The organism is uncultured Kordia sp., assembly GCF_947489565.1.
In the GTDB taxonomy this organism is placed as follows: Bacteria; Bacteroidota; Bacteroidia; order Flavobacteriales; family Flavobacteriaceae; genus Kordia.
The window spans coordinates 115,343-173,013 of sequence record NZ_CANLEA010000012.1 but is presented as its reverse complement, the minus strand read 5'-3'; the positions used below and the strand labels follow the sequence as shown (position 1 = coordinate 173,013).

The window sequence follows — 57,671 nt, the reverse complement described above, 5'->3', positions numbered from 1 at the left end:
CTGATTCATAATTTTTTAGAGTATGTTTAAAATGTATAGGGTACAAAAAAGGCAAAGTGGCGGAGATTAATCCAAGCCACTTTGCCAGCCTAAAAATAATGATAGGTTCCCCTAAACCTAAAAAAATAGAGAGATAACACATTTTGCATCAGTCTAGTATTCCCAGTAAACTAGACGTGAAAAATTAAAAACTTAATGAAAAAAATTTGTGCAATCTGTGTTGATCTCTCATCCCCATTTTAATTTTTGTATACTAACTACATATACAACTTTCTTTTTCATGATATATAATTTATTGTTTCTGGTGTTTTTAGTATTTTTTTCCAAAAATCACTGTAAAAATTAGGTGTCTTTAATAATGTTTTATGATTGCCATGCGCTTTTGTTTCTCCTTCTTGCATGACATAAATTTCATCGGCAATTTGTTTTAAATAATGCAAATGATGTGAAATGAAAATGATGGTAATTTTCGATTTTAATTGTTTTAATAATTCAAAGACAAATAACTCTGTTTTTCTATCCATAGAAGCCGTGAATTCATCCAAAATCAGCAATTGAGGCTTTTTGTATAATACTCTAATTAAAGCCAATACTAATTTTTGTCCGTTTGATAAATTCATTCCGCCTTTTCCTAACATGGTAGCGTATCCTTTGGGTAAGCGTTGAATAAAATCTTCAAAGCCATATTCTGTAATAAAAGCATCTACATTTTGAAGCGTATCATCTTCGCCCAACACAATATTGTCAAAAACGGTATTGGAAAAAATGGGCACTTCTTGCGGAATTACTCCAATAATATTGCGCCAGTCTTTGGTTAATACTTGTTGAAGCGGAATTTCTTTATTCACAATAATTTCTCCGCTAGCATGTGTATAAAACTTTTGAATAATTTGTCCTAAAGTACTTTTTCCACAGCCGCTTTCGCCTACAATAGCGATGCATTGCTTTTTAGAAATTTTAATACTGATATTGTTAAGTACTTGTTTTTTATCTTCAAAACCGAAAGACACATTCTTGATTTCGAGTGATTTAAACTTTTTCACAGGAGTTTTTCCAGTGTCTTCTTCTTCCAAAGCTGTAAACTCATGCATTCTATCAAAGGCAACTTTTGCTTCATTAATTGGAATAGCAACGAGTGCTAAACTAGCTACTGACGGCAAAAGTGAACTCGCAATGCACAAAACAGCAGTCAATTCGCCAATTAGCATAACGCCGCTATATACTTGAAAAGAAGTGTATACTAAAACGCTCATCAAAAATAGAACGCCAAATACACTTGAAAATAATGACAATCGCACATTTATTTTTCCAAGTTGAAATACTTTATCTTGAAAATCGCCATAAATGCGTTGATTTAGTTTTTTAAAAACACCTTGTCTGTTGGTATTTTTAATGATAGATATATTTTGTAATGAACTGATATAATTGCTTTCGTTATTAGTACAACTACTCATGATTTCTTTTTGTGCTTTGATGATTTTTGTATTAAAACCATACATCAATAAGAAATAAAATGGTAAGCTAATCGCGGCAATCAGTCCAATATGCCAAGAATAGTAAAATAGAAACCCAAGTGATACAATAGAAATAAGTGTATGAATCACTACATTTCCAATGACAACCTTAATTACATTTTGAATGCGTTGTGTATCATTGAATCGAGCTACTAATTCGCCAATCTTGCGTGTATCAAAGAACGGTTTAGGTAAACTTAGCAATGAAGAGTAAAATCGATCAATAATACGATTGTTTACGTTTTTACTCTGTGAAATTAAAAATTGATTGCGCAAGGTGGTAAAATATACCTTAATTAATAATAAAGTGGTTACAATACTCATGCTAATAATGAGCATTTTGGTATTCTTTGACGGTAAAATAACGTCAATTAGCTGTTGCGCGAATACCGCAATGCTCATTCCTAAAATAGCAATGCACAGGCCTAAAATAATACTGTATCCTATAGTTTTGTGGTCGGGTTTTATGATATTGAAAAACCACTTTTTACGTAATTCGTGGCGTTTATTAAATTTTTCAGAATTCTCATCGATGGTCATCGATTGAATAATCTGGTACACGATACCAAAAGCTAAAATCAAAATCGCAAGGATCAAGAAATAGATAATATTATCATTCGTTAGTTTCATCTTTTGGAGATTAGGGTTTCAATAGTTAATCTTTTAATCTTTGTACCGTAAAATTGTGCTGATTTTGAAAAAGTTTGTTGATTCGCTACTAGTTGCTTGGTAGGACAACTAGTAGCACGTTAATCAACAACCATACTTTAAGAAAGTATTCGTCGATCTAAATATTTACAAGCTGGACATTGATAAAGAAATCGGCTAAACTTTATTTCATGGTTTCCAGAAGCAAATAATTTAGATCTTAATTTGAAGTTTTTGTTATGAGAAAAACTTCATTGCTTTTGAATCGCTTATCGTTTTTGTTACTGTAAATGTAAGCTGAAAATTCCCCCAAATACAAGTGAAGTTATTCATGATTTATAAATCTTTCATAAATTTTTATAAAAAAAATGTACCTTTGGTTTGATAGAAAACTTACCCAGACTAACCAGTATATAGTTTACAGCCACCATCAATGATTCTTAAAGAAAGATTAATTAGAAGCTCAGTGTTTACAGTAGTATTACTGTTTTTTAGTATTGTTTTGATCGCTCAAAATAATGCTATAGAAAACAGTGTTGATACTCTCAAAGCAGTGCAATCTATGCCAAAAAAGGATTCGCCAAACCAGGCTGAATTACAAATGGCTTTACAGAAAGCAAAGCAGACTGAAAACACCTCAGAAATTGCAAATGCTTACTTTGAATACTCAGAATTTTACCTGAGAGATATGGATGAGCTATGTATAAAATACAGCGATAGTATTATATTTCTTACCAAAGATTTAAAAAATAATAAAAGATTTCCTGCAGACGGATATAACCAAAAAGGAAGGTATTATTATCGACTTGGGAAGTATAAATATGCACTCAACAACTTCACAACGGCATTAGATCGTGCACCCGAAAATACCTTGCTTCATGAAACGATTAATTTTAATATTGGTTTAATCAAAAATACCATCAAACGACATGATGAATCTAAAAAAATATTTAAACAATACGTCAATTTTTTAGAATCTACGGAACATAAAGAGGAAGCCAAAAGGTACAATAGAGCATTATTTGCACTGTCACATTCATATACATATACAGGAGAATTTGATTCTGCATCCTATTATATTAATAAAGGAATGAAAAATAGTATTGCAACCAATGATCAAGGAAGCTATAATTATTTTGTGTTAAATGCAGGAATTAACTCGTATTTTAAAAAGGATTATAAAGTTGCACGCGATAGTTTGATAAGAGCAAAAGATTTATTTACCAATGATGAAAACCAAATACTATCGTTAGCCTTTGCACATTTATTTCTAGGGAAAACGAACAAGGCTTTACAAAAAAGTAGTATTAAAAACTTTATAAAAGTCGATTCTATATTAGAAGAAACTAGAGACGTAATGCCTGAACTCTTAGAAACCTATAAGTATATAAAAGAATACTACAGCGAAAAAGGAGATCTGGAAAAACGTCTTTTCTATGCAGATCAGCTTATAAAATTTGACAGCATTTCTGAAGCAAACTATGAAGACTTGGTGAAAAATATTGTGACCAATTATGACAATAAGATTCTAGAAAAAGAAAGAGATAAAATCATCAAGGAAATAAAAGAAAAAGACAATGTAATTATTATTGTATTGCTATCTTTATTATTGGCTTTTGCAGGTGCTATTTATTACTTTTTTAGAAAACAAGTAATTCACAAAAAGCGTTTCCATAAATTGCTAGAAGAGCAACAAAAGAAAAAGGAACGTGTAGTACAAGAAACCAAAAAGGAGCAAACGGTTAAAGAAAAGCCAGCTCCTATTGAAAATACGATTAAAGAATTGCCAGAAGAATTGGTGAATGAAATTTTGGCAAAACTTGAAAAATTTGAAACAACAGATAAGTTTGTAAAGAAAAAATACACGTTACCTCAACTTGCAAAAGAGTTAAATACGAACGGGACTTACTTATCAAAAGTAATTAATGAAGCAAAGCAAGTAAACTTTTCTAATTACTTAAATCAACTAAGAATTGAATATGCTATAGAGCAAATCACACACAATTCTCGTTTTAGAGAGTATACTATTAAAGCGATTGCTGAAGAATGCGGATTTAAGACGCAACAGTCCTTTTCAGCAGCTTTTTACAAAAAAACAGGGATAAAGCCTTCGTTTTTTATACGGCAGTTGAAAAATAAAATTAAAAATTCAAATACTTGATAATCAGTATTTTGAAGTTTTATTTTTCATTTAAAATTTATAAATATAGTGTAGTTTCATTTGCTTTTTTACTAATAAAGGTCATACATTTGAGTATAACATTAAAACGAAAAAGAATGAGAAACCAAACTACATCCCTAAACAAATTGCTATTATCAAAGATGAAAATAGCTACAGTAAGTGAACAGCAAATGATTTTAGGTGGTGACCGTAAAAAAAGAGGTCAATCAAAAACAGGAGATACCAGACAACAATTATTTGGACAATTCCAAGCTCAAGAAGATGAGATGGTATTTATGTGAAATCATATTAGAGTGCTAAAAGTGTGCAAGTCCTTTACCAAGATTTGTACACTTATTAATTTCCAGATTTTATGAGTAAAAAAGTGCTAGGTATTATTTTTATCATTCTCATAAGTTGTTCAAAAGAACATTCATTTCAACGAACTGTTCCTGCGAGCATTCAAGATAATACTACAGAAACATATCATGGGAAAGTAATTGCTGATCAATTTAGACCGTTAGAAAATATGAAAGATTCTACGGTTCTTAATTGGTATGAAAAAGAAGCGAATTATGCACAAAGTATACTCAAAAATATCTCAGGTCGTAACTCGTTCCGAAAGCTAACGAATGCTTCAAACATTCAAGTTTCGGAACTGACTCTGACCAATGACAATCATTATTACTATTTAAAAAAAGAAGGGAAAGAAATTACTGCGAAGCTCTATTGCAGATACGAATTGCAAGGAGAAGAAATTCTAATTTTCGATCCTGATAGCTATCAACTCGCATCAGATAATACTTATTATATCAACTATTTCAATCCAAGTTGGGACAATAGTAAAATTGTGATTAGTCTCTCCAAAGATGATCAAGAAATCTCTGAACTCATCATTTTAGATATTAAAACAAAGAAGCAACATCCGCAAGTAATTCAAAATGCTTGGCCAGCAGCACTCGGTGGCATACGTTGGTTGGCTGATGATAGCGGATTTTTCTATGAATACATTCCTGAGACTGATAGTGAAGCCGCAGGTTATTTAAAAAATGTAGAAACCATTTTGTATAAAATTGGAAGCAATCCAACAAAGCGAAATGTATACTTTTCTAAAAATAACAATCCAGAAATACAAATGAATTCGGGAGATTTTCCTGAAGTGATTTTGCAAAATCCAGAGGACAAATATTTGTTTAGTAATGTATCTGGAGCAAGTGCATATTATGAATATTACTATACGGAATATGATAATTTGTACGATAAAAAAATTATATGGAAACCTTTATTCAAGCAAGAAGATAAGGTGCCATTTTTTTATGTAATGGAAGATGAGGTGTATTTTGTAACTGCTCGAAATGCGTCTAACTTTAAGATATGTAAGACATCATTAAAAAACCCAGATGTCCAGAATCCGGAAGTATTAGTGGAAGAAGATCCGAAAGCTACCATTTCTGATTTTGTACTGACCAAGGAAGGATTATTTTTTGTAAAAACGAAAAATGGAGTGTCTTCCAAGCTATATAAATTACAAGAAGGAAAAACGGAAGAAATTCCAATTCCGAAACCTGCAGGAGCTATATATGTACTTTCTAAAGGCGCTAAGTATGATGATTTATGGATTGAAATTAGCGGTTGGACAACGAATGAAGTGCGCTACAGATACAATTCGCAAGAAAATACATTTGTAGAAGAAAGTATATATCCAAAGACAAGCACAGCGAATTACGATGATATTATTGTAGAAGAAATAGAAGTGCCGTCACACGATGGCGTATTGATTCCGTTATCATTAATTTATCACAAAGACACTCAAAAAAATGGAAATAACCATGTATTGATGCGCGGTTATGGAACCTATGCTTTTTCACTGTCGCCCGAAGTAAATCCGTTGATGATGCACTGGATTGATAAAGGAGGAATTTATGCAGTTACACATGTACGTGGCGGAGGCGAAAAAGGAGATACTTGGCACAAAGCAGGATTTAAAAAGACCAAACCAAACACTTGGAAAGACTTTATTGCATGTACCGAATATTTAATTGATGAAAAATATACCAATCCAAAAAAAATAGCTGCTTGGAGTTCAAGCGCAGGCGGAATTTTAATTGGACGCGCTATTACAGAACGTCCAGATTTGTATGCTGCTGCTATTGTGCGCGTTGGAAAGCTAAATACCTTGCGTTCTGAAAACACACCAAATGGACTCAACGGCATCAAAGAATACGGAACTGTTAAAGACCCAAAAGAGTTTGAATATTTACTAGAAATGGATGCATATCATCACATAAAAAAAGGAGAAAAATATCCGGCGTTATTACTAACAGCAGGAATGAATGATACAAGAGTTCCTGTATGGCAGCCTGGAAAATTTGCAGCCAAAATGATTCAAGCCAATGCAGCCAATACACCAATTGTATTTAATATCGATTTTAAAAGTGGACATGGTTTTGATGCAAGCGCAGAAAAACGAAGCACAGAATTGCAAGACATGTTGTCTTTTGCATTATGGCAAACAGGACATAAAGATTTTACATTAAAAGAAAGCTCACTTACAAATTAAAGATTGCTATTTTTTATTTTCCGAAATTGAAAATACGTATATTTTTACTAACTCAATCCAATAGAAAAGTCAGACGATATCGTTTGGCTTTTCGCTTTTTAGTATTATTAATTACTAATAAACTTGACTCTACACAGGAATCTCTTTAGTTTTGAGTACATTCAACATATTTATTAATTATTGGATTTTGAATGAAAAAGTTATTATATATAATATTATCGGTATTAATGATCTCTTGTGTGAAAACACGAGATCATAAACCGCAATTAAAGATTAATCATAACGAGACGGAGAAAAAAGAAGTGATTGAAATTATTGATTTAGTTAAGAAAGGCAAACAACCAATAATAGTAGATTCTCAAAAAAGTTTAGCCGATTTTCAAAAATTTGCATTAAACTATTCTCCAAAAAGAAAACCGAATTTAGGAGTAGCAATGTTACCAGAGACTCCTGATTCAATATTAAACGCAATTACAATTTTGAAAACTTCACAACCAGAAGAATTTGAAAAGTATTTAATTTTAATCTTTGTAAAACTTTATAGCGCTCATTTAGAATGTTGTCATCAATCTTATGAAATGAGAAGAGAATCAGCTTATGGACTTGATCGCACAAAAGATCCGCTGATTTATGAATTTAATCTATTATCAAAAAAATACCCAAATACTGATGAATGGATTGAGATTTTTTCTTCGGGAGATTCCCATTCTTATGTTATGTCTAATAAGCATTTACTTGATTTTCCACCGATAAAAAAACATATCAAAATAATTGAAAAAGTTTTTAAAAATATTGATGAAGGAGTATATTGGAAATAACAAAAAAAGAAAAGCAAACCGAAGTTCGTTATAAAAGTTTGTTAGAAATGACATGCGTCATTTTTTGTAAAGTCACATGTAGCCCAAGTATCACAAACAATAGTTTCGCTTACTGATATTGGGCAATGATTACAAGAATTGAAAACTGTTGGAGCTGGGCACGATCCTCCTAACATCGTTATTTCAGCTTTTTCTCTCGTTAGTTGCTCAAAATTAGAAATTGAACTTTTGTTAAGTTTTCATGATGGTGTAAGTTTTTTTGAGTTTTTACTCTATTATTTCTTATTCATTAGAGGTGTTTTCAGGTGCTTGCCCATTAATTTGATAGGTGCTGAAACCTAGAAAATTACTCGGATGCGCCAATACGTTCTGTAATACAAAAGGTGTATCAGGATTGGTTCCAGAATATTGAATGATACCATCCATATTTACATCATTAGTATTGTAACCTGTAATACTGTACGTTGGGAAATTTAAAAAGTTTCCAGCATCATTGAGCACTGCCGATAAAATATCTGGTGTATCTGGACTCGTTCCTGAATATTGCACGTTATTATCCTCATTACAATCGCCTGCCCACATGGCAAGTACATCGTCTGGCATACCAGAAGTTGTCTGCGCATTAGTTCCATAGGTAATCTCCGTATTCGCATCGGTAAAGTTGATGTTATTGATAGGACCACTTGACAATGTTGCAGCCGTTACTGTCATCACACCTAAGTGATTTCTATGTTGTACAGCCACATAATTTGTACCATCTTCTAAACTGAAGACTAAATCTGAAGTTCCATCAACGTCTACCACATCACCATCACGTTGCAGTAAGGCAGATTGTGAATATGTTACCATGGTATTATCGGTTGCATCGCGTAGTTCAACAAGTACCCAATCGACAATAGCATCATTTCCTGTAGTATCAAATACTGTTGCGTCACAGGTTAATCCGTCAGTGTATGGACTTGTGGTTGGTATCAATCCTGCAACTCTTAAATCGTCTCGCATAAGGTTTTCTTCTCCTGTGTTTGGATTTAGTGCTGCACCTTGTAGAAAGACATCGATTGCTATTGTATAATCTGTTGTACAAGCAGTTTCGCTAAAGCTAAGTGTGCCATCAACAAGTGTCCAATTTGTGGTACTGTACGATGCTTCATCTACTAAAACACAAGTTAAATCTGGATTGTTATAACTTGCGAAATTGTTGATGTTAGTATTATTCCCATTCTGAATATTTACACTTACAAGCGCATTATCATTTACTAAAAACCATTCTAAAGCAGTATTAGCCGAAGCATCTAGTGTCGTAATCGTGTTATTGTAACATACTAATTCTTCTAGAACTGTATTCGCAACAATATCTAGACTCGTTAATTGGTTATCGTTTACCCATAATTTTTGAAGTAATGTATTAGAAGAAACATCAATTGTTGTTAAGAGGTTATTGCTTGTATATAACCATAACAAAGCTGTTTGACTGGAAACATCGATTGAAGCAATACTGTTGTCAGAGAAAAATAAATATTCTAAAGCTGTGTTGTTGCTTATATCTAAACTATTTAGATTATTTGATTCAATATTTAAATACGTAAGATTCGTATTATTGGATAAATCTATGCTTGTTAGCGTGTTATTTGCAATAACAAAAGTGGCTAAGTTTGTAACAGATGAAACATCTATAGTACTCAGACTGTTGCTGCTCAATGCTAATGAATTCAGCATACTTAAACCGTTTAGATTTACGCTTGTCAATCCATTACTACCACATTGAATTGTTTCTAAATTGGTATTACCGCTAAAATCTATAGTGGTTAAGTTTGGATTGTTATTGCAAATAAATGTCACTAAACTTCCGTTGGTTGGTAAGGTTAGTGTAGCTAGCTCATTCGAATCTAAATCTACCGTTTCTAAAAGTAAATTATTGCTTAAATCTAATGACGTTAAGTTATTTACTTCAGCATCCAAATCAACCAACGCGATAAAATCTTCAATTCCTGTTAAATCGCTAACGCCTAAACTACTTACATCTAATGAAGTTACTCCTTCAATATATACTGTAGGCACTTGATTGTCTCCAGAAATATCATCATAACCTAAGCTTTCTAGTGTCGCTTCAAAAATAGTATCAGGAATTGCTGTGTATGCAACTATACATTCTGTTTCGTTAAACGTTGTTTGTGAGTCGATGGAAGTCCAATTCGTAGCACTATAACTAGCATCATCTACCAAAATACAATCCAAGAACTCATTCCCATTTGCTACAAAAATGTTTATATTAGTATTGTTACCATTTTGAACGTTCAGGGAAAGTAGCTCATTTCCAGAAACTCTCACTTCACGTAATAAAGAATTGTTTGATAAATCAATAGTTGAAATATGATTGTTGTAGGCTCTAAATCGAGTAATTGAAGGAGAATTACTTACATCTAGTGCCGTAAGTTCGTTTCGATCTATTTGTAAGAAGACTAAGTTGCTTTGATTGGTTAAATCTATTGAAGTAAGGTTATTTTGTTCTATTCTTAGGTCTGTAAGTGCAGTATTATTTGTAAGATCTATTGTTGTTAAATCATTAGATAGTGCCCTTAAGCTTTGTAAATTAGTAAGGTTAGATACATTTATAGTGGTAAGATTGTTATTGGAACAATACAACGTTTCCAATGCCACAAAATCTTCAATTCCTGTTAAATCTGAAATATTTAAGCTGCTAACATCTAAATTGGTAAGGGTTTCAATTTCGGCTGTTGGCACTTGTCCGTCGCCTGAAACATCATCCGTAATGAGTGCTTCTAACGCAGTTTCAAAGTTAGCGTCTGGAATGGCTGTATATCTACAATACGTATCACTAAAACTCGCCTGACTATCAATGGTAGACCAACTAGAGGTACTATACGAAGCATCATCCACTAAAATACAAGTTAAGCTGCTATTATTATTTCCTTGAAAGGAGATAACATCCGTATTTGCACCATTTTTCACATTAAACTCTGATAAAATCACATTGTTTGTGACTTGAAGTGAATCCATCAATACATTTTGGCTTACATCAACCGATGCTATATTGTCTAGGTTATCTAGTGTTAATACTCTTAGTAACGAATTTGTACTCAAATCAATTTCAGTAAGTGCATCATTATCAGTTACAAATAATGCATCTAACTGGGTATTTGCTGAAAGATCTAACGTGCTAAATGCATTATCTTCAGCTTTTATTCTTTCTAATAATACACAACTAGACACATTCAAACTTGTCAAATTTACATTGTCAGATATGTTTAATTCTTCCAAATTGGTATTGTTGGTCAGATCTACAGAAGTTAAATTATTAGTAGAAGCATTCAATTTTTGAAGTGCGGTAAAATCTTCAATTCCCGTAAGGTCAGCAATTGATCTATTCGCTAGATTCAAATTTGTAATTACTTCAATTAGCGCTGTAGGCACTTGTCCATCTCCCGAAACATCATCTGCAATAATAGATTCCAATCTCGTTTCAAAATTAGCATCTGGAATTGTGGTATAACGGCAGTATGTTTCACTAAAACTAGTATTTGAGTCAATAGTCCAGTTCATTGTACTATCTGCAGCATCGTCTACTATAATACAGGATAGATTGCTATTATTTGTAGCGTCAAATGTTTGGATTAAGTTATTTGTTCCGTTTTGGATATTTAGTTCCGTTAATTCATTATCACTAACTTCTACATAGGTTAAGGCTGTATTAGAAGTGAAGTCTAAGCTAGAAATTTTGTTAGCGAATAATGTTACATTAGTTAGCGAGGTATTATTACTGGTATCTAATGTCGTCAAAGCGTTTGAATAGACGATTAGTTCTTCCAAATTTGTGTTTTGAGAGATATCCAAACTTGTAAAACCACAAGAAAATGCTTCAAGTCTTGTTAAATTTGGATTATTCGATACATCTAATGTCACAATATTGTTGTCTGATATGACCAATTCAGTCAACGCTGCAAAATCTTCAATTCCCGTAAGGTCAGTAATACCTTCATTGTCTATAGATAAATTTGTAATTCCCTCAATTAATGCGGTTGGCACTTGTCCATCACTCGAAATATCATCATAGTTTTGCGCTTCCAAAGCTGCTTCAAAATTGGCATCTGGAATGGCTGTATATTCGCAGTAACCTGTTTCTGTAAAACTAGTTCCGCTATCAATATTTCCTGACCAATTAGTGTTGCTGTAATCTGCATCATCCACTATAATACAGTATAAATTTGGATTTTCTGTTAGAAATAAGGTGGTGAGGTTTGTGTTATTACCATTTTGTAAATTTAGAGAATTCAAATTGGTATTGCTAAGTCCAAGCGTTGTCAACTGTGGATGATTACTCAAGTCTAAAGTTGTAATCGCCGTATCATTTAAATATAATGATTCTAAAGCTGTATTATTTGAGATATCAGCAATAGTAATTAGAGAGTTTCCGCCTACAGAAAATGCAAAAAGCAATGGATTGTTACTAATATCAATAGTACTAAGATTATTGTCTTGTAACCATAAACGCGTAAGTTGTGTATTATTACTTACATCTATACTTGTTAAATTATTATTTCCTGCAAAAATGGTTTCTAATGCTAGATTATTTGTAACATCAAGGGATGTTAACGAATTATTAGTGATAGTTAACTCTTCCAGCGCAGTAAAATCTTCAATTCCTGTTAGATCAGAAATATTTAGATTTGAGACATTTAAACTTGTTACATTTTCTATCAAACTAGTGGGTACTTGTCCATCGTCTGAAATATCGTCATAACCTAAGGTTTCTAGGGTAGCTTCAAAATTAGCATCTGGTATAGCTGTATATTTACAGTAAGCGGTATCACTAAAGCTTACAGTTGCATCAATCTGAGTCCAATTGGTGCTACTATAATCGGCATCGTCTACCAAAATACATTCAAGACTACTGTTTCCGGTATTATTAAAAGCAGTAATATTGGTGTTATTTCCATTTTTGATATTAAATTCAACAATATCATTATTAGGAAATGCGACTATAGCCAAATCTGGGTTTCCGCTTAAATCGACAACAGGAATTGAATTGTTTTGTGCATAAATATTGATCATTTCTGGGTTATTGGTAAGATCTAATGAGGTAAGCCCATTGTCTCTACAAGCAATATGATATAAAAGTATATTATTACTTAAATCTATATCTGTTATTGAATTGTATTGAAACCCTAAACTCAGTAGGTTGACATTATTGCTTAAATCTATAGCGGTTACCGAATTGTTTCTGAAAGATAAAGCCTCTAAATTGCTATTATTAGTAACATCCAAACTTGTCAGCGAATTGTATTGTAAAGACAATTGCCTGAGATTAGTGAGATTAGTGACGTCTATAGTAGTAAGTGAGTTATTGTCGGCATCTAAAGTTTCCAATGCCACAAAATCTTCAATACCTGTTAAATCATTAATAGATTCTCCATCTACATTTAAACTTGTAATCGTATTGATACTATCTGTTGGCACTTGCCCATCGCCCGAAATATCGTCATAGCCCAACGCTTCTAAAGCGGCTTCAAAGTTACTATCAGGAATGGTTGTATATTCAATGACAGTCAGTGTTGCATTATCACTATTGATAAATTCACCGCATTCATTTTCAAGAAACACTCTAAAAAACTTGTTATTATCACTTAAGTTAGCACTGTTTATGGTTAATGTTGTAGTAGTGGTGCCCGAGTAGTCTGTACCATCGGAAAGTACTGACCAGCTATTACCATCAGAACTTGAAAACCAAAGCGCATCAATATAATTTGAAGCATTTACAGAAAATTGTCCAGTTGCTCCTTCGGCTAATTCTAAATCTGATGGTTGACTGCTAATGCTAATAGCATCACAACACTGTATACTTTCGCTCATCGCTGTATTTCCACAACCTATTGATTCCGTAAAAATATCCATCGTGTAGACCGCACCGTCAATATCATTTTGATCTAATACGTACTTTTCATCACCAGCGCCCAAACTGTAGTGCATTATCACATCTGAATCAATCACATGACCTAACTGATGCGCATGTCCTAGTTCATGTAAAGCAACAGTTTTAAAATCATATTCAGAAGCTGATGGCACTCCACTTCCATAGTGCCAATTGGTATCATCATTCCAAGTAATGTCCATTTCATCAACTAGAACTCTATTGGTTGTGCCACAATAGGTTGTAAAACGTGTGGTTACACTTCCTAGTACACCAGAAGCTAATTCACTTCCATTATCAAAACGAACAATGTTAATCCCATCAGAAACAGATTCGTCAGTAGTTGTTGTATTCCCGAATGAGAAATTAATATTAGACTCACAATTCCATAATCCGAATGCTTCTTCAAAATAGGTTTTTGCACTACTTGAATTAAAATCGGTATGATATGCAAATGTATATCCGCCATTTCCGTCATCATCTTGTAGTGCTAATGCCAAAATTGTTCCTGAATTGTCTAAATTGTTATGACTATACGTAATTGTCAGAGGAACTGAAGTATCGTGTGTAGATCCGTCTGAATGTGTAATTCTAATAGCGCCCGTACCTGCTAAGTATGGTATTTGGACTTCAATGACAGTATTTGACCAACTCAAAATCTCAGCATCTGCAGCTGGAGTAAACGTTGCTCCTCCATCATTTGCATTGCTAAAACTCATGGTTCCCATGGTAGATCCAAAATTAGTACCTGTAATAGTCAATACCGTTTGTGTACCTGCGGTAGCTGTTAAAGGAGAGAAACTGTAGATGATAGGGTTTGCGCGCATCGCCATAGTTCTATTCTGTAAAGGGCGTGCTTGTAGTATTCGTTCCTTATTTCCTGTAGCTCTCCTAATGGAAGGATACAATTCACCATCAAGAGATGAATATTTATTGAAAATATCTGATGCTTTGCCAGTAAATTTGTCGTACTTAACAACACCTTGAGCTGCTCCGACCAATTCATATAGGCTTTCAGTAACAGCAATTTGACCTCTAAAACTTTTCATGAAAAATGTGCCCACCATTCCTGGCTGAAGATTTGCTGAACTAGAGGTTCGTTGAAAATGATCATCAACTTTTCCTCCCACGGTTACTACCTTAAAGGTGACATTGCTTTGTCCTTTAAAGCTTTTGTATGCAGTTATGGTATGTACCGTATAGATGTTATGCTTATTAACATCCCAATACGCATTACTTGCCATGACTTTTCCCTCAATAATGTGCGTAGCTTCATTGCTGCGTTCTTGAATGGAAAGAGGTGTCATTAATGTGCCACATTCTTGGGCAAAACCAAAAACACCAATGATAAGAAATAGTAGAAGTGAAAATTGCTTTTTCATTTGTAAAGTAGATAAGTTTAATTATGGGATTTGTGATGTGATAGCCAGCGCTGTATGACTATGCAAGCAAAAGAAATAAAGAATCTTAATACGAACTAAAAATGAAGGGGGACAATGAGAGGGACAGGTATTATAAGTGCTGATTTTGTGATATTTAGGAAAGTGTCAAATGAAATAATATTCTCGCTTAAAGTATGTTGATGTAGCGAGTTTTTAGCTAAAATTACAGCTCAGAATACCTTTTTTGATGTAACTTTTCTAGTGTTAAATCAGAAAGATTTGTAGTAAATGTTTTGAGAAAATAATTAAGTGAATTACTATATAGTATTTAAAAAATGTTCTAAATCTTTATCTGCGGAGAGTTCTAATTTTTTTCGCAATCGATAGCGAGCTTTTCTAACGGCTTCTACTGTAATATGACGTAGTCTGGCAATTTCTTTTCTGCTTAATCCCATGTGGATGTATGTGCAAAGTTCTAAGTCGGTTTCTGTTAATTTTGGAGCACTCGCTTTTAGGCGCTGGATAAAATCGTAATTCAATATTTCGATATCATTTTTTATGATATTTAGTTGATTATCCTCCAACAATTCTGACCTAAGATTCTTTATGATTTCATCGACAGATATACTATCATCGTAGGTAGTCTTTTTTAAATCATCTACCAATTCTCGTTTCGATTTTAAATGATGATAAGATTCATATAGCAATTTGGAAATTTCTTCTTTCTTAGTCTGTACCTGTTGGTTCATCTTTTCAATTTGTTGCGCCATATTTTGGAACTCAACTTCCTTTTGTTTTCCTATTTTTTGATTTAGATATACCTGAAAAGCTACATATGTCAATAAACCAAGATTGACTAGAAATGCTGTTTGAATAACTAACATTGCATTCAGGATATCATTTGTAAAGGTGATGGTAAGAAAAATTAAATTTAAAAGTATGAATCTAGCAAAAGGTCTTTTATCACGAAGCGCCTTAATGATGAGGAAATATCCTAAAAGAAGATATAATAAACCTAAAAATTGAAATACCGGAGCGCTGTACGTAGCATAAAAAACGGGAAATACTAAAACGTACACAATCCCTATGCAAGGAATTATATTGAAAACCAATGCTGCTTTCTTTGAAAAGTAACCACGAAAAAGATGATTGTGATACAGAAAAATTAGCGCAAGTCCACCGTAATAACAAATGTATCTGAGTTTTTGGGCGACTTCAAAAGACATTTCTGGAAAAAGTTTAAGAATAAAAGTATCTCCAACAAATAATTGTCTTGAACCTCCTACTAAACAAAAAAGTCCGAAGTATAAAAAATACTTTTCTTTTTGAGAATTTGTGTAGGTTATAATTTGAAAAACTCCAAACAGAAGGATCAAGAAAGTGACCAAAATTTCTAATGCAGCTCTTCTTTCTTTCGCTTTATAAAAACTATCTTTTTCTACGATTGTATTTTGAAGTGGGAATCCACCTCCGTGACGACTATTGAAACTTGAAACCAAAAGCATTACATCTAGCAGTTCTTCTTTTGGCATCTCAACTGTTAGCGCAGGAATTGCGTCTTGAGATGTAGTATCATTTTTTGATAAGTTTCCGTGAGTAGCGTATTTTTTACCATTCACCCATACTTCTGAAGCTCCTAAAACTCTAGAAAAATTTAGTATAATTTGTTTTTCTTGGTTATCTCGTTGAATAAAAAAACGAAATGTTCCGAAACCTTTTGGTGAATATGCTTTCTTTTCCCAAACAGGGCTTGGCCATTGGATGGTGTCAGCTTTAGTGAGTAATTCCTTTTGAAAAGCACCTTTTTCGGTTAAAGGCCATTGTTTCCAATAAAAAAGAGAGTTTCCTTTAATGACAAGCTCTTTACCTTTTGAAACTTGATTCGTTTTCAAATGTATCACGCCTTTTTCTAAAACCGCAAGACTCTGATCATCAGAAACACAGCCAGAAAGCAAAAAAAACAGGAAACCTGGTAGTAATATCTTAAAAAAGTAAAATCTATGCGAGCACGATCTCATGATACTAAATTAATTTGTCGCAAAGGTAATTTAAAAATAAAAAGTGATACACTTATTTGCAGAAGTTAACGTCAAAAAAAGGATCGTATCAATCCATTTAAAAAATGATAAAAAATAAGAAAGACTTTCTATTTATCGTAAAGCTTCTGTCTTGTCGCCCTGGCAAGATTTAAGAAAAGTTTGTTTTAAAAAGTATTTTTGTCTTTTGAAAGTATTTTAACTCAATCATAACCATTGTTTACTCATTCTTACTTTCTATAAAACATAAGATGACTTACTATTGATGAGCAAAAAGAAATAACCAACAAAAATAAAGTCTTTTTTAAGCACTTAGTTTCATAAAATATATCACGCGGCTTGGCATAAAACAAGCGATGATTTAAAAATCAATATCTATATTCAACAAGTACAATAATCAAATCACAAAATTCAGAATACAGAATTTTACAACTCTTTTTGTAACGTTTAACGTTAAACCTACACGTATGTTTTATATCATTTCATATAAAAAAAACCACTAAAAATTACGAATTACATGAAAAACAAAATTACAATTGTTACCTTACTTTTCAGCATACTAATCAATGCGCAAATTAATTTTAATAATGAAGTTTTTGTCTTAAATGAATCACATCTATCTCAAGATGCTACCGCTCTGATGACAGTCGATTTGGATAATGACAATGACAAAGACTTAGTTATAGCTTCTTATTATGATGATTCCATCATTTGGTATGAGAACATCAACGGAGATTATAGATACTATGAACGAAAAATCATCTCAAACCTAGTTGATGTACCTTCTAGTTTAACACACGCCGATTTGGATAATGATGGTTTTGAAGATATTATTGTTGCAAGTCCTTCTGACAACAAGTTAGTTTGGTTCAAGAACTTAGGAAATAGCACATTCTCTTCAGAAATAGTAGTATCTAATGAAGTCAGTGGACTTTTATATGTGAAAACATTAGATTCCGATAATGATGGTGACATCGATATATTTACTGGCGGTTACGGAGATGAATTACTTTTCTTAGAAAACCTAAATAACGGAACTTTTGCCAGTCCAACAATTTTATACGACTCCAGTTATAATTTAAAAATGATTAAAACAAAAGATTTAGACAATGATGGAGTTGTAGATATTATCTCTGCTCATGATGATGGAACTGTGTATTGGGCTAAAAATCTTGGAAGTAATAACTTTGGAAGCCGACAATACATTACTGGAAGTTCTAATGATGGAAACTCACTTGCTTTTTTAGATGTAAATGAAGATGGATATTTGGACGCTATAACTGTGAGAAGCTATGGCACCGATGAACTTCGGTTTACTTTAAATCAAAATGGAACGTCTTTCAATTCTTCTAATCCTATAACCATTGATCCTTTTGTTGATGGTGCACGTGAAATACAAATTAAAGATATGGACAATGATGGAAAAGAAGACATTATTCTTTCATCTTGGTCAAATGATAATATTAGTTGGTATAAAAATTTAGGTACAGTTCCTCCAAATGCAGATGAATTTGGTCTGAAACAACTTTTAGTAGATAATGTTAGCAATCCAAGATCATTTTCTATAGAAGATATTAACAATGACGGAACTGAAGATATTATTTCTACTTCCTATGCTCCATACGGAGAAACAGACTTTATTTACAAAGTTTCTTTATTTGAAAGTCAAACTACAGGAAACGCATACGACGAAATCATTTTAAACTATTTCTATAGTGCAATAAATGATGTAAAAGCAAGTGATCTTAATAATGATGGAAATGAAGATATGATCATTGCTTCTGATGCTATACTTTGGATAGAAAATTATGGAAATGAAAGTTTTAGTTCATACAAAGTAATTTCAACCATAAACGATAATGATAGATTTGAAGATATTGAAATTCTTGACATGAATTCTAATGGTTTTAATGATATTGTTGGACTAAGAGCAAGTGGTATAGAAATTCTACACAATCAAGGAGATGAAACTTTTACTAAAGTTCTAATACCATATTCCAATTCATTACGAGATATTGAAATCAATGATGTTGATGGAGATGGTATTAAAGACATCATTTTTACTATAAGAGAAAATAATAATTACAAAATTGGTTGGATCAAAAATAATGGTGATTCCACCTATGGAAATGTAGCTATCATTATCGAAAACATGACTGGACTGCAACCTAATAAAATTACCTCTGGCGATATTGATAATGACGGTGATTATGATATCGTTATTAGTTCTTTCAATTATTCCAGAATACAATTATTAAGAAACAACGGCGCAGGTGTATTTACTTTTGAAACTATCATATACTCTTCAACAACAAACGCGATCGTTTTAGGTGATGTAGATAATGATGGATATTTAGATATTATTTCTGGAGGATTTAGTACTGGGAATAAAGAACTATTTTGGATTAAAAACAATGCAGGTACCTTTGCCGCTACAAAAACAGTTATAGACAATACGGTTGGAGCTTCTGAAATTGAATTTGCTGATTTGGACTTCAACGGTTACAAAGATATAGTCTGTGTATATCATTCACCAAGTGCTTATGGAAATAATGAAACTATTTTTTACTATCTAAATGATGGTGTAAATTTTGGAAGTAAAGTATTAATAGATGCCACTGGAAATGCTGGCAGTCTTGACAGAGACATTGTTTTAGCCGATTTAAACAATGATAACAAGTTAGATATAGTTACGAGTTTTTATTTTAGTAGAATGCTTGCTTACTATATCAATTCTTCGACGCTTTCTGTTGAAGAATTTGGCGACGATGCCACACAAAATTTTACGGTATTTCCCGTTCCATTTTCAGATAAACTATCTTGGAAAAGTTCTCAAGAATATTTAATGAAGAAAGTTAGTATTTATGATATGCTTGGAAACAATATATTGAATAGTAATAGCTTCGCTAATAATCAAATAGATCTGTCTTCATTAGAAAAAGGAGTTTATATTATTACATTTGAAACAGCAGGTAAGTTGAAATTATCCAAAAAAGTTATAAAGAAATAACCTCCTAAAATAATTTTCATCTACTTCTAGTACATTCACTTATAAATAGTATATAAATTACCTAAAGCGCAACAAAATTTTGTTGCGCTTTTTGATTGGAAAATTTTTTATTGTGAATGTGAACCTTCAAAATTTTGATTCTTTTGGCGGAAGATTTGAGAGCGATTGGATTGTTTATGAAAAACCAATATTCTTAGATTTAATAATAATCTGTTGAAAATATGATACAATTAATTAAGAAATAGCAACTATTTTAATCTTTATACAAATCAAGCATCATAAAAATACGATCATCAATTACTCTTTTTACTTCTTAATTTATAAATTTACAAAAGTACAAGCCCAAATAACTCTATGATTTTCAATCATTCTTTTCTTTTTTTAACTAAAATAAAGTATAACAAAGTCTTATGTTGCCTAGCTCCATTATTCTTTTTTGTTTTCTCATCAAATGCGCAAAACGATAGTATTGAAGTTGAATCTTTGTATGACTTAGCAAGTTCAGAAAAGTATACAAGCCTCCAAAATTCTAAACTCAATTTTGAAAAAGCAGTAAACATTATTAATGAGCGAATACTAACTAAAGAAGCAAAAAATCCTTATTTTTTATTAAAAAAGGCTTTAATTTTAGATGAGTTGGGATATAGCTATAGAAAAAAAACAAATTATACCTTAAGTCTTAAGGTTATACAAGAAAGTTTAAAAATTAAAGAAGCTATTGGAGAAACATTTACTTTATGTCGTTCTTATCGAAAATTAGGCAGAATTTATCATCATACTAAAGATAGTATTAAAGCTTTTCAATTTTATACCAAAGCCCTAGATTTAGCTAAAAAATACAACAATAAAGAAGAGGTCGTAAATATCTTAAATGCATTTGCGGTCTATTACACCAACAAAGACCTTGAGCAAACTAAAAAATTCGCAAATAGCGCTTATACATATGCAGATTCAATAAATTTTAATAAAGGAAAAGCTTTAGCATTAGCAAATTTATCTGGCTATGAACGTCGTAAAAAAAAACTATGCTGCTGCGCTTAATTATTCTAAGCAAGATTTAGAAATAAGCATGACGAGTAATAATAAGATAGGAATGGAAAGGAGCTATAAAGCATTAGGATATGCTTATAGAAAATTAAAGCAACCCAATAAAGCTATTTTTTATTATGAGAAATCATTAGCCTTAGTTAATGAAATGGGATTAGAAAATTTGCTAGCGAATCGTTATTTATCTTTAAGCAATGCGCATACTGACTTAAAAAATCATGAGATCGCTTTCTCCTATTACAGATTATACAAAAGGCATCAATTCAAAGACTTAAATATAAAAAAAGTTAAAGAGTTTGCTGAGTTAGATGCAAAATATGCTTATGAAAAACAAAAAACTATTGATAGCTTAAGAATTGTAGAAAAACAAAAAATTAAAGAAGCTAAAATTAAGGAAGAAGCCTCCATTCAATTTTGGAAGTTTACAACGATTATAACAATCATCTTTGGTCTTATTTTTACAACCGTTCTATTAATCTTACGCAAAAGAAAAGAACAAATAAAGCTTGAAAAACTTCAGAATGAAATACTTCAAAATGAAATTAATTATAAAAAGAAAGACCTAAAACACCTTGCATTAGATATTACTAACAATAAAGAATGGGCATTGATTTTAGCTGAGAAGTTAAAAAATGTAAAATCTTCCACGGGAAGAAAAAGAGCAAACGAACTGGACAATCTGGAAACTGAAATTAAAAATAAAATTAAAGTCAATGAGAGTACCGAGAACTTCCATAATCAAATAGATATATTGAGCAGCTCTTTTTATGAAAAATTAAAAAATGATTTCTCCAACCTTACAAAAAATGATATAAGACTGTGTTCTTTAATACGTCTTAATATGGATACCAAACAAATAGCTACGTTGCAAAACATAAATCCATCTTCTGTAAAAATGAACCGTAATAGGCTTCGAAAAAAACTAAATCTTACAGCGAGTGATGATTTGCATGAGTTTCTAAACTCATATTAATAACTCTCCACAAGCTTCTGTAAATCATAATTTTAAAGTTTAAATATTTATAACTGTAACCCTTTTGTAACCCCTGTATAACCCTTTTGTATACCCGTTAAACATCTTTCTTTCTAAGTGCTAGCTATATTTTTGCAAAAAAATAACCGCCATAGCCTTATGAAAAAAAGTGCACTGATATATTCATTAATTTATTTTATAATATCTTCTAACTTTGTTTTTGCTCAAACATGTAATGTCCCAGACAACATCTACCAAAACAACTTTGACAGGATAATTTCTAGTAGTTTTTATGACTTCGGTCAATCTTTTACAGCTCCTTGTAACGGAAGTGTACAAAGTATTAGTGTGTTTACGAGTGAAGTAACCGCACCTGTTACAGGTACATTAAACATTTATAATGTAGTTCCATTTTCAGTTGTTGATACTGTAGAACCTGTTTATCAACAGCCCATAACTTGGGAAACAAGTTCATCAGTAGTGCATCAAATTACGGAACTATCTACACCATTTCCTGTTGTCAGTGGGCAACAATATACATTTATAATAACGGGAACTGTTGGTAGAGTATCTTACCAATCTCATAATTTTCTTCAATATAGCGAAGGTAAATTTATGTCTAGAAATCCATCCACCAGTAATTGGGTTAGAGATAGTGGTAGGTCTCATAAATTTCAAGTACATTTTACCGATGTAATTGCTCCAGAAGCACAATGTAAAAATGCAACTATTTATTTAGATGAAAATGGACAAGCAACTTTAAACCCTTTAGATGTAGATGACAATACTCCTGGAGGAGTTGTCAATAGGTCTGTGTATCCAAATACTTTTAATTGTAGTAACTTAGGAACAAACGAAGTGACTTTAACGGTAAATGATATAGCTCTTAATTATGACTCTTGTGAAACTACTGTCACGGTTGTAGATAATTTACCACCAGTAAATACCTCATGCCCAGATAATATTGTTGTTAATAATTGCGGACTTGCACCTGTAACTTACGATATACCAACATTTACTGATAATTGTAGCATTCAATCTGTAGTTCGGATTGCTGGTCTTGAAAGCGGATCAATATTTCCAATCAATCAAACAACAACTGTGACCTACAGAGCCACAGATAATTCTGGAAATATTACAGATTGTTCATTTACAGTAAGGCCTCAAGATATCGTTCCTCCTTCTGTTTCGGGCATCCCTGAAGATCAAATAATTAACATTTCTGACAGTGACAGTTGCGAAGGATTTATAACTGCTTATACACCTAGTGTAACAGATAATTGTCCAGGTGTAATTACAGAGCAAACAGCAGGAATTTCTGGTACAGGACCGTTTCCAGTAGGTACTACTGTTAATACATTTAAGTTTACCGACATAGGAGGAAATGTTACTACAGAATCTTTTAGTGTTACAGTTATTGATAACTCTCCGCCTATTATTACTGGTATTCCCGACGATCAAACAATTTACTTAAGTGATGATTGTGACGGATTTATTTCTCCATACACTTTTCAAATAACAGATAATTGCCCAGGAACAACTTACATTCAAACTAGTGGTATGTCAGATAATGGACCATTTCCGGTAGGTACTACTATAAATACATTTGAATTTACAGATGCCGGTGGAAATGTTACTACAGAATCTTTTACAGTTACTGTTGTTGATTCAGCACCCAATGCATATTGTCAAGACATTAGTGTAGCGTTAGATTTTAACGGTTTAGCAACTGTGACCACAGCAGATATAAACAATGGCTCTTTTGATAATTGTAGTATAGCATCACTTTCTTTTAGTGCATTAAGTTTTAATGGTGCTACCAGTAATACTGATCCCACAGATGTTTATTTTGGTAATAACTTAACATATTATTTTCATCAATACTCTTTTGTAGCACCTGTTACGGCAGAATATGAATTTATTTTTAATGGAACCAGTAGTGATAATCAAGGCATTGTTATGATTTTATGGGATGATATTCCTGTTAGAAATTCAGGTAGTATTGCAACAAGACCAGAAGCTCATGGAAATACACTTACAGATGCAGTTACTGTTAGAGGAAATGGTGGGCTATTTGTCTTCGGAACAGAGTCATTCAATTTAATTGGAGGAGAAACATATTATTTTGATATTACAACTAATACTCCAGGCTCTACCGTTACCTATCAAGGAAATGTACTTATTAAAAATGCAGAACTCAACTTTTCATGTAACCCAGGAGTGTATCCTGTAGAGCTAATTGTAGAAGACAATAATGGACTTACAAGTAATTGTACAGCTACTATTACTGTGACAGAACAGGTTCTAGCATTTGAAACTTGCCCTACTGACCAAACATTTTCAGTAGATAATTCAGATTCATGTACCGCTACTATAACGTATGACGAACCTACATTGGTAAGTGCATCTTGTGGATCAAGTGTTGTACAAACTGCTGGTTTGCCTAGTGGAAGCGATTTTCCAATAGGAGATACGTATATGGAATTTGCTGCTATTAATGGCTTAGGAGAAACCATAGCTTCTTGTAGTTTTATTTATACTGTAGAAAGCGGCTCCTCACCTTGTAGTAATGGAAGACCTTTTATTACTACTTGGAGAACAAATGAACAGGGAGACGGAGAAGATGATGAAATTCTTATTCCTACTATTGGCGGAGGTTATAATTATACTGTAGATTGGGGAGATGGTAATATAATTTCTGGCTATACCGGAGATGCATTACATCAATACAGTGCCGAAGGCGATTATACAGTACGAATATATGGAGACTTTCCAAGATTCTTTTCCATAGGCGGCCCCGGAAATTCTAATTTACCTAATCGTAAGTTAAAAGAAATCAATCAATGGGGAGATATTGAGTGGCAATCAATGGACTCTGCCTTTAAACGTTGTGAAACTATAGAAGTTTTAGCAAACGACACTCCAGATTTATCTAATGTAACAAGCTTAAAAAGTATGTTTGAAGCTTGTTATGGAGTTGGAAGCACAGCCAATGATTCTTGGAACGATTGGGATGTTTCAAATATCCTTACCATGAATAGTATGTTTATGATAAGTCTCAATTTTAATCAAGACATAACTAATTGGAATGTAAGTAATGTAAACAATATGTCTCAAATGTTTTTTGGGGCACAAAAATTTAACCATGAAATAGGAGGCGCAAATGGATGGGATGTAAGTAGTGTAACAACTATGTTTGGAATGTTTGCCTTTACAGATGATTTTGATCAAGATTTAGGAAGTTGGGACATAAGTAATGTTACAGAGATGTCTTTGTTTTTTAATCAAGCAAATGCCATGTCTTTAGAAAATTATGATGCTACTCTTATCGGTTGGGCAACAGATAATAGTGGTATGTCTGGTGATAATGTTGATGATATTCCTAGTAATATTACTTTTCATGGCGGATTGAATCAATATTGTGACGCCTATGCAGCAAGAGCATCTTTAATAAATGATTATAGTTGGAACATTACAGATGAAGGATTGGCGTCTTCTTGTGATTACTTTATCACTACTTGGCAAACTACGCAAGCTAATGAATCAATAACTATTTATATAAACTTAGACGATTTTCCTTCAGAAGCATACAGTTATACTATAGATTGGGGAGATGGAAATATAGACACAAATGTTTCTACAAATATGTCTCATCAATATGCGTTACCAGGAAATCATTTTGTGAGAATTAGTGGTGCTTTTCCACAAATAACTCAAGGAGGAGATACCAGTAACGCTGCCAAACTACAAGCTATAAACAATTGGGGAACAAATTCATGGGAATCAATGCAAGGAGCTTTTCAAGGTTGTTCTAATGTACAGTTATTAGCTACGGATAGTCCAGATTTATCATTAGTCATCTCTACAGATTATATGTTTTATGGATGCCAAAATTTCACAGGACATGATAGTATGAATAATTGGGACATGAGTACCATTCTTAGCATGAGACAAATGTTTTCAACTGCAACTAACTTTAATGCGAATATTAGTGGTTGGAATGTAAGCGAGGTAACAGATATGTTTGGACTTTTCTTAGTAGCCTCATCCTTCGATCAAGACATTAGTGGTTGGAATGTTGGCAATGTAACAAACATGGAAAGCATGTTCAATTTAGCAAGTTCTTTCAATAAAAATATTAGCGGATGGAATGTTTCTAAAGTCAAGAATATGGAAAATATGTTTTATAGTGCTGCTGCATTTAACCAAGAGATTGGCGATTGGAATGTTGGTCTTGTAGAAAACATGAGAAGTATGTTTAACGAAGCTTCAAGTTTTAATGGAGATATTTCTAATTGGAATGTAGAAAATGTGCTTGTAACAGATACAATGTTTAGAAATGCGACATCCTTTAATCAAGATTTAGGAGGCTGGAATGTGAGTAGCGTTACCAATATTTACGAAATGTTCGCAGGAGCCATAGCATTCGACCAAAATTTAGGTGCATGGGATATCAGCGCTCTATCAACAGCTAATGGCACCTTAGGAGCTGCAGGTATGTTTAATGGAGTTCAACTTTCTATCGAAAACTACGATGCGTTATTAATTGGTTGGAGTACACTAGATACTTCAGTTGGAGAAACACAGATTCCAACTAATATTTTATTTAGTGGCGGTAATAGCTATTATTGCGAAGGCGAATCAGATAGACAAAACTTAATAAGCAACTACGGTTGGAATATTGATGATGGAGGTGTAGATTCTAATTGTGAAATTATAAAAGTATCACCAAAAGTCTATTTGCAAGGAGCAAGTTTAAATCCTAATACAGGAGAAGAAACCTTAATGCGTGATGATTTACGTGTTGGAGGATTAATACCAACAACTTCTCCGTATACAGACAACTTAACTTGTGATATTTCAGTGTTTAATGATGGAGGAAGTACTGGAACAGGAAGTATTGATAAGAATATAGTGGATTGGATTTGGATAGAATTACGTGCTGCGAATGACAATACAAATATTCTATATAGCCAATCGGCTCTATTACAGCGTGATGGAGATATCGTTGATGTTGATGGTATATCTTCAGTAAGCATAAAAATGCCAGAAGGTGAATATTTTATAGCCATCAAGCATCGCAACCATTTAGGAATTATGACGGCTAATGCGTACTTCTTAAGCGATGTAACCACACAACTTAACTTTAAAAATGGTGATATCATTACTAACGGAACAAATGCGCTAACAAGTTTTGGCACTCCTTCTGGGAATTTAGCTATGTGGGCTGGAAATGCTAATGGAGATGCTATTATTCAATACTCCGGAACTAATCCAGATACTCCAAATATTCTTTCATCAGTATTAAATGCCCCAGGAAACTTCTTAAATTTCCCAACCTATAGTGTAAATGATTATCAAAATAATGATATTAACATGGATGGAAACATACAATATTCAGGAATCAATCCCGACACTCCATTCATACTACAGAATGTATTGACACATCCTGGAAATTTTTTGAACTTCAGTACTTATCAAATTACAGAACAAATACCTGAAAACTAGCCATTTTTAATTATTGAATTATTAGTAGATACATAGCATTATTCGCTCGAGTATAAAAAACAAAAAACCTGTAATCTTATAAATTACAGGTTTTTATAACTTCAGTGATCGCAAACCTTCAAAGTTCAAACTTTTTGAGGGAGGATTTGAAAGTGATTAACCAATTTATAAAAGAACATTTCTCACTGCTTTCTACTCCTCAATTTTGTTTTTAGTTAAAATTCTTTTAGTTTTAAAAAAGGCTATCTTATTTGTGAAGCCTAAGGTCTAGGATTACAAGAAAAATATACTAAATTAGGTATATGCATATATTTATAACATTAAAAATGAACACATTAAAGTTTATATCTCTTTTTATTTTTGGTATTGTCATTAATCATTCTCTGAGTGCGCAAAATTATGAGGATTCTAAATCAATGAAATCCCAAAGCTATATGCGGAATTTTGAAAAAGTCGAATGTGATGATGAAGGCAATACGATTTCAGGAGATAATTATACTCATAAGGTGTGCTTAAATCTTTATTTTCAAAAAATGGACTCTTTAATGAATATAAAATTCAGTGAATATTTAAAAGAGATAAAAAATGATTCTATAAAAAGTTTGGTAATTAATTACCAAGAGAATTGGGTTGAAAACAGAAGATTACAAAGCACAATTGCAACCAGTGGAATTAGAGGTAATATGTTTAGCATTGTTTACATAAGTAATATGGTGTTTATTACCCGAAAAAGATTAGAAGAATTAGAATATCTTCTTAAATAAATACAAATCACAGCATATAATATATGCTATATAGGATCATTGCATATACTTACCTATTTTGAAAAAATCAATTTATACTTTTTTCAATTAATCAAAGTTCTATATAGAATTATCCGCTCGGGTATAAAAACAAAAAAAAAACTGTAATCTTTTAAATTACAGGTTTTTACAATTTCTGTGACCTCGGCAGGATTATTTCATGATCCTTAGCAACTCACTGCTGCAAATAAGAAACCACGAGCTTTCGCTCTAGTTCTTTATTTTCTTCACAAAACTCAAACTAATGGTTTGGTTTTATTCTGAAAACAAAGAACCACGTCAATTTGACGTGGTTTCTTGCTTAATGTGACCTCGAACCTTTAAAGTTCGAACTTTTTGGTGGAAGGTTTGAAGGAGATTGGTTTGTTTGTGAAAGTGTGTAACTTATTTTTTCAATAGCTCAGACAGTATATTGATATTATTTGGCAATCTACCTACATTTTGAAGTTTAAGTGCTGCTAAGTTTAATGCTATATGAAGGCAATTTTCAATGGTATTGTGTTTTAGATATGCAAACAAAAATCCTGACCAAAAGGCATCTCCCGCACCCGTTGCGTCCATAACTTTATTGATTTTTATGGCTGGCATGTCTATTACTTTTTGGTTGCGTTGTGATAGTTTCACACCTTCTTTACCTAAGGTCAAGCAAACCAAATCAACACCTAAATTATGAAAAAAATCAAAGACTTCTTCGTGAGTTAATACATCATCAAATAAGCGTGAAATATCATCTTGACTAATTTTCACCAACGGATTGTAACTACAATATTCTTTGATAATTTGCAACGCATTTTCTTTATCCTTCCATATTTTTTCAGAATAATTAATATCAATACTCAATTTACAACCTAATTCAGATGCTTCTTTCGCTTTTGAAATGATTGTTTTTTGAGCAGGATTTTTACTTAGCGCAAAACAAGTAGTGTGAAAAATAGTTGATTTTTCCAATAAACTTGTTGGTATTTGATCTTCTGTAATTAAAACATCTGCATTTCGATATGGAATAAAATCTGGCGTGTGTAACGATCGTGATACAAAAATAATTGATGTAGGATTTGTAGCAACAGTTTTAACATGGTCAACGTTGATGTCAACTTCATCTAATCTTTCTAAAATATACGCACCCAATCCGTCATCGCCAATACTTGCCACCAACGTTGTGCTGAGTCCTAAACGTGCCGTATTCATCGCTACATTGGTTGGCGATCCGCCTAAATATCTATGGTAATCTCTGGTATTGTTGGTAAGCACACCTTCTTGATGTCCAATAAAATCTACCAAGGCTTCACCTACGCAAAGAATATCTATTTCTTTATTTGTGATCAAACTAATAATCTTTTTCCGTTAATGTATTGTTCTAATAATATTTCTCCTGCGGCGCTCCATGTACACTGCGGAACTCCGATAGCTTTCTGAGTTTTAGTGTTGAAATTTTCATAGAAGCCATAATTCTCTTTAGCGTTTAATTGCTGTATTGCTTTCAACACACTTTGAGGATTCTCTATATAATTTTGACTTACCAAACTCATTCCGTAAAAACCATTTACCATTTGCCAAGTACCGCCATTATGAAATTCATACGGGAAATTTCTAAACTCATATTTACAATTATTGACAAGCAATTTCCAATCGTCATCTTCTTCTTGAATCGTTTTCCAAAATGCAGGTAATAAATTTAGCGGTAAGCTTTCTCGCAATTCTTCAGAATAACGTGTTACTTCTTTTTGAAAAACAGAATCTCCAAGTTGTAATAGTTGTGCAATGGAATTTGCAAATGCATCAAACATCGTTTGGTACCCTGAAGGATTTACAGAAGCCATCCAATAAGAAGTATCTTCCAAATTGTTGTATGCCTTTGGATGAAAAGGTGTTTGATAGCTTGTTTTTCTATAATTTCCGTTTAATTTCTCTGTGATGCGATCAATCTTTATTTGAAACTTCTCAGACGGTTTTAACCTTTGCACACATCGCAACGCCCATAAGCGTAAAACTTGATCGTAAAATGTATGTCCTTCAGTAATATATTCATCTGCCCAATTCCCAGATCGTGGCGTATATATTAAATCATTGTTATTGAATTCCCATGCTTCCAATAGCTTGAATCCTTTTTCAATATTTGGGAGTAATTTTTCTAGTAATTCATCATCCCTCTTTATCCAACAATAATTACAAACACCTATTATAAACCATGAAATAGTATCTACGCGACCTGCTAATCCGCCAAAACTAACTTCAACTTCATTAGTTTCTTTAAAAAAAACATTGGATGGAATTTGTCCTAATTCATGTTGATGATTCGCAAGTGTTTGTAGTGTGTTTTTGAATGTTTTTACTAATGTTTCATCACCATCTAACAAGGCAGAAAGTCCGCAAATAACACCATCGCGCGCCCAAACACGTTTATAATTTGTGATATTTTCGGCACTCGCTAAAAAACCTTTTACAGAACTCGCTTTAAAAAGTAGTTTTTTAGCTTGTATGTATGATTGATTTATCATGTAATTGCAACTTTTTCTTTTGATTTTGTTTGAATCAATAATGTACATACAGCACTAATTAATAATAATACGCCTGCAAATGTGATGGCATTTCGCGGATCGTTGTTTAAAAAATGTTCTAGTATATAGCCAAATGATACGGTTTGAAGCAACATTGGAATGACAATCATCATATTAATAATTCCCATATACACACCGTAGCGCTCCTTTGGAATTTTGTGTACCACCATTAAATACGGAATTCCCATCATACTAGCCCAACCAATACCAAATCCAGTAATGGCAAAAAATAATATGTTTTTATTTTCGATATGCGGAAACACTAAAAATCCAATAGCCGCTAGTACTAAACAAAAAGCGTGTACACGTTTTGGGCTGTATTTTTTTGCGAATCCAACCAACGCAAAGGCAACTAAAAAAGTAACAGCATTATACCAACCATTTACCAAGCCTGTCCAACTTGCAGCTTGTTCATAAGCTTCCGGATTACTTTTTGGTGTGGCATTCCATACAGAAAGCGCAACACTTTTAGAAGAGTTTTGCCAATAACAAAACAATGCGTACCATTGAAATAAATATACCAGCGCCAATTGCCACATTACCTTAGGCATATCGCCAATGGCTTCGTATATTTCAATAAAAGGATAAAAAACACTTCGTTTCTCACTTTTTAAAGTTAGTAACTCTTCTTCTGTTGGAGGAATTTCATCTGTGGTTTTCATAGTCCATAAAATGGAACCAATAGAACAAACTGCTCCTAAAAAGAAGGATGCATACACCCAAGTTGGTAAAGAACCTGTTGTTCCAATAAAAATCATTGGAAATATAAACAAAGAGACATTTGCTAACACTTGTCCCAAACCAGTAAAGAAGCTCTGCATTTGAAATCCTAATGGTTGTTGTTCTTTATCTAATTTATCTGCTATAAAAGCTCGATAGGGTTCCATTGCTGTATTGTTTCCTACGTCTAAAATCCAAAGCAAACCTGCAGCCATCCATAAGGAACTACTAAAAGGAAATGCTAAGAGACAAATACTACAAATCATTGCGCCAATAAAAAAATAAGGTTTTCTTCGCCCAAATTTTGAGTGCCATGTTTTATCGCTCATTGCTCCAATTATGGGCTGAATCAATAAACCAGTCATAGGTCCTGCAAGATGTAATAAAGGGATTTGCGATGGATCAGCTCCTAAAAAATCATATATTGGAGTTACTGCACTTTGTTGCAACCCGAAGCTATATTGAATTCCGAAGAACCCAAGATTCATATTCCATATTTGCCAAAAACTTAATTTAGGTTTCTTAAACTTCATGCTACTCAGTTATTTTTTCTAGAATGTTTTCAAACGCAATTTCTTCTCTTTTCAACTAGTTACTTACTAATCGTAGTATCTTCAAAATAAGAAACTTAATCTATTTCAATATACACAAAGAAAATATGGTATACAGCTATAAAAAAAGCTTTTCATAGTATGTGATTTTTTATGAGAAAAAGAGCCAATATCAGTTGACATCAACTCTTTTAAACTAATTAAAAAACTTATGGTATTCAAATAATTAAAACATGTATTGTAATGTAAGAGAGATTGATCTTCCAGGTAAAGGTCTTGCTCTTACAATATTTGTTTGTCCTTCTACAATACTTCCTTCCTCTGATTCTGTAATTCCTAAAGAATCAAATATATTATTTGCTGCTATGTTTACGTTTAGTGATTTTGTGATCCCAACATTAACAAAACTGTTTACTATTAAAAATCCTGGCATTACCAATTCGTTAGAATCTTGTGCAAATGCTTTCGATTGTCCTATGAAACTTAATCCAACTGAATTTTGTTTTTCATTTCCAAAGTTATATGATGGAATTAAGTTATAAATGAAATCTGGTTGTCTTCTTGGCGTATTCCCTGCGTTGTCTCCAGAATCTACTTCTGCGTCTGTCCAAGTAATTGCTCCACGTAAACTGAAGTCATTAAATCTGTAAAAACCTTCTAATTCAATACCCAATGACTTGTAATCATTTTCAACGATACTATTTGTAGATGCTTCAAATCCGCCTTCTTCTTCTGTTTTTGCGTAGAAAGCTGTTGCATAGATTGCTCCGTTTTCAAAACCTCTCTTATATCCTATTTCTGCCTGATTAATAAAATCTAATGCATTTATACGATCTCCATCTAAATAATCTAATCCCGAGAATAAAATACGATCTGCTTTTGCAGAAGCACCTCTACTGTAACGCCCGAAAACAGCTTGATTGTCTTGTAATTTATAGTTCAATCCTAATGAATACGATACATAGTCGTAATCGTAATCTACGGCAGTAGGATTTGCAGTATCAACAGCAAATACATTTTGCTCTGGCACAGAAATAACTCCATCATTGTTGACATCAAATTCTCTTTCTGTTCCACTTGTAAATGAACCTGAAACACGTCCTTTGTCATAACGTAAACTTGCATCAATAGTAAACTTATCAGATGCTTCTAGTATAAAATTTACGTACGGAGCAGAAACATTGTAGTCCGTATCATAGTTTCTGTGTAAATTCCCCCAAAAAGGAGTTCCATACGCATACAAACCATTTTCACTCAACGCGCCACCTGTTGCATCAAATACATTAATTAAACGTGCATTATCATCGTTTACTTCTTGTAAATATGAATTCCATAACCATGACATTGAAATACTTTGAAATGATTTGAAATATCCTACGGTAACATCTAAATTATCAAACGATTTGGATAATTTGAAATCGTTCATAAAATTATTGAAGTTGTTTAGTTCTACATCAAACATGTGAATTCTAGCAACTAAACTGCTTCCACTTACTGAAGTTCCATCTGTAAAAGCTAGTGTTGAACCTGTTCCAAAAGAATCTGCTATAGTAGTTGCATCTGCTACTTGCGATGGAAATGGCGATACAAAAGCTCCATTATTAGAAGAAAAACGTCCATTGTTACTTACTTTCCAGTTATTTCCTAAATCAAAATTAGCTTGCATTCCAACTGAAGTTGATATTGGACGCATTCCATCTGTTACATCACCTCTACGTAATTGTCCATCAGCACCAAGTCCAACTGTTTGTGTCAAATTTGCACTGTGTAACGATCCTGTAGTAGCATCAAAGTTTGGTGCATTTCCCCAATCTGGATCACTATTTGTACCTGTTACTTGTATTGGCATTGGTAAGTATGCAGCAGCTCTATCATTAAGGTATTTTGCATACACACGTATTGAACCTTTTTCAAACTCTTTTGTTAAGCTTAATTTCAATTGTCCTCCATTATTGGCTGTAAATCCTGTTTCACGGACACCTTCTCCAGCTCTGTAAAATCCACCTGTGTGAAAGTATAAACCATCTCCTATTTTTGAACCATAACTAAAATCAGTTCTGAACGAGTTGTAATCCAGACCAAATGTAGTTCCGATAGCTCCACCTTCATTTTTTCCTGTTTTACTGATAATATTGATAATTCCACCAGGTCCGTTTGACGTTAATGTTGACGCTGAACCTCCTCGAATTGCTTCTATTCTTTTTACGTTATAATCAAATCGAGTAAAAATATCTGCTGTTCCAAAAGAAATATCACCATATAATAATACAGGTAAACCATCTTCTTGTAATTGTACGTATTTAGATCCGCCAGAAGATATTGGCACACCGCGTACTGCAATGTTTGCGTTTCCTTCTCCACCAGATGATTCTGCACGAATACCAGGAATTGTTCTAAAAATTTCTGCGGTAGTTCTTGGTGCCGATTGTTTTATAGTTGCAGGCTGCATACTTGTAACAGATATACTCGATTCTATTTTTGACCTCGGATTTACTACACCTGTAATAATTACTTGATCTAAAGATTCGGCATCATCTGCTAATGTTATTTTAAGTACAATAGCACTTCCGTTTGCTGTTATTGATTGACTGTACGTTGAATATCCTATTGAAGAAGCTTTCAATGTATAAGTTCCATCTTCCACATTTGTAATAGCAAACTTTCCATCAAAATCAGTAACGGCTCCTTTTGTAGTTCCGTCAAGAATAATATTTACACCTGGGATAGGCATTCCTTTTTGATCATTTACAGTACCTGAAATTTTGGTTTGCGCAAATGATAACGTCGTAACCAAAAGTAATAATAAGGAACAAAGACCTTTTAAGTTAGTATAGTTTTTCATTGTATTATTTATAGTTTTTTGGATTAATTTTTAGCTAAATTATATTTATGATGCTACTATTTTACATATTTCTCATCGAAAACGTTTTCGATTTTACCGAAAACGTTTTCGATTTTGTATTTTGGTCATTCTTTAAATAAAAAAACTACTTTAGTTTCCATGAAACCAGTTACTTTAAAAGATATCGCAGAGACTTTAGGGATTTCTGTCACTACAGTATCAAAAGCTTTAAAAGGATATCCTGATGTTAGTAAAAAAACCCGTGCTTTAGTTAAAGAGCTTGCCGAAACATTGAACTATAAGCCCAATGCTTTCGCCGTTAATTTACGAACGGAAGAATCTAAAACAATCGGTTTGATTATTCCTGAGATTGTACATCACTTTTTTTCAAGCGTGATTAAAGGAATTATAAGTCAGGCAGAAAAGAAAGGGTATTTGGTTATCATTTTGCAATCGAATGAGTCGTATGCCTTAGAGAAGAAACAACTTGACTTGTTGATGAATAAACGTGTCGACGGAATTCTGATATCACTCGCTAACGGAACAGCCGATTTTAAACACATTACCGATATCATGGATCAAGGGAAACCAATTGTAATGTTTGATAAGATTGCCAAAATTATCAAATGTTCTAAAGTTATTATAGATGATAGAAAAGCAGCTTACACCGCAACTCAGCATTTAATTGATACAGGATGCAAGCGTATTGCCCATTTTAGAGGTCCATTGTTACCACAAAATTCTATTGATCGTTTTTTGGGTTATAAGAAAGCCTTGCTCGATAATAATATGACATACGATCCATCTTTGGTTTATATTTTTGACGACATGACTTTTGAAGTAGGCGAAATGTTTGCTCGGAAAATTTTATCGGAACATACAGATGTAGATGGCATTTTTGTCAATACCGATTTAGTTGCCATTGGCGCAATTACTGAATTCAATAGACAAGATATCAAAATCCCTGAAGATATTTCTATTGTTGGTTTTAGCAATTGGTTTATGTCTTCTGCCATTACACCTTCTTTGACAACAATTAATCAACCAGGTTTTGAAATGGGAAAAATGGCATTTAAACAGTTATATAAAGAGTTAAAAGCTAAGAAAAAGAAAAAAGATATTGTTCCTAAAATTATTGAACTTGAAACGAAATTGGTGAAGCGAAATTCTACACGATTTTAAATATTAATATTTAAAAAACAAGAAAGCCTTACTATTGCTAGTAAGGCTTTTTTCTTGTGACCCCGAACCTTCAAAGTTCGAACTTTTTGGTAGAGGATTTGAGGGAGATAAGTTTGTTTGTGAAACAACATTCGGTATTATTAAATACTATTTAACAAATTCTCGAAAAATTAGAGGTTAAAAAACTCTTTTAACTCTTTCGGATTGTCCTTATTGTTCCAAAATAGCAGCAGTTCTATGGTTTGGGTGTCTTCAAAAACATCAAAGTATAATGTTGTTTGTTTGGAGATTACAAATGAGCGCAAATTTGTTTTCTGTGATACTTTGCCCTCAATTATTCCTGACTCCAATTTTTTAACAAAATTATCAACTAGATTCATAAAGTTAATAATTTCACTAATTGACCATTTCTTACTGATTTTGTCTAGTTCTTTTGCGTATGATAATTCAGCAGTTGGAGTCCATATAACATTCATAAGCGTATTAAGCTATGTCATATTTCTTTCGAAAATCATCCATTACGTCTTTGTGAGAGCGAGTCTTTCCTTGACGAGCTTGGTTTCTACTTTCCATAAGTATTTCTTGAATTTCTGTTGGGAGTTCATCATAGAAATCAGTAGGCTCTTGTTCAGAATACGTTTTATGTAATGCACTTACCATTCGCAAAAACCGTTCATCTGACGAGTTTATAATTTCAATGATTTTATTTCTTAATTCAATTGCTCCCATAGGATTTGAAGTATTATATTATCAAATATAAACAAATTATTGCATATTTAGTAACTATAAAATGCATTCAAAAACTCTCGTATTGACTATGCTATACATTTTTTATTTTTATTAATTGAAAAACGTTTAACGTAAACTATGATGCATAATTACTTAAAATACAACTATTAATGACTAGATCATATTAGTATTAAGTAGGATTCTAACTCAAGAATCACTTAAAATCAAAGACATATATAGAACTGTCCACTCGGGTATAAAAACAAAAAACCTGTAATCTTTTAAACTACAGGTTTTTACAATTTCTGTGACCTCGGCAGGATTCAAACCTGCAACCTCTTGAGCCGTAATCAAGTGCACTATTCAGTTATGCTACGAGGCCTATTGCTTATTGCGGGTGCAAATATATTTCTTTTTACAATAAAACCAAACAATAAAGTGTAAAATTCTATCTTTTTTGAACTTTTATAAGCTCTTTTAAAATAGCTATCAAATAAATAAAAATTGAACATTCAATCTAACGCTTTGGTAGTGACGTAATAACGCCAACCAATAATGGCTAATTGAAATTTGGAAGCTTTACTTAAATCTAACCGTCTTTTTGAAAAAGAAGGCAATAACAGCTTATTTAATTTTGCTAATATTTTAAAAAATGACTTCTTCATTATCATAAAAATAGTAAAAACAATTTAAAATTGTCAGTTTATATTTCATTCTTCTGAAAACTAGTAAAGGTTTTATGATATATAAGTTTAAAAATGTAAGTAAGAGAGTAGTATTTTGTAAATACTGCAACTACAGAATGCCTTGGTTTGAAAAATTAGAATTTTAAATAATAATTTGGTTCTTTGTAACAAATATGAATGGATAAAAGGAGTGAAAATTCTTTTATTGGTTTAAAAAACTGCTTTTTTAGATGAAAAACTTTCAATTCCCTGTGAAAGTGATCATAAATTAACATTAAAATAACAGGTTTTTTAAAATGAGAATGGTTTACGTGTAAGATTTTTTACTAACTTTGAGTTGAATAGCGTCAACCTAAGCTATTTAATATTCCCTCCTTTTTAAAATCAGTAATTCGCTATTGTTTAAAAGTTAATTACTCCTCCCAAGAAAATTAAATTACCAACAGAGATGATGGTGAATGATGATAACCTATTCATTCATGAAATATTTTATTGAAAATGCTAGCGCTTTCAATAGTTAAAACAATATAAAATAATTAGGTAATTTATTATGCCAAATACAGCAGAAACAAGTGAACAGTATCAATCTTTGACGACTTCTTCAGAAGGACGTAATGTGATGCCGCTACTACAGCCAAAATCACATTTCTTTTTGGAAGACTCGAGTTTTTCTCAGTCAGAGCCGCAAAGATTTGGAGCAGTTTCATTGAATCAATTTAATACTACCAGTACGTTGACCTTCAGTGGAACTAAAAAAGTATACGCGTTATGTCAGGGAACGGTTTTTATACAACCGCAAACAGGTGATGCAAATAAGGTAAACCTTATACTTAGACCTTTTAGACAGCCAATTTCAAACATTCCTATAAAATATATAATCTATAGAGGTTTGAATAAAAGCGACTTTGTAAACAGCAATGGAGAAATCGCAGGCAGTGAGACAACAGGAACCGGATTTGTACAATATATATGGTCCGAGTTTCTTCAATTTTATGGAACAGATGGTGTAAATGACAATGCACCAGATTTTATGGCAGATTTTATAGGCTATCCGCATACCACAGACCAATTAGCGGCGCAGGATGGAGCAAACTTGATAGATCAATATTTTTTCAAAATTGCAACTGTTCTAGATGAAACAACAGGAGAAGAAGAACCATCGGAAGCTTTTGAGTTTCCTACCATTCCAAGAGGAACACATTTAGGAAATGCAACAGGAGAAATAGGAATAGATATCGTGCTAAATCGCGGTGATTATTATATAGAAAACGATCCAAATCCTTTCAAACTAGATCTAGCCTATGCAAGAGCAGCAAATTCAAGCTTAGATGCGTCAACAATTACAGACAGTTTTCAGAAAAGATTGTACAAAGAAAATGCAACTGCGTTTTTAGATGTAGCCGCATTATACGGATTACACGCCAATGGAGCAGGAAAGTTATATGTAGGAGACAGTACAACTCCATTAACGACCAAAGATGATATTTACGGAATGATGAATGGTTTTTATTCCAGAAATAAAGTCTACATATACATCCAAGCCAATCGCCAACGTTCGTATAATTTCTATGGAAATTATGAGGTGTCAGATACCAATACAAACAATATGAAAATTGGAGTTGATTCGTCAACTTTATCCGAAACTACATTTGGAACATTCGAATGGCCAATTCACGAAACTACCACAATAGTAAGTGATCCGGCAGAAAATACTTCGTTTGCTTTTCAATTAACTACAGACAACTATGCAGATGCTTCTATGTATGTGCAATTAGGTAGAGTAGCTTCTGAGCACGAAGAAAACTTTATCCGTGACAAAAACTTATTAGAACAAGATCCAGAAGCTGATCAGACTTTTACACAATCTATCGTGATGAATGTAAATGCCACAACAACAGATGTCATTTGTTCGTATGTGAATGTTTTGTGTGAATCAAGAGAAATGATTGTTGAAGGATATGTACCAGCAAGTAATCCAACGGCTCATCCAAAAGACATGGTTATCAAGGATATTGATGATGTTTTTGGAATGTTAAATGCTGTTATAATTAATACTTCAGCCAGTAATGTACAATTACCAACAATAATTGATGAAAGATTACAAATTATTAATTTTCCAAATACGTCAGCTAGTAATGATACTGGTGTTATAAAGTATCAGAAAATTGAAGATAGGTTGTTAACAGATGAAGAGAACACATATATCAACAGAGTTACTTATGAAACGTTAGTAAGTGATATTAAAAGAGATGCTTCTCCTTATAAAAGTAATAATTCGTCTCATATAGATAGTACAAAATCTAGTACTCAAACTTATGCAGATAATGAGAATCGTTTTTATCAGCCAAGATTGCCATACAAATTGGAGAAAAAACTTTTCACAGATAATGAAACAACGGTAACAGGTGTTTCTTTAACAGTTGATGACGGAAGTACACCTACTAAAAAAATTATAGGTCTTTTAGATACTGAATTGGGAAGTCTTAAAAGCTTAATGCAAACTAATAGTATCAGTAATACGCGATTGTATTTTATCAAACAATCGATTAGTGATAAAGAAAGCTTTACATCTATAGAGAATGTAAAATATTACAAATATCATGTAGGAGTAGTAGGAGAAGATGCTACTGGTGCTTTAAAGTTATTTGAGCCACAAGATGCAGTAATTCTATACTCTTTAGATCAATTTGTATTTGCCTCTACCAAGTACTCTGAATTTATACCAGAGTTACGTCAAAAAAATTACACTAACATAGAAATTCCTGAAGAATAATGGACGCAGTCATAATATATAACGGCTTTGCCGTAAGGACAATATCTGATAGATATGATATCTCGAATGATATGGTTATGGGGAGTTCTGGAGTATTATTAAGGTTCAAAATTGGAACCTTAGAATATGAATACTTCTCTGCATCAGATTTTAATAGTAAGGACATAAAAGATAAAACATATGAATCAGGCTATTATTTAAAAAGTAGTTTTACACAATATAAACGAGGAAGCTTAAAGTTAAATGCACTAAAGAACGATGAAACAGAAAGCGGTTTCACTCATAAATTTCCAGTAATTCTTTCATATGAAGAAACAGGATGGGGATTTGAATTAGCAAAACAAGATGATACGGTTACATTTAAAAGAGTAGATCAAGATCCGTTGTCACATTATTTTACGAATAGAATTTATTCATTCACAATTCCACCTGATTCAGATTTTAAAAAATATAGAAGAACAGATCAGTTTCCAAATGCAACAAGCACACTAGAAACGAAACCTTTTTCAAATACAGCTACAGGTCGCTTTTACGCAAAAAACTTTGCAGACCATTTGTCAACTCAAGAATGGATAGACCTTCCAGATGAACTAGAAAGCGATTATGTAATTATTAAGTTTGACAGTGATGAAGAGAGTCCTATTGGTAGCAAAAAATTATTTGCTAAAACAATGTGTCATATATGCTTTAAAATATATTGGATACAACGAGAAGTAATAGGAAAATTAGCTATAAATGATATCGAAACAATAAAAGTTGCAATCTATCAAAAATATGCAAATTCAAACAATACTCAATATGACAATTTACCTATTATTGACAGAGTTATTGGTGAATTGCTTAAAGATTGGGGATACCTATACGATTCAGTTCCAGCTATTGATGCATCAGTGGTGCTGCCTACGGTTCCAAACTTAAAAGAGTTTGCCCGTTACAGAGCTATACTGGCTAACTTTTATGATAACTTAAGATACAACGATGAAAATACGCTGTTTCCAGTAAACACTTCAGGCGATCCTGTAGATGAAGATGGAGATGTAATTACTACCGAACAAGATAGTGATAGAAGAGTTAAGTATTTATATTCAAGTCTTTTTAGTGATCTAAAATTAATACCAATAGATCAACGTATAGAAATGCTCGATCGTTTCATGAAAATGGATGAAATAGATCAAGATAATGAAGAGGAAATTGATGAGGTTGATATTCTTTATTTGCTAGCTTCCATCACAACTTATAGTGAAGCTAACAAAATGTTAGATTTTCTATTGAAAATTAGAGACGGGAATAAAACCAATTTTGAAGTCTTGTACTATTTAATGGATGATCAACGCTTAGATAGAATTGTTATCATTCAATGGTTTGTTGATGAAGACAATAATCGACAACATTTCATAAATGCATTACATAAAATATGGAAAATATCTAAATACAATTTCTTCCATGTTCCAGCTGGAGTTCCAGTAAATGATGACGGAATGAGTACGGAAGCCTTTTTCTTAGATGAAAGTTCAACAGGAGGCGCTAGGTATTACGCACAATATGATGATGACGGAAATATTATTAGTGGAGCTGAACCAGTCTTGGAATTTGAAACTATTAAATCTGAAGAAAATGGAAATATCTATTTTAAATCTTTATCAACAAAAGTAACCTATACTCCAAAAAGTGAACTTGATAAAGAGATTATAACGATCAATAAAAAAAGTACTACCACCTATTTAAATGCTTTTAGTCAAACAGGAATTCAAGAGTTAACAACAGCTTCGGTGTATGGTGACTATCATATCTATCAACCAATATGTGTCATTGGATATGAAGCAGACCTGGAACTTACAATACCGAGTCATGAACCTATTCCAGCATTTTTATTCTTTTATGCAGAAGAATTTGATCGATTAAAAAATATTGATGCAGCCATTTCTTTTGCTGTTGAAGTGATAATTGAAATTGGACTATTTTTCGCAACAGGAGGAGCTGGAGCTTTACGTCATCTCCGTCACTTGAAACATATAACTAAGATCAATAAAGTAAGGCAAGGAACTGTAACAGGAACTGAAGCAGTACTTTTTTGGAGAGGAATAGAAAGTGGAGCAGAAGTGACTGCGGTTACTGCCGGAATGTTTTCTTCCTTCTTTAATTATCAAGCAACAACGACAAACGATCCTGATTTGGCTGCTCTAAATAAGAAACTAAGTTATTGTTTCTTAGGACTTACATTGGCATCAGCTGGAAAAGCAATATTTAGTCGTCGTAGAGCTGTAAAAAGTGCAGATGATGTACTAAAAGAAATTGATAATTTAAGTTCACAAGGAATTCCAAATCAATTGCCAACAGAGGTACTTGATGTAATGCTAACAGTAGGAAATAAAATAACAGTCCGCGCTACTCAAATGATTAACGACTTGGCTGCAGATTTCCCTCAATTAGCAAATAAATTATTGGATGCCAAAAATATAGATCCAAAATTAGCTTTTGAGTTAGGAGAAATTATTACTTCACGTGGACCAAAGACGAAGCTAAAGTTTGATACAAATCCAAGTTTTATGGACGAGTTCAACGATTTAACTAAAGTCAAAGGATTCAGAAATATTACGGAGTTTTATGATGAATTTTATAGAATCACCGATCTTCAAAATGCTAAAAAAGGAAGAGAAGTTTTCTCAGAAATTGCGCATAATGTTGTCAACAATGTACCTGTTCCTACTGGAAACCAGTTGCATACTATGGACGATGTTTATGAAATGGTAAACCATGGATTAGCAAATAATTTGTCATTAGAAGCAATAAATGGACTCATAATAAAAAGTTATAGAACCTTAAAGCAAACTGGGAAAGTATCTGTAAAAGAATGGATGACCAACTATAAAAACTTTTTGAATAATGGAGTTCCATATCCTTTTATCAATGCAGGTCATTTTTCAACATTTACCACAGAACTTAGTACTTTATTTAGTAAATATAAAATTGCAGACAGAGTTACTATTGGAGGATCTGCATTAACTAAATTAGCACCTCCTGATCTGGATATAGTATTGTATCTTGATCCTAGTAAATATGATGATTTAATAAAATCTTATGACGATGCTCTAGCAACCTTAAAAAGTTTTAGTGCTAAAAATGGAGGTAAATTCCAAAATGAGATCAACAGTATAGAAAAGGCTTTAAACGCATCAAGAAATGCAGAGAAAATAGATCCTAGATGCTTGTTTGAATTTAAGATAGTAAGCGGACAACCAAAACTTACTAGATTCATGTCTGATCTAAAAGGAAGTTCATTTATGGGAAATTTAAATGTCAGTGCAAAGAAAAAAATAGATTTCAATATATTTAGAACTCCCATAGGAGATAGGAGTATAAGTTTACCACCAGAATTCACAATTAATTTATAGAAAATTATGAGTATAAAATATAAAAATTCACAAGGAAATTTCATTACAGTACAACAAGCAAATGAACTAGCGGACTATTCTAAAGTTTATTATGATAGTGGAGCTGTAGTAAAAGAAGAAAAGTTTTACGAAAATGAACTTATGGGACTCTTGTATAATAATACGAGTAATGAAAACCATCAAACAGTAGTTAATAATTCGTCTTCGGCTGGTTATAAATGGATAAATATTGTTGAAAGCCAAATGTATAGTGGTTATGAATTAAAACAACAATTCTCGTATGATTTAGCAGGAGTATTGACAGGGACAATCTTAGAGTTATTCGATCCTAATCAAGAATTAGTAGCACATGGCTATAAAGATGAAAATGGAAATTATGAATACGATAGAACCCGTAAATACTATTGGGATAGAAGTATCAATCCAAAAGAAGAACTTTTTGAATGTACTTACTATGAAAGTAGTGGACTATTATGGGAATTGAATTGGAATAATTTTCATGTAGATGAAGATGGACAGGAGTCTATTGTATTATTAAATACTGCTTCTGATATTCAAGAACTAAGAGATTTAACAGGAATGTCTCAGGATTTAGCTGACTATTATATGAGTTCAGAAATCATTCCTTCCTTCTAAAAAAAGTTTAAAACCATAACTAACTGAATCTTAACGCTTAACATGTGTTAGGGAGGAAGAGTATTGGCTGAACTTAAATTTTGAAATAAAAAATGATCATAAAAAATAAAAAAATATAATATGTCAGGTCAAAATAATAATACAGCGGTTGTAGCGCATAGGTATTATCCAAAACTGTCATCTGTAGTCAATACAGACGATATACCGGATATTCTTGGTTTCATCAAAGATGGAATTGTGTATTTGTTTGATAAAATACACTACAAGGATTTACAATACAATAAAAGCCCAAGAGGAGATGCGGCTTTTTACAGCTTATCAATCGTATCACAACGTTTAGATATAGAATTACCGAGCACAGGAATATACTTAGTGCTAAATCCTGATGCAGACGATGCAACTATATCAGCATTTCCAATTACAGTGGAATACGAATGGCAAGTACTTGCCTACTTAAGAGATTTTAATTTAGATAATTTCTCTTTCTCTCCTCAAGAATTCTTTGAAATCGCATTGCGCGTGCTCAATATATCAGAAGAACAAGCGATTGCTAACTTCATTAACACATTTACAGAACCAATAGATGATACTACCACAAATCTAGAACAATTTGTAAATGACATCAATGCAGCAAATAGTGACTTAAACTTGCTAACACCAACGCAAGAAACGAAGCTCACAGATGTTGTCTCTGAAATACACGCACAAACGCAAAAATATGCGACACTTATAGGTTTTATTACCTACATTTTAAAGAATGACTTGAACGAGACGAAAGTAAAACTAAAAGAGTTTTTCAGATCGTTATTGCCACAAGACATTGAAGAATATATCAAAAATATTCTCATTCCAAAAGCACGTGCAACACTCACATTATCAGCAGGAATCGAATTTCCTAGAAGCATTCTAAAACCTGTATATGATGAATTTGGAGTAAATCCGTGTGATAATTCTTTAATGGGAGAACCTTTAACAGAATTGCCAGAAGACGCAAACGGCGGTCCAAAAGTAATGTTGACCTTTGGAGAAGCATTGTTCTATGCAGATACGGAAGAAGGTTTTGGATACAATTTAGATTTAGTACTAAACACCAACTTCCCAGCACAAATTGGAAATACAGGACTCATTATAGACATTCAGAACTTAAAGATTGATTTAAGTAAGAATTCTAACATTGCGGAAGCCGATTTAGACAATCGTCCACCTGAATTTATGGGAGTTTATACCGATTTGACAACCATTTACTTACCAAAAAAATGGTTCAAAAAAGAAACCGGTCAAACACTCGCCATTACAGGAGAAAGATTACTGATTGGAACAGGAGGAATGTCAGGTACAATTGCTTTAAGAGCAACGTATGCGGTAGATGCAGCGGGACAAGTAACTGATTATTTCTCAGAATATTTTGATGTCAACTATCCCGTAACGGTAGTTTCTAATGGAACAGATGAGAACATTACTTCTCTGTCTAACTTGGTGGCACATATCAATGCCTTAGATAATCCGTATCAATTAAAATTCAAGTATCCATTATCAATTACAACAAACACCGGAATACTCAATTTTGAAAAAGAAGCAGATTACAACAGTTTCATAAGCACTATTGATCCAAATCAATTCATGTGGTTTCAGTTAGGAAGCAATCCTGACAAAGCATGGCGATTAGGTTTTAACCGATTTGACTTAACATTTTATCACGGACAAGTAACAGAATCCAACTTAAAAGCGCGTGTTGAAATTCCAAAATTCAAAGACCCAAACAATCCTACCGAAAAGGCAATTATTGACTTAGAAGGACATTGGTATAGTGAAGATGATTTCTCATTAACGGCAACGTTTTTACCATCAGGATTTCCGTTAGAACTTTTCAACTTTATGACGATCAATTTCTTATCGGCAGAAATAGGAAAAGCTGAAGATAAATTCTTCTTAGGAACATCTTGCGAAATCTCATTCCAAAATGCAATCATGCAACGTGTACTAGGCGATCAAAAAATTGTATTGCCAAAACTACGCGTATACGAAGATGGATCTATGGAAATTGTGGGAGGAAATGCATTCATTCCAACAAATATTTCACTAAATCTTGGACCAATTGAAATTGCGGTAACCGGAATTCACTTCGGATCACACCAACAAGAAAAAGATGGTGTCATGCGTAAATACAACTATTGGGGATTTGATGGAGCCATCAGTTTAGATCCGTTAGGAATTGACGCGCGTGGAGAAGGAATCAAATACTATTACACAACCGATAATGATGAACATGGAGGAGATGGAGACAGCTTCTTACGTATTCAAACCATTGAAGTTGATTTAATCATTCCAGGAACGGCTGATCCAGATTCTGCATTGGCGATCATTAACGGAATGTTATCCATTCCTGAACCAGGAGAATCTCCTGAATACGAAGGGAAAATTGGTTTAAAACTTCCAAAAGCAAGAATCAGTGGAGCTGCGCAAATGCGTTTGCAACCAAAAGAACCAGCATTCTTAATTGAAGCAGGAATCGAAATGCCAACACCAATTCCATTAGCTGCTACAGGATTAGCATTCTACGGATTTGGAGGATTACTCGGATACAAATACGTAGCTGAAAAAGAAGCGATCGGACTTGTATCAGGAGAAGACACATGGTATGACTACTACACGTATCCAAAACGAGGTGTGAATTTCGATAAGTTCAGTGGACCACCACGAACCGATCAATATAACATACCAGTTGCTATTGGTGCAGGAACGGTATTAGGAACCATGCACGATGACGGATACTTATTCTCCACACGACTCATGGCAATTTTATCCTTACCATCCGTATTTATCTTAGATGGTAGAGCCAATGTTCTTGGAGAGCGACTAGGAATTTTAGACGATACAGAACCACCATTCTTTGCAGGTGTTGCAGTTGGAGATGATTCGTTCGAATTCTGGTTTGGAGCCGATTATCAATTGCCACAATCAAACGGTTGGATTATTGATTTATACGCAGAAGTACAAGCCGGATTCTTCTTTAACAATCCATCTGCTTGGTATCTAAACTTCGGTACTAAAGATTCGCCAATTACAGCACGAGTCTTAACCATCATTACAGCACAATCGTTCTTAATGCTCTCGGCAAGAGGAATTGAAGCTGGAGCGCGAGTCGATTTATCATTGAAGAAAAATTTCTTCGGAATCAAAGTAGAAATCAGTGCTTATGTAGAAGTTGGCGGATTTATAAGCTTTGAGCGATTCCAATTAGGAGGTTATATTGCCTTTGGAGGAACCATCTCAATCAGTGTCTGGAAAATTGTTGGATTCCGTGTGAGTCTTGATGCCATTTTATCTGCGGAAGCAGCGCGACCATTCTTATTATTTGCTCAGATTAGAGTTCGTGTATGTATCAGAATTATTGTGAAAATCTGTAAAACATTCAAGGTAAAACTGAAATGGGAGAAAGATAAAACAGTCAATAGAGATGCAATTCCGCCATTAGCGAATGGAACCAATCCAAACTATCCAGACAGAACCAGAGAAGCGGTGCAAGGTGTACACATGTTAACGAATGAAACTTTCGAATTAAATTATTTCTCAAGTGTTCCAACAGCAGGAAATATAGACAAAGTCATTCCTTTAGATACGTATATCGATTTCAAAGCAATGAAAGGTTTAGTGCCAGGTGCAATCTCTGATAAAATTGGAGGACATACAGGTGCAGCTCAAAACTTTACAGACTTAATTCCGCCAAACAAAGTAGTTCGAGGCGGACACGAATTACGTCAAGTAAAACACAAATACTCTATTGAAAATATTGGTATTTACATGGCAGATGGAAGCAACTGGCGACCATATCACCCATTTGAAGCCGTTGTTCCTGAAGCAGAAAGACCAAACGTAAATCACTTACGTATTGGATACTGGCAACGAAATGGTGAACAATATGATTCAATCAGATTACTAGCTACAAATCCATTCTCATACATGGAAGCTGGTGAACCAGGTTGGTTTATTCCTGAAGAATACGGAATTACACCTTCAGAATTATACTGTGTAACAACAGCAGAAACGGGCGATTGTTCAGACTTCTTAGAAAAGCCATTAGGAACCAAATATTACAGACCAAACGGATATGTAGGTCATTACATTGATGGCGCATACTATTCTATTGAAGAAGGTACAGGCGATTTAGAACAAACAATTTATGTACAAGACATGAATTGGTCAATACCGTTAGTTCATGCTACCAATGGAGAAAATGTTGATACTGTATACTTAGATCGTATGCGTGCCTTTATAAATGGTTCCAACTCGTATCCTAATTTAGGAACAAGTAGTGCACTCATTTATACAGAAACAGACGGTATTACTGCGAACTTAGTAGAACTTGCAGAAACATATTTAACTGCGATTAATACAGTTTTATTCGACAATAATAGTGAGCCGTTAACTAGTTTTGAGTTTACAAACGTATCTACAGATACAGAAAACTTGAATGTTTCCGTTCGTGTAAAATCTGATTATGAATTTGCTTCTTCTGGAGCGAATGCGCAAATATTCAGCACGTTATATTTAAGTAGACAATACGGAAATACAGGTGGATCTTCTTTGGCAGCACCAATGAGAAGTACGGAAACATTACTAATCTCATCCAATGAGCCAACACCAGTAGGTTGTATGGAAGTTACTGATGTAGAAAACAATCATGACTTTGCACAATCGTTACAATTTAGCAATGCAGACCGATTAATTATCATTCTGCCAGAAGCTTCTGTAGAAACAAAATTAAGGTTAACAACGTATGCAGAAGGAGTAACAATTCGTTATTACAAAACAATTTTAAGTGATACGAACAGTACGCCGCAATACGAACTAATTCATGAAGTATACAAAACAAAACTCGAACTAAACAGTGAGGTTGTATATGTAAACGAAGAAGAATTAACATCGAAAATTACGGTAACACCAAAATCTGCCAATGCACATTTAATTCGTGCAGTTCGTGAGCAAATTGCAGAATTGCAAGAAGCAACATATGATAGTGAAACAGGGCAAATTATTCCGTTAACAGCTGCACAACAAGCACAATTGGAAGCATTGCAAGCAGAATTAGCACAATTGGAAGCAGAAGGATGCTCTGTACAAACAAATGCAACGCCTAAGCAACGAATTGTAGCTGAGATTTACAACGAAATCGACACTGATGGAAAAGATGAATATCGTTTCAGAGTGTACAATGAAAAATGTGAAATCGCATTAAGTAGCAGTACACGTTACTACTCAAAAGAAGCAGCTATTAATGAATTAAATGCTTCTGTTGCAGCGATTCTAAATGACCAAGCGAGTGTTGTTGTAAAAGAAACGGTAGATAATAGATACTATTTCAATATTGTAAACAACAGAGGAGAAGTAATTGCACGACGTATTGAATACTTCAAAACGCATAAAGAATGTGACAATCAAATTGCGCAACTTAAGTCATTATTATCTTCTAGTACAATGGTCATTGGAGAAGAAGGTTGTGGTAAAACGAAAGATGAAGTACAACCAGTTGCATCAACAGCTGTTAAAAGTGTTGTATTAAATCCAAGTACAATTAGTGTTTCTAATACCATCTTTAACTCATACAAATACTTCCATCCAGAGACAAACTCACAACGTGTGAATTGGTACTCAAAAATGAAATTTATTGGAGGTAATTTCTATGCGGTTGGATATCCGTCTGTAAATGTTGCAGGATCTAATTACAACGATGGTGTATTAACAAAGTTAGACGCTTTTGGAAAAGTAATTTTCAGCAGAGCATACTATATTGATGGTTCGCAACCAATCCGATTCAAGGAAATTGAAGAGCTTTCAGATGGAAACTTATTAATCATCGGAAGAGGATACTCAAGAAGATTATACTACTTAAAAGTGGATACTAACGGAACTATTCTGTGGCAACGTTACTTCACCTGCGAGCAAGGTTTAGACGAGTTCAGAATGTCTGTCGTGAAAACGAATAAGAGAACATTCTTCATTACATGTCTATCAAGTACAAGAGATCGTTTGTATGTATTAGAGATCAATGAAAATGGAGAGGTTATCAATCAAACAGGATTGAATAATGGTAGAAAATACTGGTATGAAGTTGGGGCTAGCTGCTTAGATCCGCAAGGAGGATTAATGATTGGAATTCGTAGAAGATCTGTGACTTCGCCAAATCCACACAGTACAATCATGGTACATTTTGATGCAAACTTACAGTTAAAGTTTAACTATCTCATCAACAGCAAATCGCAAGTTGAAATTACAGATATGATCATGCATGAAGATAGATTATACTTTATACTTGACAATATTACAACTTCTGAATCTACACTCACATACATACCGTATAATGACAAAGAATTCAAAGAAATAAGTTCTGTAGTATTACCAGTATTCAGAAACTGGAAACTTACTGGTTCAGACATACCAAATAGTGTAATTGTTGCTAATAACGCAGCTCCAATCTACAGAATTGGTATTCAAAATGATCAAAGTTTAGCCATCGATGCGACGTTCAATTTTAATACGCCAACGCCAATTGCAGGGATCAAAGATATCCACTACGATGGTGAGCAAAAGAACTACACATTAATTACAAATGAGTACTTAGCAGTATTAAAAGACGAATTGTCAAGTTGTGTGACGATAAAAGAAGTGAAAACTACGGCATTGCCAAAACGTACGTTCACATACGTCAAACAAGATACATTGGTTGAAAACAATAGAATACAACCCGTAGTAATTAGTGAAATTCGAACGTTAGAGCAAAACTTGCAGTTAGAAAAAGAATTGTGTCCGGTTGATACTGGAGGCGGCGATGGAGATTGTAACAAAGATGAAACATTATGTGATTTCCACGCATTCTTAAAAACAGCATTATTTGAATGTATCAATAACAATGCGAGAGACTTATTCAATGAAAATTGGCCTTGTTTCTTAAAAATGATTGATAGTATTGAACTCTTTGATTCGCAAAATCCACAATACGGATTGTTAGTAGCATTAGCTGCAGACATGAATGCATTGGTAAGATATCCAGAAGTGGCAAGACCACCAACGTTAGACGGCGCACTTATATATGCAAATACCATCTTAGATAAAATCTATGAACTTGGTGATTGCCAATGTGCAGGTGACTGTAAAAAAGATCCTGTAATCTGCGCGGCATATGACGAATTGGTTCGCCTTTACAACGAATGTTTCTTAAATACAGAAACGAGTGCACAAGTAGATGCAAACATAGATTGCTTCCGAGCGTTCAGACAAGTAATTAAGGACTTAGCGAATGTGCCAGGAGTAACCTTACCAGCAGCTGTATCAACAGAATACGATAACTATGTTGTAATATTAAACAGAATAGAAGGTTTAGTTGGACATCATGAGCAAATCCTTCGATTCAGAGACTTAAACGAATCTGCAATTGAATTAATCAAACTGTTGGAAGAAGCTGGAGATTGCGGATGTAACGATGGAGGAACTGTGGAAGAACCTCAAGTATGTAATACATCTATACAACAAGTATGTTGGTTATCTATAGAGCAACATGAATACAATGAAACGATTCCTGGAATGGATGCTATTGAGCAAGAGCAACAAGATATGGAAGAAGCAGTACAACGAACTGCACAACCTATCTGGAGACCAAACTCAACGTTCTATGTGCATTATCAATTAAAAGATGAAGTTGATAATGGAGCAGGAGGAGATACATTTGATTATTACTACGGATTCAAAACGGCAGGACCAATTGGACACTTCCACAACGCGGATGGTGTCACCTATGGAAATGAATACGAAGACGAATCGAATATCAATACGATCAAAAACCGTGTAGATGACAATGGTATTCCAAGTTTATCAGGAAAACTTACAAATCCAGATACGTATCCATTAACATCGTTACGTCAGTACATTGATTACGATAAATCGTATCCGAATGCAGATGGTAACTTATTGCAAGCGAAACCAGTATTCTATGGACAAGAGCAGTGTAGAATCACGTTATATTTCACCAAACCGTTAGCATACCACATGTTGCGTTCTTGGGAAGAATATTTAGGTTCAGATCCATTAACAGGAGCAATGCATATTGCCATCAAAGATCCGGTAAGTAATGTGACAATTCCATATCCGTTACCAATTGATTACGATGAAACGGTACCATCACCAGAAGGAACTGGACCAGATGGAGACACATGGATTAATGATGACGATCCTAGAATTCCGTTGAATATCAGAATGCTCAACAATTTCATTAACTACATTAATGAAAATGACGATGCAATCGAATGTACGTTTACGATAGGAAATGCAATCAAGCCGCAAAGCTATGCATACTCTGTAGTCTTAACGAACTTGAAACCGCAAAAACTGTACACAGCATTAATTTATAATGCCTTTGAGACAGAAAGTAATGATGTGGTGTCGAGTGAACAAGTACACAATTACGTATTCCAAACGTCACGTTATCAAAACTTTGAAGCACAAGTAAACAGCTATATGTTAATTGATGAAGATGATTCAGCGAATAACAGACAAGCGGTCTTCAATGTAGCACTTCCAAACCTAACAACAGATGATATCAATACGGCATATAACATTGTAGATGGAAATCCAGATGCAAACAGTGATGCCTTAGAAACACAATATCTAGATGTCTTTGACAGGTTGTTAGAAGGTGTATTAGGAATGAATCCGCTAGATCCAGCAGTCAATACAGAATTCAACAAAATTCTTGATGGCGACGGAAAGGTAATAGCAATTTTGATCCGAAATCCAGAACCTTTCAATATTCCTAAAATTCCAATTGAGCAAATCAATGGACAAGAAGAAATATTTGAAGAAGGAAGTACCGTTGGATATCGAGGCGCAATACGTGTATTTGACAAAGTAACAGATCAAGATGATGATGCTTACAAAGTGTTATACTCAAAGGACTATTCACAAGCACTTATCATGCATGACAGTAAGCAAATCACTGCGGAAACGCTGAGCTTCAAATTCAGATACTTGATTTGGGACGTAAATAAATATGTAATTGATGATACTGCAAGAGCCGAAGATATCGTGCTGACACAGTAACAAAAAAATAAAATTGACAGTTAAAAAAATAATAAGATGGCATTAAGTAATGACTTTTTTATAAAGAAAATCAAAGTAAACAATAGCTATGCTAGTGTGAGCTTCATAGGAGAAGTCGATGGATTTTTCTACTGGGGCACGAGATCATCTGTAAGTACAAATAATTTAACGCTTATAAAAACCAATAGTAACTTAGAACTCATCTCTGTAAAAACATATGCAAACGGAGAAATAAGTTATGGATTTCTAAAAAGTATTGTACGAACAGCAAATGGAGATCGATTGATAGCAGGATTTTATCATAATATCAATGCAGAGCAAAGCGATAAATATTGCATCATAAAATTAGATGATGATGACAATATGATATGGTTCAAAACATACGAACACGAACCTAATTTATACGATTCATACAAAGTTGAACTCAAACCAAATGGCCCAAACTATTTGGTTTGGGCCAACAACCTGTTCTTTACCGTAAATGACAACGGAAACGTGCTTAAGAGTGTAGTAGAAACCTCTTCAAGAAGCGTGCAAGATGTAGTTACAGACGGTAGTGGACAAGCAGTTGTTGTTGGAAACGGAAGTACGTTTCCTGGTGGAAGACGTGGCGTTGTATCCTTAGCAAAACTAAACGGAGATTTGGTGGCTACCGAAAATGTAGAATACTCTACAGCATTTGTGCCGTCAGGACCGTATGGAGTTGGAACTGCAGCATTTGAAAACACTGGAACATTATTAAGTTCAGGAAATATTGGAGATAGAATTTTCTTCTTGTCTTTCCCGTACAGTAGCGCATTTCCACAAGCAACAAGCGCCATGTGGTTTGATGACGATGCTAATTACAGTTCGCAACTATTCAATATTGATGATGGATATTACCGTCTAAATATTGATAGAACAACGACACCAAGTTCAACAATTGTACAAAAATTTGGCTTCAATAGAGCGATGCAATGGTCAAAAACAATTGACCAAATGAATTTGCATCCAGAAACTTTTTATGCATTGAATGATGCATTAATGTTTATTCCTTTTGGAGTTGGATACGACAATGATGTGTGGGACAATAGATCGGTTATAAAAGCAGATACAGAATTAGATGAAAATACCTGTATTCGTGTAAATCGTAATAGCAATATTACACTGACAAAAGAAAGTTTAATTCGTGAAACTGGAAGTTTTGCATTTGAAACTGTAGCACTCGGACAACAATCGTATGAAGCTACAGAAGTTACAAATACAAACAATGAAGTTACCGAATTGTGTATGGCAACGCCTGAACCAGATTTGGAAAACAGTATGATTATGGCGAATCCTACCGCAATTCCAGCGGACGGAAACAGTACGTCAACAATCACGGTGCAACTCAAAGATGCAGATGGAAATAACATCACTACAGGAGGAGCAATTGTAGATATTACAACCACAGCAGGAACCATTACTGCTCCGGTTGATAACAATGATGGAACGTATACGTCTATTTTACAATCCACAAGTGTGGAAGAAATTGCATTGACAAGTTTTACGCTTAATGGAGCACAAAGTTCACAAATTGCACCTGTAGAATTCTATATCTCGAGTGATTGTTATTTTACAAGTTCATTCAGAAGCAATGGTGCATTTGATGGGAATAGTTCTGTGTGCAAACTCGGAAGCAATCGTATTCTAACAGTTGGCGGAAACGGAAACGGCGGCGTTGTTACATTACTAACAGATAATGGCGATATCGTATGGCGTAAGCATTTAGTGCTTGTGGAAAGAAGCTTAGGATTATCATCTGTAGCAGCATGTCCAGATGGACAAAGTGCCATTGTAATTGGACATTACGCAACAGGACAAACTAACAGAGTACATTTAGTAGTTTTCAGAATTGACATCACAGGAACTATTGTGTGGTCTAAATTGTTATACTCTCCAAATACCAGATTCAGTACAGGAATTAAAGCTCTTGAATACAGTAATGGTTCACAAAAATACCTGATTACTGCTTGGTTCAATCAAGCTGGTTTACAGGACGATATGGAGTTGTATAAGCTTGATGAAAACGGAAACATGATCAGTTCCAGAAAAGTAACAGGTGTTTCTGACGAGCAAATTATGGGCGTAGTAACGACACCTTTCGGATTTACGATTTTAGGTTCTGCGACAACGCCTGCTAGTCAAACTGTTCGACATGGAATTGTACTGTCTTTCAATGATAACTTAGGACTCAATTGGGGAAAACGTTTAGGAAATGGAAGTTTTCTTTACACTACTGGAGCTTTGTCAACATCTACAACGTCAGATAGTTATGTTGTTGCTGGTCTTTATGATAATACAAACAAACTATTCATCAGTAACTTTAACAATGCACTAAACTCGTATACTGTTAAAACTACAAATCTTGGTGCTACAACAGATAAACTGAGTACGTCGATACGATTGGTAGATGGTCCAAGCAATACTTTTTATTGTATTGCAAATTACAATACGGATCGCGCAGCAGAAGTTATCAAGTTTGACGATCAGTTGAATGAATTGTGGAGAAAAAAGCTAGACTTTGCAAGTAAAAATAGCATCAGTCAGTTACTAAATGACGCAAACCAACAATTATATGTAGTTGGAGGAATTGTGGGAACGAATTCGGCATATTTAGCGAAAACGAATTTAGAATTACAAAACTGTATCTCTGAAAATGTTGCAACGACTCCGTATGCACAAGATACGTTCACCACAGCCGATTTTACGCCTACTCTTGGTGACTTACAACATACATTTCAAAACACTTCTATCAATGTAGCAGATTTAGCTGCTGAACGTAATGATTACTGTAGTGAAAATTGTAACACAACCTCAATTCCACCAAGTGAACATACGGCAATTCAGTCACCTAATTTCTACTTGCAAGCTGCCGGATCAACAGGGAACGATGGTAGTGCGCAAGGAATTCATACACGTTGGGTTTTTTCAGGAGCTATAGGAGAAAAGCACTTGCCAAAAGGAAACTATGCAACAAACACGAACAACTTCAACAAAGAAGATGACTTTGTACGTGTGTATAGAACAGCTTATAATAAAGTAACAAAAACGATTGACTTTTCAGTGACGCCAAACATTGTAGATGATGCCAATGGTTTATGGATTTATAACATCGAAGGGAAAGATTTCCATGTATATTTTAGAAATCAAGTAAAATATACGCAAGTTCGTTCAGTCATCAATCCAGCTACGAATTCACTAGGATTCATGCAAAACTATGGCAGCGAATTGGTGGAAATAGAAAGCAAACGACACTTATTTTTTGCAGTAGAAGCAACAGTAAGTTCGTCAGCTTCCAACAGTTCCTTACAAACGGAAACGCTTTCGGTATCTACAAACACGTTGATTGCACTGAAAAAAGCAACCAACAGAAAAACGTTTGCTAGTACAGCCTTGCAAAATGTACGATTGTTATGCGAAAATGGACGTTCATTCAGAAGTATCGGAACAAACACATACTTGACAGAAGTTCGTGTAGAATTGTACGGTGACTTTATTGAAAATGCCAATGAAAGTGAAGCTTGGACGCCAATGGGAAGTTATGCGTTGACACTTGATGACAATGTTGCATTACAACAATTAGAACCATCGACAAACTTGGTAAATGGAAACTGGCCAAGATTTAATGATGATGCTACCGTAAATATTGCCAACTATGTGGACAAATGGAATGTAGTGGAAGCAGATGTACATGATAGAAACTTAAAACAAGTTGTTGAAAAATACATCAATTTAAGTGATGATATCAACAATCCAAAAGCTATTGAAGAAATTCCTGTAGATGAAAACATTGTTGTAGAAGGGGAAGATGATATCATGGAAATTTCAAATCTCGACATGCTAAATATTGCGTCATATGACTATCACATGGCACGTATGTTAGGATTAGGATTCTTAGATACAGCATCACAATTACAACAAGGTGAGTTTGTATACATTGCAGAATATGTAACCTTTGGAGACTTAGAAGACGGACAAGGCGCTCGCGAAGTACAACACTTAAGTATGAGTTTGCCAACAGCTACTTCTGACGAACGTTTGCCTTTGCCAATTTCATTAGAAGAAGTAGTTCCAGGAGCATTTTTTGGAACAGAAACAAGCGAAC

Annotated in this window: 25 protein-coding genes and 1 tRNA gene (1 of these 26 cut by a window edge); 15 read left to right on the top strand and 11 right to left on the bottom strand. The window is 33.6% G+C overall.

Annotation, left to right across the window (positions count from 1 at the left end; all coding sequences use genetic code 11):
- Positions 1 to 278 precede the first annotated feature (278 nt).
- Positions 279 to 2,144 carry an ABC transporter transmembrane domain-containing protein gene (locus Q0845_RS17150; protein WP_298515818.1) on the bottom strand — a complete coding sequence of 622 codons (1,866 nt, stop codon included), beginning with the start codon at positions 2,142 to 2,144 and terminating at the stop codon, positions 279 to 281.
- 580 nt (positions 2,145 to 2,724) lie between these two features.
- On the opposite strand from Q0845_RS17150, the gene Q0845_RS17145 reads away from it, so the two are divergent.
- The 4 genes from Q0845_RS17145 (at position 2,725) to Q0845_RS17130 (ending at position 7,701) form a co-directional block, all read left to right on the top strand.
- Positions 2,725 to 4,323, top strand: coding sequence for a helix-turn-helix domain-containing protein (locus Q0845_RS17145; protein ID WP_298515816.1), 1,599 nt, complete (start codon positions 2,725 to 2,727; stop codon positions 4,321 to 4,323).
- Between the two features lie 116 nt (positions 4,324 to 4,439).
- Positions 4,440 to 4,625, top strand: coding sequence for a hypothetical protein (locus Q0845_RS17140; protein ID WP_298515813.1), 186 nt, complete (start codon positions 4,440 to 4,442; stop codon positions 4,623 to 4,625).
- A 71-nt stretch (positions 4,626 to 4,696) separates the two neighbouring features.
- Positions 4,697 to 6,883: a prolyl oligopeptidase family serine peptidase gene (locus tag Q0845_RS17135; RefSeq protein WP_298515811.1), complete on the top strand. Its 2,187-nt coding sequence runs from the start codon at positions 4,697 to 4,699 to the stop codon at positions 6,881 to 6,883.
- Positions 6,884 to 7,122: 239 nt separating this feature from the next.
- Positions 7,123 to 7,701, top strand: a complete 579-nt coding sequence (locus Q0845_RS17130) for a hypothetical protein (RefSeq protein WP_298515809.1) — start codon at positions 7,123 to 7,125, stop codon at positions 7,699 to 7,701.
- Between the two features lie 282 nt (positions 7,702 to 7,983).
- Here Q0845_RS17130 and Q0845_RS17125 read toward each other — a convergent pair whose 3' ends face one another.
- Together Q0845_RS17125 and Q0845_RS17120 are read right to left on the bottom strand one after the other, a co-directional pair.
- On the bottom strand, positions 7,984 to 15,009 hold the full coding sequence (locus Q0845_RS17125; RefSeq protein WP_298515807.1) for a matrixin family metalloprotease: 7,026 nt from the start codon (positions 15,007 to 15,009) through the stop codon (positions 7,984 to 7,986).
- 317 nt (positions 15,010 to 15,326) lie between these two features.
- Positions 15,327 to 16,910, bottom strand: a complete 1,584-nt coding sequence (locus tag Q0845_RS17120; protein WP_298515804.1) for a 7TM diverse intracellular signaling domain-containing protein — start codon at positions 16,908 to 16,910, stop codon at positions 15,327 to 15,329.
- Between the two features lie 652 nt (positions 16,911 to 17,562).
- On the opposite strand from Q0845_RS17120, the gene Q0845_RS17115 reads away from it, so the two are divergent.
- The 5 genes from Q0845_RS17115 to Q0845_RS17095 all read left to right on the top strand — a co-directional run bounded on the left by Q0845_RS17115 (position 17,563) and on the right by Q0845_RS17095 (position 28,347).
- Entirely contained in the window at positions 17,563 to 20,055 is a 2,493-nt protein-coding gene (locus Q0845_RS17115) for a T9SS type A sorting domain-containing protein (RefSeq protein WP_298515802.1), read from the top strand.
- 354 nt (positions 20,056 to 20,409) lie between these two features.
- A complete protein-coding gene (locus tag Q0845_RS17110) occupies positions 20,410 to 21,096 on the top strand; it encodes a tetratricopeptide repeat protein (protein ID WP_298515800.1) in 687 nt (228 codons plus the stop codon).
- Positions 21,059 to 22,075 (top strand): tetratricopeptide repeat protein, encoded by a 1,017-nt coding sequence (locus Q0845_RS17105; protein WP_298515797.1) that lies wholly within the window; start codon positions 21,059 to 21,061, stop codon positions 22,073 to 22,075. Before Q0845_RS17110 ends, Q0845_RS17105 begins: the two co-directional genes overlap by 38 nt.
- A 159-nt stretch (positions 22,076 to 22,234) precedes the next feature.
- A complete protein-coding gene (locus Q0845_RS17100; protein ID WP_298515794.1) occupies positions 22,235 to 27,583 on the top strand; it encodes a BspA family leucine-rich repeat surface protein in 5,349 nt (1,782 codons plus the stop codon).
- 326 nt (positions 27,584 to 27,909) lie between these two features.
- Positions 27,910 to 28,347, top strand: coding sequence for a lysozyme inhibitor LprI family protein (locus Q0845_RS17095; RefSeq protein WP_298515792.1), 438 nt, complete (start codon positions 27,910 to 27,912; stop codon positions 28,345 to 28,347).
- A gap of 423 nt (positions 28,348 to 28,770) precedes the next feature.
- Here Q0845_RS17095 and Q0845_RS17090 read toward each other — a convergent pair whose 3' ends face one another.
- From Q0845_RS17090 to Q0845_RS17075, 4 genes are all read right to left on the bottom strand, one after another.
- Positions 28,771 to 29,709, bottom strand: coding sequence for a carbohydrate kinase family protein (locus Q0845_RS17090; protein ID WP_298515926.1), 939 nt, complete (start codon positions 29,707 to 29,709; stop codon positions 28,771 to 28,773).
- Positions 29,709 to 30,884, bottom strand: a complete 1,176-nt coding sequence (locus Q0845_RS17085) for a glycoside hydrolase 100 family protein (RefSeq protein WP_298515789.1) — start codon at positions 30,882 to 30,884, stop codon at positions 29,709 to 29,711. The genes Q0845_RS17090 and Q0845_RS17085 overlap by 1 nt, the downstream gene beginning before the upstream one ends.
- Positions 30,881 to 32,197, bottom strand: coding sequence for an MFS transporter (locus tag Q0845_RS17080; protein ID WP_298515787.1), 1,317 nt, complete (start codon positions 32,195 to 32,197; stop codon positions 30,881 to 30,883). Before Q0845_RS17080 ends, Q0845_RS17085 begins: the two co-directional genes overlap by 4 nt.
- Positions 32,198 to 32,441: 244 nt before the next feature.
- Positions 32,442 to 35,057: a TonB-dependent receptor gene (locus tag Q0845_RS17075; RefSeq protein WP_298515784.1), complete on the bottom strand. Its 2,616-nt coding sequence runs from the start codon at positions 35,055 to 35,057 to the stop codon at positions 32,442 to 32,444.
- Positions 35,058 to 35,216: 159 nt separating this feature from the next.
- On the opposite strand from Q0845_RS17075, the gene Q0845_RS17070 reads away from it, so the two are divergent.
- Positions 35,217 to 36,239 (top strand): LacI family DNA-binding transcriptional regulator, encoded by a 1,023-nt coding sequence (locus Q0845_RS17070; protein ID WP_298515782.1) that lies wholly within the window; start codon positions 35,217 to 35,219, stop codon positions 36,237 to 36,239.
- 170 nt (positions 36,240 to 36,409) lie between these two features.
- On the opposite strand, the gene Q0845_RS17065 is transcribed toward Q0845_RS17070, so the two are convergent.
- The 4 genes from Q0845_RS17065 to Q0845_RS17050 form a co-directional block, all read right to left on the bottom strand.
- The gene (locus Q0845_RS17065; protein ID WP_298515780.1) at positions 36,410 to 36,715 is read right to left on the bottom strand and encodes a hypothetical protein; all 306 of its coding nucleotides are present in this window, start codon (positions 36,713 to 36,715) and stop codon (positions 36,410 to 36,412) included.
- A 7-nt stretch (positions 36,716 to 36,722) separates the two neighbouring features.
- Positions 36,723 to 36,968, bottom strand: coding sequence for a hypothetical protein (locus Q0845_RS17060; RefSeq protein ID WP_298515777.1), 246 nt, complete (start codon positions 36,966 to 36,968; stop codon positions 36,723 to 36,725).
- Positions 36,969 to 37,276: 308 nt separating this feature from the next.
- Positions 37,277 to 37,350, bottom strand: a tRNA-Arg gene (locus Q0845_RS17055).
- A 130-nt stretch (positions 37,351 to 37,480) separates the two neighbouring features.
- Complete coding sequence (locus Q0845_RS17050; protein ID WP_298515774.1) at positions 37,481 to 37,633, bottom strand: SsrA-binding protein; 153 nt, start codon at positions 37,631 to 37,633, stop codon at positions 37,481 to 37,483.
- A gap of 571 nt (positions 37,634 to 38,204) precedes the next feature.
- Here Q0845_RS17050 and Q0845_RS17045 point away from each other — a divergent pair.
- From Q0845_RS17045 to Q0845_RS17025, 5 genes are all read left to right on the top strand, one after another.
- A complete protein-coding gene (locus Q0845_RS17045) occupies positions 38,205 to 40,427 on the top strand; it encodes a hypothetical protein (protein ID WP_298515771.1) in 2,223 nt (740 codons plus the stop codon).
- Positions 40,427 to 43,819, top strand: coding sequence for a hypothetical protein (locus Q0845_RS17040; protein ID WP_298515768.1), 3,393 nt, complete (start codon positions 40,427 to 40,429; stop codon positions 43,817 to 43,819). The genes Q0845_RS17045 and Q0845_RS17040 overlap by 1 nt, the downstream gene beginning before the upstream one ends.
- Before the next feature lie 6 nt (positions 43,820 to 43,825).
- Entirely contained in the window at positions 43,826 to 44,455 is a 630-nt protein-coding gene (locus Q0845_RS17035) for a hypothetical protein (RefSeq protein ID WP_298515765.1), read from the top strand.
- 120 nt (positions 44,456 to 44,575) lie between these two features.
- Positions 44,576 to 53,545 carry a hypothetical protein gene (locus Q0845_RS17030; RefSeq protein ID WP_298515762.1) on the top strand — a complete coding sequence of 2,990 codons (8,970 nt, stop codon included), beginning with the start codon at positions 44,576 to 44,578 and terminating at the stop codon, positions 53,543 to 53,545.
- A gap of 36 nt (positions 53,546 to 53,581) precedes the next feature.
- Positions 53,582 to 57,671, top strand: partial view of an Ig-like domain-containing protein gene (locus Q0845_RS17025; RefSeq protein ID WP_298515759.1) — the 5' portion only. It continues 3,443 nt past the right edge of the window; the window shows 4,090 of its 7,533 coding nt (coding positions 1-4,090); it begins with the start codon at positions 53,582 to 53,584; its stop codon lies beyond the right edge, outside the window.

What these genes read in the sequence shown, in the direction of transcription:
- Q0845_RS17030 (WP_298515762.1), top strand. Translation starts at nt 44,576, where the DNA reads ATGTCAGGTCAAAATAATAATACAGCGGTTGTAGCGCATAGGTATTAT.
- Q0845_RS17065 (WP_298515780.1), bottom strand. Translation starts at nt 36,715, where the DNA reads ATGAATGTTATATGGACTCCAACTGCTGAATTATCATACGCAAAAGAA.
- Q0845_RS17150 (WP_298515818.1), bottom strand. Translation starts at nt 2,144, where the DNA reads ATGAAACTAACGAATGATAATATTATCTATTTCTTGATCCTTGCGATT.
- Q0845_RS17045 (WP_298515771.1), top strand. Translation starts at nt 38,205, where the DNA reads ATGCCAAATACAGCAGAAACAAGTGAACAGTATCAATCTTTGACGACT.
- Q0845_RS17035 (WP_298515765.1), top strand. Translation starts at nt 43,826, where the DNA reads ATGAGTATAAAATATAAAAATTCACAAGGAAATTTCATTACAGTACAA.
- Q0845_RS17135 (WP_298515811.1), top strand. Translation starts at nt 4,697, where the DNA reads ATGAGTAAAAAAGTGCTAGGTATTATTTTTATCATTCTCATAAGTTGT.
- Q0845_RS17115 (WP_298515802.1), top strand. Translation starts at nt 17,563, where the DNA reads ATGAAAAACAAAATTACAATTGTTACCTTACTTTTCAGCATACTAATC.
- Q0845_RS17080 (WP_298515787.1), bottom strand. Translation starts at nt 32,197, where the DNA reads ATGAAGTTTAAGAAACCTAAATTAAGTTTTTGGCAAATATGGAATATG.
- Q0845_RS17140 (WP_298515813.1), top strand. Translation starts at nt 4,440, where the DNA reads ATGAGAAACCAAACTACATCCCTAAACAAATTGCTATTATCAAAGATG.
- Q0845_RS17075 (WP_298515784.1), bottom strand. Translation starts at nt 35,057, where the DNA reads ATGAAAAACTATACTAACTTAAAAGGTCTTTGTTCCTTATTATTACTT.
- Q0845_RS17070 (WP_298515782.1), top strand. Translation starts at nt 35,217, where the DNA reads ATGAAACCAGTTACTTTAAAAGATATCGCAGAGACTTTAGGGATTTCT.
- Q0845_RS17145 (WP_298515816.1), top strand. Translation starts at nt 2,725, where the DNA reads ATGCCAAAAAAGGATTCGCCAAACCAGGCTGAATTACAAATGGCTTTA.
- Q0845_RS17125 (WP_298515807.1), bottom strand. Translation starts at nt 15,009, where the DNA reads ATGAAAAAGCAATTTTCACTTCTACTATTTCTTATCATTGGTGTTTTT.
- Q0845_RS17040 (WP_298515768.1), top strand. Translation starts at nt 40,427, where the DNA reads ATGGACGCAGTCATAATATATAACGGCTTTGCCGTAAGGACAATATCT.
- Q0845_RS17110 (WP_298515800.1), top strand. Translation starts at nt 20,410, where the DNA reads ATGATTTTCAATCATTCTTTTCTTTTTTTAACTAAAATAAAGTATAAC.
- Q0845_RS17100 (WP_298515794.1), top strand. Translation starts at nt 22,235, where the DNA reads ATGAAAAAAAGTGCACTGATATATTCATTAATTTATTTTATAATATCT.
- Q0845_RS17095 (WP_298515792.1), top strand. Translation starts at nt 27,910, where the DNA reads ATGAACACATTAAAGTTTATATCTCTTTTTATTTTTGGTATTGTCATT.
- Q0845_RS17085 (WP_298515789.1), bottom strand. Translation starts at nt 30,884, where the DNA reads ATGATAAATCAATCATACATACAAGCTAAAAAACTACTTTTTAAAGCG.
- Q0845_RS17060 (WP_298515777.1), bottom strand. Translation starts at nt 36,968, where the DNA reads ATGGGAGCAATTGAATTAAGAAATAAAATCATTGAAATTATAAACTCG.
- Q0845_RS17105 (WP_298515797.1), top strand. Translation starts at nt 21,059, where the DNA reads ATGAACGTCGTAAAAAAAAACTATGCTGCTGCGCTTAATTATTCTAAG.
- Q0845_RS17050 (WP_298515774.1), bottom strand. Translation starts at nt 37,633, where the DNA reads ATGAAGAAGTCATTTTTTAAAATATTAGCAAAATTAAATAAGCTGTTA.